The sequence below is a fragment of the Sphaerotilus uruguayifluvii genome, from assembly GCF_013294065.1.
Classification (GTDB): Bacteria; Pseudomonadota; Gammaproteobacteria; order Burkholderiales; family Burkholderiaceae_C; genus Sphaerotilus; species Sphaerotilus uruguayifluvii.
The window spans coordinates 1-54,752 of record NZ_JABSNM010000003.1 but is presented as its reverse complement, the minus strand read 5'-3'; the positions used below and the strand labels follow the sequence as shown (position 1 = coordinate 54,752).

The window sequence follows — 54,752 nt, the reverse complement described above, 5'->3', positions numbered from 1 at the left end:
AGTTTTCAAAGCGCATCCTCGCCTGTGATGGTGGAGGTATTCTCGGCTTGATCAGCGTTGAAATATTGACGCAGATTGAAACCGAGTTGCGGACGCTCACTCAAAAGCCTGATCTGGTTTTGGGTGACTGGTTCGACTTTGTTTGCGGCACGAGCACGGGCGCCATCGTGGCTGCCTGCATTTCCGCGGGCATGAGCACCGAACAGATCCGCCGCTTCTATGTCGACAGTGGCCGGGATATGTTCACCAAGGCCGGACTGTTGAACCGATTGCACTACGACTACAAGGCCGAGCCCTTGGCCCTCAAACTGAAAGACGAACTGGCTAAGGCACTAAATAAGCAGGGGCCTTGCCCGGATCCCGAGATGGCAGAAAAACTCGGAGATCCGCGTCTGCGCACCTTGTTGATGATGGTGCTGCGCAATCACAGCACGGATTCACCTTGGCCGATTACCAACAATCCTGATGCACACTACAACGAGCGGCTTCGACCAGACTGCAACCTGAAACTACCACTGTGGCAACTTGTGCGAGCCAGCACGGCTGCTCCCACCTATTTCCCACCCGAGATCGTCACTTTCTGCCCAGGTCAGCCTCAGGAGTACAAGTTCATCTTCGTCGACGGAGGTGTGACTACCTACAACAATCCGGCCTTTCTGGCATTCCAAATGGCTACGGCAAAACCTTACAACATGAACTGGGCCACGGGTGAAGACAAGATGCTGATTGTCTCCGTGGGGACAGGCAGCGCGGCGAAAGCGCGACCGGATCTGGAACCCAAGGATATGTGGTTGCTGGACAACGCGAAAAACGTTCCGGGTGCACTGATGAACGCTGCCAGTGCCGGGTGGGACATGGCCTGCCGCACATTGGGGAATTGCCGGTTTGGCGGTGAAATCGACCGGGAGGTCAAGACAATGACCGCAGATGTCATTGGGGCTCCAACCAGTACCGTGCCGAAGCTCTTCACCTATCTGCGCTACGATCCGGATGTCAGCGCGACAGGTCTGGACCGCATGGGATTGAAAAACAAGGTTCTCCCTGAACAGGTGCAGGCACTCGACTCGGTGGAATTCATCGAGCAGATCCAACTGGTGGGACAGACCTATGCCAGACAGTCAGTCCTGCCAGCTCACTTGAGCGGATTCGTTGGTTGACCCATCATTTACCGAGATTCGGCCATGTCACAGATTCGTCCCCATGCTTTTGTTGCAATGCCGTTCGGAAAAAAGACTGGGCCCGATGGGAAGACTTGGGTTGATTTCGATGTGGTCTGGAAAAAATTGCTGAAACCTGCGCTGGAGCGTGCGGGTTTCGAGGCCTTCCGGGCGGATGAGGAGCGGCGCCCCGGTGATATCCGGTCTGATATGTTCCAGGAACTGCTAGCTGCCGATCTGGTTCTCGCTGATCTGACCATTCCCAATCCGAATGTCTGGTATGAACTCGGTGTTCGGCACGCACTGCGGGACCGCGGGGTGGTACTGGTCTACGGTGCGCTGCCGTCAGGCGAGTCCGCGAAGGCCTTCGACGTCTACACAGACCGGAAGCTGAGATATGGACTGGCCGATGATGGTGGACCAGATCTTGTCACGTTGAAAGCGACACTGGAGGCATTGGTCGGAATGCTCAAGGAAAGTCGCCACAGTTCGACCCGTCGCAAGGTCAGTCCCGTCTACCAGTTGCTTCCCCATTTGCGGCCGCCCGAATGGCGATCGCTGCTGCTGGGTACGGACAACGAGTCCAGTGCGACGTATCGCAGTTGGATGAATTCGCTGAAAACGGCGCGCCGCCGGATGTTGGCCGGGGACGTAATGGTTCTGGCGGATGAGACTCCCGTGAGGGCCTTGGCTGTGGAAGGCCACTGCGCCGCAGGGAATGCGCTTCTGGCGCTTGATCAATGCGCGCTGGCACTGGAACAGTTCGACCGTGCGCTTGAGATCGATCCCGACGCTCTGGCAGTCAAGCAAAAAAGGCTGGTCTGTCTCGGACGCTTGGGCCGGATGGACGAGGCTCGCAGTGAGGCTGAAGAGCTAGTCGCGGAGCATCCGGATGATGCGGAAAGCTGGGCTTTGCTGGGGCGACTCGAAAAAATGCGCTGGCTTGCCGCTTGGCGCCGCTATATCAATGCACCATCGATAGACACCGCGACGGCTGGACTTGAACTTCTGGGTCGTGCGATTAAGATCTACCGACGAGGCTTCCTGATCGATCCGCGCAGTCACTATGCAGGCATAAATGCACTGACGCTGATGTATTTACATCGTCATCTGGTCGAACAGGCCGAAGTGAGTGAATATATAGATCAAGGGCTGACAGGAATGCAGGATCTTGCCGATCTGCGCGGCGCCGTACGGTATGCTATCGATAGTGTGTTGTCTGCTCAGTCGGATGACTATTGGGCGCTTGCTTCCCGTGCTGAACTCATCCTTCTGCATGAAAATCAGGATATTGTGCGCAAGGCTTGGTGCAAAGCGGTTCCGGCGGCTGATCATGACTGGTTTGCCATCGATTCATCACTTCAGACTGTGCAGTTATTGCAGGAACTCCAGTTCCGACCGGATGAAGTGGCTATCGCACGGGATATTCTTGACTCTGAGCTGAAACAATGTGTTCCGCCAGTGCAGTCGGATCGGGTTTTTCTCTTCACTGGGCACATGATGGATCGAAATGATCGAGCGAAGCCCCGTTTTCCACCAAAAATGGCTGCTGCGGTTGCTGAGCGGATTTCAACGGTCTTGGATCATTGGCGTGCAGGTTCAGGGGATCTTGCTTTTAGCCAAGCTGCTGCCGGGGGAGATATCATCTTCTTGGAGGCCTGTCGTGCACGTGGTGTGCGTTGTCAGGTCCTGCTGCCTTTCGATGAGCCGAAATTCGTCAAGGAATCGATCGCCCCCAGTTTGAATGTGCCTGGTGAGGAAGGCTGGCGAGATCGATGGCTAGCATTGAAGCCGGACTTGGGTTTGCCAATCCGACTCATGCCAGTCGAACTGGGGGATCCTCCAGGGAAGATCAATGCCTACGAGCGCTGCAACCTGTGGTTGCTGGACAGTGCCTTGGCGCATGGCCCGGAGAAATTGCATTTCATTGCGTTATGGGATGGGCAGTCCGGCGATGGTCCAGGGGGAACCGCACATCTCAAGGCTGAGGTCGATCGTCGTACTTCGTGTGTAGAGTGGATCGATACGCGCACTTTGTAGGGTAATTCTCGGCTCTGTTGGGCTCCGTTGGGCTCTGTTGCACAAAGCCCGCCGTCGCTGCTCGTAGACGGAGCTCGTGAGCAAAGCCAAGAAGCGACGGACGAAGTACCGCACGGAGAACTGGAAGGCCTACAACGCAGCGCTGAAGGCGCGGGGGGGGGGCTGACGCTGTGGGCACTTCTCGAAACCAGCCCTGACCGCCACCTGAACCGAGGATTGCGGCAAGATGGCGCCCCATGATCACGCCCCGCATCAAGCCATCGAGCTTCTTCCCTGAGGAGGCCGCGGACGACCTGTTCGTGGCGCAGCAGCGCAAGGCCAAGCTGGAGGGCTACGTGCAGACGCTGGCGGCGATGTTTGCGGCGGTGGACAAGGCCTGCCCTCGCGCTGACCGCAGCAAGGGCGGACGCCCGCCATACCCTACCGAGGCGCTGGTGCGCATGGTGTTCCTGCAGGTGCTGTACAACCTGTCGGACGAGCAGTGCGAGCCTAAGCTCCCCCGTCAAGCACTTGCGGACCACGTCCACTCCGTTCATCCGTACCGCCGGCTCCCCCCCTCGCACGCCCCCAGCAACCCCCCCCTGAGCACCTCCACCTGCGACCGGCACAGCACGTCGATCGGCACGCTGCCGGTGGCGGCGAGGGTGGCGAAGCGGCGGTCGAGGATGTCGAGGTCGCCGAGCTGGTCCAGCGTCAGGCGCTCGTCGATCTCGCAGGACTTGACGACGACCAGGCGCTCGGCGTGCAGGCGCTGGGCCAGGGCCAGCGCGATGCTGTCGCTGGTGACGTCCCAGCTGGTGTCGGGGTCGGGGCGGGCGCGCAGCAGGTCCAGCGGCATCCACAGCGCCACGCCGCCGCGGCGCAGCGTCGGCATGATGTCGGCCTCGCGCGCGACGGGCTGCAGCGTCGGCGCCAGCGCCTGCAGCAGGTGGGCGTTCTGCACCATCGTCAGCACCGCCATGTTGTGCGCGGTCAGGTCGTCGACCTGCCAGCGCGCCTGCAGCCGGCGCACCTCGTCGGCCAGCGTGCCGCCGCCGCACACCAGCGTCACCCGCCCGCCGCCGAGCTGCTCGACCAGCGCGAGCCAGTCGGTCAGGCGTGCGTCGCCCAGCAGGCTTCCCCCCAGCTTGATCACCCACATCGCAGCGTCTCCCGCGCGCCGTGGTGGCGCATCGTGTCTCCGTGCCCGTCGTCGTCGTGGTCCGCGTCCGCCCGCAGCGCCGCGACCGCGACGCTGGGCGCGCAGACCCGCGCCATCGTCGCGACCGCCGCATCGCTGATGCCGGCGATGTCGCGGCCGTAGTCGAGCGGCGCGCCCGGCAGGCCCAGCCGCGCCTGCAGCTCCGGCAGCAGGAAGGCGCCGCAGCCGGCGGCCACCAGCACCGGCGGCGCCGGGCCGAAGGCGGCGCGGTGCGCGGCCAGCACCCGGCCGGCCTGGCTGGCGATCACGTCGACCTGCCGGGCGCGCCAGGCGCGCGCGAAGGCGAGCCAGTCGGCCTCGCCGGCGTCGCGCACGTCGCAGCCGACCATGCGCGCCAGCCGAGCCCGCGTCTCGCGCAGCGACTTGCCGGCGCCGTCGGCGGGCGGGTGCAGGTCGTGCGCCGGGTCGAGCTCGCCGGTCAGCCGGTAGACATCGGCGCTGGTGGCGAAGAACTCGTTCATGACGTTGAGCTCCTGCCCCTGCAGCGCGATGCGCCGCGCCAGCGCGCACAGCGGCGTGCGCACCACGCCGTGGTAGACCAGCTCGCCGCTGGCCAGCCGGTCGCGGTCGCTCACGCTCGAGCCCAGCACCCGGCCGCCGGCGAAGGCGATCAGGTCGGTGGTGGTGCTGCCGATGTCGACCAGCAGGCCGCGCGGCATCCGAGCGGCGCAGTGGCTGGCGGTGGCGCGCCAGTTGGCCGAGGCGACCTGCGGCCAGGCGTCGCCGCCGGCCTCGACCTCCAGCCAGCGCCCCGGGCCCGCGTAGAGCCGCAGCTCGCCGGCCAGCCGCTCGCGCAGCCGCGCGCCGATGCGGCGCACCCCGTCCTCGCGGTCGGCGAACAGGTCGGTCATCTCGCCGCTCATCGTCACCGCGTGGCGGCAGGCCGGCGCGTCGACCTCGGGCCAGGCGGCCCGCACCGCGTCGATCGCGGCGTCCAGATGCGTCATGCCCTGCCACAGCGGGCAGGCGAGCTGCCGCACCGCGTCGATCCGGCCGCCGCGCCAGCGCGCCGCCTTCAGGTGCGCGCCGCCGACATCCCAGCCGATCACGACGGGCCCCTGTGCCTCAGGCCGCGACATCGCTCGGCTCCTGCGCCCGGGCGCGGCGGTGCAGCGCCAGCACCTCGCCCGCCAGCGGCCGGCCCAGCACGGCCGACAGCCCGACCCAGGCGCAGCTCACCCGCGCGTTGACCTCGATCGGCACCCAGCCGAGCCGGGCGTGGCGGACCAGATCGACGCCGACGAAGCCGCGCAGCCCCGGCATCGCCGCGGCGATGCGCTCGGCCAGCGCCTGCAGCGCCGGCCAGCGCGGATCGGCCGGGTCGGTGCACAGGCGCTCCAGGCCGTCGTAGTGCACCTGGCCGGCGGCATCGACGCGGATGCGCTGGCGGTTCAGCGCCAGGGCCTCGGCGCCGCCGGCCAGGCCGGGGCCGCAGAGCATCGACAGGCTGCAGGCCGAGTCGTCGGCACTGTCGGCGCTCTCCACCCAGGGCTGCACGATCACCGGCTCGCCGGCGGCGGCGCGGCGCGCAGCCAGCGCCCGGGCCGCCGCCTCGTCCGCCAGCACGACGGTGTCGACGGCGCCGGCGCCATCGTCGGGCTTGACCACCCAGCGCCGGGCATCGCCCGCGACATCGTCCGGCACCGGCAGGCCGGCGGCGGCCAGCCGCGCCAGCGTGCGGCTCTTGCGCGCGGCGGCGTGCTGCGCGTCGGCGCTGCTGCCGAGCCAGCGCGCGTCGCCGACGCGCTCGCGGCAGCGCGGCAGCAGCTCGCCGGTCTCCGGCGCGACGATCCAGGCCAGATCGTGTGCGGCGGCCTGCGCCTCGACGAAGTCGAGCAGCGCCTGCCCGGGCCGCGCGCGCACCCGGCCGAGCCGGGCTGCCTGCGCCGCCGGCAGCCGCGCGGCCAGCGCCTCGGCCGGCGCGGCGCTACAGTCGGCCACCGTCACGCGCAGGTCCGCACCGGGCAGCGCGAGCAGGTCGGCGGCCATCGCGTCGCGCATCGACACGCCCAGCGGCATCAGCACCGCCTCGGCCGGGTCGCCGTGCAGTCCGCCGGCCGAGAGGAATTCGAGAACGAGGATCGAGGTCATGGGCGTCGTTTCAGCAGCAGAAGGGCAGGCCGCGGCCGGGGCCGCGGGCATCGCTCCGTCGAGCATTCCGGTGATCGTTCCGGTGATCGTTCCGGTGGTGGATCTGATGGGCGGCGCGCTGGTGCGCGCGCAGCGCGGCGAGCGGCACCGCTACGCGCCGTGGAGCTCGCCGCTGGGCGACGGCGGGCGCGATCCGCTCGGGCTGGCCGACGCGCTGGCGCGGCGCGCCGGCAGCGACACGCTCTATGTCGCCGACCTGGACGCGCTGCAGGGCGGCGCGGCGCAGCTGGATCTGCTGCGGGCGCTGCTGGTGCGGGCGCCGCGCCGGCGGCTGTGGCTGGACGCGGGCTTCGCCGATGCCGGCGCCGCGCGGGCGCTGCTGGCGCGGCTCGGCGATCTGGCCGAGCGGGTCGATCCGGTCCATGCCAGCGAGTCGATGCATGACGCCGGCGCGGTCGCCGGCTGCTTCGATCCGGCCGATCCGGTCGGCGCGCGCGCGCTGCTGTCGCTGGACCGGCGCGACGGCCGGCGGCTCGATGCCGCGGGGCTGTGGGAGCAGCCCCGGCACTGGCCGCGGCGGGTGATCGTGATGACGCTCGAGCGGGTCGGCAGCGACGGCGGGCCCGATCTCGACACGCTGGCCGCGCTGCACCGGCGCGCGCCCGAGGTCATGCTGATCGGCGCCGGCGGCCTGCGCGGTGCGGCCGACCTGCGCCGCGCCGCCGCGGCCGGCGCGCGCGCCTGGCTGGTGGCCAGCGCGCTGCATGACGGCCGCCTCGGCGACGGGGGCTGAGGCAGGTCCGGGGAGGTGCGGCGCGAGCGGCATGGTGAAGGCAGCGGAATCAGGTTCCGTGCCACCGTGGCCGGCCGGCTGTCGACCCGCCGCTGGCAGGGAAACGCGACACTCTGCGCCACAGACTGTGGCGTGACTGTCGCGCGAATGAGGCGCGACTGTGGCGTTCCTGGGGCCGGCCCGGGCAGGCGGCCCGGCCGGCGCGCGTGGCATGGCGATTGCCTTGGCAGGCTCCATGCTGCCGACGTCTCCCCCTGTCTCTGCCGGACCGCCGCCCTGGACCTGTCCTTTCTGCCCGCTGCTGTGCGATGACCGCCGGCCCGAGGCCACCGGCTGCCCGAAGGCGCAGTCTGCGCTGGCCGGGCTGCAGGCGATGCCCGCGGCGCAGGCGCGCGTCGATGGCCGCGAGGTGGCGCTCGACGAGGCGCTGGCGGTCGCGGCCGCGCGGCTGGAGGCGGCCGGACAGGCGCTGCTCGGCGGCTGGGGCTGCGATGTGGACGGCGCGCGCGCGCTGGTGCGGCTGGCGCAGCGGCTCGGCGCGGTGGTCGATGTCGGCACCGCGGCCGGCGAGCCGCTGGCGCAGGGCCTGCGCGCGCTGCAGGACCGCGGCAGCTTCACCACCACGCTGGCCGAGATCCGCGAGCGCGCCGACCTGATCGTCAGCCTCGGCAGCGCGGTGACGGCGTCCGCGCCGCGGCTGGTCGAGCGGCTGCTGGCCGGGCGCGGCGAGGCCGGACGGGCGCCGCGGCCGGCGTGGATCCATGTCGGCCGCGACGCGGAGCGCCCGGCCGGCGCCGAGGCCGAGCTGCTGGCGCTGCCCGGCGGCGCGGACGATCTGCCCGACCTGCTGGTGCAGCTGCATCTGGAGCTGGGCGACAAGGCCGAGGCGGCGCGCGCGGCCACGCCGCCGGACGTGCGGGCGCTGGCGGCGCGGATGCGCGCGGCCCGCTACGTCGCGCTGCTGTGGGAGCCGTCGAAGCTGGGCGCGCAGGCGGCGCTGCCGATCGAGCGGCTGACGCATCTGCTGATGCGGCTCAACCGCGTGACCCGCGCCGCGGCGCTGCCCGTCAGCGGCGGCGACGGCGCGATGACGGCGCAGTACGTGCACGCCTGGATGACCGGCCAGCCGCTGCGCAGCCGCCACGCGCTCGCGCCGGACGGCGGCGGTCGCGCGGTGCCCGAGCATGACGGCCGGCGCTTCGGCGCGGCGCGGCTGCTGGCCGACGGCGCGGTCGACGCGCTGCTGTGGGTGGCCTGCCTGGCGCCGCAGGACGTGCCGGCCGCGCCGGTGCGGGTGGTGATCGGGCCGGCGGCGCTGGTCACGGGCGGGCATCTGGGCGACGAGGCCGGCACCGTCTTCCTGCCGGCCGGCGTGCCGGGCTGGGACCACGGCGGCCATCTGTTCCGGGTCGACGGCTCGGTGCTGATGCCGCTGCACGCCGCCGGCGGGCGGGCGGCGCCCCCGGCGGCGGCGCAGGTCCTGGCGCTGCTCGAGCGCCTCGGCGCGGGGAGGGCGGCGGCATGAGCGGCCACCGTCTGACCTGCCTGCGCGGCGGCCGCGTGCACGACCCGGTCCACGGCGTCGACGGCGAGGTGCGCGACCTCTGGCTGCGCGGCGGCCGCCTGGTCGAGCCGGCGCCGGGCGAGCCGGCCGACACGACGATCGACCTGTCGGGCTGCATCGTCATGGCCGGCGGCATCGACCTGCACACCCACATCGGCGGCGGCAAGATGAACCTGGCGCGGCTGCTGCTGCCCGAGCTGCAGCGCCACGCCGACGGCGACCCGTGCCGCCATGTCGCGCCCGGCGCGATCGAGACCGGCTGGCGCTATGTCGAGATGGGCTACACCGCGGCCTTCGAGCCGGCGATGGTGGCGGCCAACGCGCGCCAGACCCACATGGAGCTGGGCGACACGCCGGTGCTGGACCACGGCGCCTACGTGATGCTCGGCAACGACGAGATGCTGCTGCGCCGGCTCGCCGAGGGCGCCGGCCCCGAGGAGATCCGCGACCTGATCGCCTGGACGCTGCACGCGACCAGGGCGATGGGCGTGAAGGTGGTCAATCCGGCCGGCATCTCGGCCTTCAAGTTCGACCAGCGCCGCCTCGACGTCGACGAGCCGCACCGCCACTGGCAGGTCACGCCGCGCCAGGTGCTGCAGTCGCTGGCGCAGGGGCTGCAGGCGCTGGGCGTGCCGCATCCGCTGCACATCCACGCCAGCAACCTCGGCGTGGCCGGCAACATCGACTCGACGCTGGCGACGATCGACGCGCTCGAGGGCCTGCCCGCGCACCTGACGCATGTGCAGTTCCATGCCTACGGCCGCGAGGGGCCGAAGAAGTTCTCGTCGGCGGCGCGCGCGCTGGTCGAGGCGCTGGACGCGCGCCCGCAGCTCAGCGTCGACGTCGGCCAGATCCTGTTCGGCCAGACGGTGACCGCCTCCGGCGACACGATGCGCCAGTTCGCCAACGCCGGGCTGGCCAGCCCGCGCAAGTCGGTGTTCTCGGACATCGAGTGCGAGGCCGGCTGCGGCGTCGTGCCCTTCCGCTACCGCGAGAGCAGCTACGTCAACGCGCTGCAGTGGGCGATCGGGCTGGAGATCTTCCTGCAGGCGAAGGACCCGTGGCAGGTGGTGCTGACCACCGACCATCCCAACGGCGGCCCCTTCACCAGCTATCCGCACCTGATCCGGCTGCTGTGCGACCGCGACTTCCGCGACGCGCAGCTCGCGCGCCTGCACCCGGACGTGGCGCAGCAGTGCGCGCTGAAGGACATCCGCCGCGAGCTGACGCTGCAGGAGGTGGCGATCATGACGCGTGCCGGCCCGGCGCGGCTGCTCGGCCTGCGCGACCGCGGCCATCTGGGGGTCGGCGCGGTGGCCGACCTCGCCGTCTACCGCGACGACCCGCTCGACCGCGAGCGCATGTTCACCACGCCGGAATGGGTCTTCAAGGACGGCGCGGTCGTTGCCCGCCAGGGCCGGCGCGCCACCGAGCCGGGGCAGGAGCCGGTCGGCGGCACCTTCTTCGTCGTGCCCGACTTCGATCCGGACATCGGCCGCGCGCTGCGCCGGCGCCATGCGCGCTGGGGCACGGTGAATCCGGACCATCTGGAGATCGGCTGCGACGAGCTGTGCGCCTGCGGGCGCGGCGGCCGGCTGCTGCCGGTCGAATGCTTCGCGGGCCGGGAGGGCGGGGCGGCATGATCATCGACGACACCTTCGCCGAGGCCTTCCCGATGAAGGCGACGCGGCTGCTGATCACCGCGCACGATCCGGTCTGGGCGCGCCACGCGGCGGTGGCGGCCACCGGCTTCGCGACCTCGGTGATCGCCTGCGGCTGCGAGGCCGGCATCGAGCGCGAGCTGCGCCCCGACGAGACGCCCGACGGCCGCCCGGGCCTGGCGGTGCTGATCTTCGCGATGAGCGGCAAGGAGCTGGCCAGGCAGGTCGAGCGCCGCGTCGGCCAGTGCGTGCTGACCTGCCCGACGACGGCGGTCTATGCCGGCCTGCCGGCCGACGCCGGCGAGCCGATCGCGCTCGGCCGGGGCCTGCGCTTCTTCGGCGACGGCGGCCAGATCGGCAAGCGCATCGCCGGGCGGCGGCTGTGGCGGGTGCCGGTGATGGACGGCGAGTTCGTCGCCGACGAGACGACGCCGGTGGTCAAGGGCGTCGGCGGCGGCAACCTGCTGCTGCTGGCGCGCGACACCGACGCGGCGCTGCGCGCGGCGCAGTGTGCGGCCGAGGCGATGCGCGCGGTGCCCGGCGTGATCCTGCCGTTTCCCGGCGGCGTGGTGCGCTCGGGCTCGAAGGTCGGCAGCCGCTATCCGGCGCTGATGGCCTCGACCAACGACGCCTTCTGTCCGACGCAGCTCGGCCTGGTGCCGCGCAGCGAGCTCGATGCCGGCATCGGCAGCGTGCTGGAGATCGTCGTCGACGGCCTGAGCGCCACGGCGGTCGCCCGGTCGATGCAGGCCGGGCTCGACGCGGTGCGGCCGCTGGCCACCGACGACGCGGCCGGCGGCCTGCTGCGGGTGTCGGCCGGCAACTACGGCGGCAAGCTCGGGCCCTTCCATTTCCACCTGCGCCGGCTGCACGAGCACCGGCCGGCCGAGGCGATCGCTGCGACCGCCGCGTCGTCGCCGGCGGCCGCCGAGGTGCCGACCGGCCACGGCTGGCGGCTGACGCTGCGTCGTCGCCCGGCGCTGCGCCTGGAGCTCGACGGCCTTCTGCCCGAGACGCTCGACGGGCTCGACGCCGCGGCGGTGGCGGCGCTGCCGCTGCGCCTGGGCCGCCTGCGGCCGCCGCTGTCGGACTGGTTCGACGTCGCACCGGCCGGCGCGGCGGGCGAGCTGGTGCTGGTCTTCCCGGACGCCGCCGACGGCGCGCGGCTCGACCGCATCGGCGCGGGCATGACGCGCGGGTGGCTGGTGGTGCACGGCGACGCCGGCGACGAGGTCGGCGCCGGCATGAGCGGCGGCCGGATCGAGGTGCGCGGCTCGGTGCGCGACCAGGCCGGCGTCGAGATGCAGGGCGGCGCGCTGCACATCGCCGGCGACGCCGGCGACTTCGTCGCGTCGGCGCGGCCCGGCAGCCCGGACGGCATGCGCGGCGGCCTGCTGAGCATCGCCGGGCGTGCCGGCGCCCGCCTGGCCGACCGGATGCGCCGCGGCACGCTGCTGGTGGCCGGCGGCGCCGGCGACTTCGCGCTCTCGCGCCTGGTGGCCGGCACCGTCGTCATCGGCGGCGCGGTAGGCGCCCATCCGGCCTGGGGCCTGCGGCGCGGCAGCGTCGTGCTGCTGGACGCCGGCGCGCAGGCGGCGGCGCAGCGCGAGCCGGGCCTGGTGCCCGGTGGCGGCGATGTGCGGGTGGCCTGGACGCTGATCGCGCGTGACCTGCGCCGCCAGATCGAGGCCGTGCCCGAGGCCGCGGGCCGTGCCGCCTTCCGGCCGATGTCCGACCGGCTCGACGACCGGGCGCCACCGCCGCGGCTGCGCGGCGACCTCGCGGTCGACGGGCTCGGCGAGCTGTTCCTTCTTGCCCCCGTTTCCGATCCCGAGGAGCCTGTCCGATGACCCTTCCCTACACCTTCCACGCCGGCGAGGCGACCGTGCTGGCCGCCGAGGGCCAGTTCACCGACGCGATGCCGGAGGTGCTGATCGGCCGCGTCGACGGCCCCGTCGGCCAGGCCTTCGCGTCGATGATGGCGCAGACCAAGGGCCACACCGCGATGTTCGCGATCCGCGCCTGCAACCAGATGGTCCGCCCGGCGACGATCACCGTGCCGAAGGTGACGCTCAAGGACATGGCCAACATCGAGCTCTTCGGCGGCGTGGTGCAGAGCGCCACCGCCGACGCGGTGCTCGACTGCGTCATCGAGGGCGTGATCCCGAAGGCGCTGGTCGACGATCTCTGCATCATCAGCCTGGTCTGGATCGACCCGCGCTGCGCCACCGACCCGCAGCTCGACAAGAAGGACATGTACCGCACCAACTACGAGGCCACCCGGCTGGCGCTGCGCCGCGCGCTCTCGAACGAGCCGACCATCGACGAGCTGATCGCCAACCGCCACGCGATCCGCCACGACATGGACGACTGGAGCGCCACCCCCGGCGACGCGGCCGAGGCCGGCGCCGGGGGCTGACCGGCGCTCGCCATCCGGGCATCATCCGCGGCCATGCAGATCGCCCTGTTCGACCTCGACCACACGCTCATCGCCTTCGACACCGGCCAGGCCTGGACCGAGTTCCTGATCCGGCGCGGTCACTGGCCGGCCGAAGCGCGCGAGACCTATCTCGACTTCTGCCGCCAGTACGTCGCCGGCACGCTGGACCTGCACGCGATGCACCGCGGCAGCGTCGGGCGGCTGCGCGAGGTGCCGGCGCCGACGCTGGCACGGTGGCTGGCGGATTTCCGCGCCGAGCTGGCGCCGCGGCTGGCGCCGGCCGCGCATGCGCTGGTGGCGCGCCACCGCGAGGCCGGCGACCTCTGCGCGATCGTGACCGCGACGCCGCGCTTCCTGGCCGAGCCGCTGGCGGCGCTGTTCGAGGTGCCGCACCTGCTGGCGACCGAGTCGGGGCTGGACGAGGCCGGCCGGCGCACCGGCGAGATCGTCGGCGAGCCGTGCTTCCGCGAGGGCAAGATCCTGCATGTCGAGCGCTGGCTGGCGCGCTGCTTCGGCCGCTCGCTCGCGACGGTGGCGCGCAGCTGGTTCTATTCCGACTCGGCCAGCGACCTGCCGCTGCTGCAGGCGGTCAGCGACCCGGTCGCGGTGGGGCCGGACGCGCGGCTGGCCGCGCACGCGCAGGCCGCCGGCTGGCCGGTGATCGCGCGGCCGGTGCTACCCTCGGCGCCCTGATTCCTTGATGTCCTGTCTCCCTGTCGCCACCTTCCGCTGCGCCGCGCCGATGCCTGCCGATTCCCGCCTCGTCTATTCCACCGATTCCGGCCGGGTCTGCCCGGACTGCCGCCAGCCGGTGCTGCAATGCCTGTGCCGCGCGGCGGCCGTCTCGGGCACGCCCGACGGCGTCGTCAAGGTCAGCCGCGAGACGCAGGGGCGCGGCGGCAAGGCGGTCACCGTGGTGCGCGGCCTGGGCCTGGCGGGCGAGGAGCTGACGGCGCTGGCCAAGGCGCTGAAGGCCGCCTGCGGCAGCGGCGGCACCGCCAAGGACGGCGTGGTCGAGATCCAGGGCGACCATGTCGCCAAGGTCGTCGCCTGGCTGCAGGCCAAGGGCCGCACGGTCAAGCGCGCCGGCGGCTGACCCGCAGGCCGCAGGCGGCTTCATTCGATCCGGTCCAGGATCTCGATCTGCTCGTCGACGGTCAGGAAGGTGCCGGCGCCGGCGGGCATCTGCATCAGCGGCCGGCCGCTGCCGGCATCGAGCAGCCAGATGCAGGGGTAGACCAGCAGCCGCGCGCGTGCGTCGCCGATCGCGCGCTGGAAGTCGGCATAGGGCAGGCGCAGCGCCTCGGTGCGCAGCATCAGCCGCTCGGCCGCGAGCGAGAGCCGCCCGCGCAGGTCGGCCACCACATAGCCGGCGGCGAAGCGCCGCGCCAGCGCGCCGGCGTTCTCGGCGAGGAAATCCTCGTAGCGGCGGCAGTAGGGGCAGTCGTCGGCGCCGAGGTAGACATAGAGCGCGCGGCCGAGCTGGCGCGCGCGCTGCTGCGCCGGGCGCAGGTCGAACTCGAGGCGGCCGGCGTCGTCCGGGCGCGGCTCGACCACCACCGGCGCATACGCGGCCGGAACACCGGCGTCCGCCGCGCCCGCCAGCGGAAGCAGCACGGGCAGCAGCGCGGCGGCCGCCGCCCGGCGGCGCGTCCAGCCCCGGCCGGCGGCCGGCGCGTTCATGAACCGCCCCCGTCGCGGCCCCCGGCCGGATCGAGCCGGGCGTGGAAATGCTGCTCGCGCGAGTCCTCGATCTCGGCCGAGAGGACCTCGGCGCGCTCGCGCGGCAGGAAGGACAGCCGCCAGTGCGGGTTCTCGCTGATCGAGAAGTCGGTCTCGGCCTCGAGCAGCAGGCGCCCGCCGAGCTGCAGCCTCAGGCGCCGCACGAAATGCGCCGGCACGTACAGCAGCGTGCGCTGGTTCATCTCGAAGCCGGTGTCGTTGGGGTGCAGCACCGTCAGCTCCAGCGGCGTCGGCCGGCCCGGGTTCAGGCCCTCGGGCAGGCGCAGCGTCGTGCGGCCGATCAGCTCGGGCGTGTCGCGGTTGGGCGGCGCACTGCAGCCGCCCGAGACCTTGACGTAGCGCGAGTCGGCGTGCAGCGAGCCGTCGTCGAGTTCGTGCACGACGCGGATGTGGCCGTACTCGTCGACGCGCAGCCGTGTCTCCAGGTCGGCCGGGCCGATGTCCTCGCCGAAGTCGATCGTCGCGGCCAGCGGCGAAGGATTGCGGTCGACCAGCAGCCAGGCGCGGCGCACCCGCGGCGATGCGCCCGGCGCCTGCCGCGACACGATGCGCACCGGCACCGACGCGCCGAAGGCCGCGCGCAGCGGCACGATCAGCCGCACCCGCGAGGCCTCGCCGACGAGGATCTCGCGCTCGCCGAACAGGCGCCGGCGCAGCAGCGTCCACTGCGGCGAGCCGTCGCCGTGGCCGACCGGACCGGGCAGGCCGGGCGTGCCGGGTGTGCCGATCGGGCTGTCGGCCGCCCAGGTCCGCCGCGGCGCCAGCAGCGGCGCGGCCCAGGCCGCGGCGAGCAGGGAAAGATGGCGGCGCTTCGGGTTCATCACGGCGGACCTCCGGACGGGGTGGACAGGACGGGCGGGGCGGGCGGGTCCGCGCGGGCGCGCAGCAGCGCCTGCTCGAGCCGCAGGTAGATGACCGAGGCGTTGCGGCGGTGCGTGATGTCCAGCCCGTCCCAGTCCTCGCAGCCCGCGGGCGGCGCGACCGCGTCGGCCACCTCGGCCAGCGGCAGGCCCTCGGCGAGCCGGGCGGCGCAGTCCTGCTGCAGCGTGCGCAGATAGTGCGCGGTGCGCGCCACGGCGTCGGCGCGGCCCGGCGGGCCGTGGCCGCCGACGCAGTGGCGCAGCGGCGCGGGCGCGGCCGCCAGCGCGTCGAGCCGTGCCAGCCAGGCGGGCAGGTCGCCGTCCTGCACGTCGGGCACCGTCTCGACGTCGAGCAGCGCGCCGGCGATCAGCGTTCCGCTGTCCGCGTCGAGCAGCGCGGCGCGGCCCGGGCAGGCGTCCGTGCGGCCGTCCTGTGCCACCAGCAGCTGCAGCGCGCGGCCGATCGGCGGCAGCGCCGCCGGGGCCTGCGTGGCGTCGAAGGCGCGGATCTGCCGCGGCAGCCGGGTGCCGTGCATTTCCGGCTCGCCGAGCTGCTGGCGCAGCCGGCGCAGGCAGGTCTCGCAGCGCGAGCGCATCAGCGCCAGCGCGTCGGCATGCATCAGCAGCGGCACGCCGGCGTCCTCGAAGGCCGCGGCGCCGAACAGGAACTCCTGGCGCGCCTGCGTCAGCAGCAGCGCGGCCGGACGGCGGCCGGTCTGGCGCTCGATCGCCGCCAGCCGCTGCCGGCCCTGCCGCCACGACACGCCGGCATCGACCGCGACCACGCCGCCGGGGCCGACGACGAAGGCGGCGTTGCCGGTGCGGCCGAGGTTGTCGGGGCCGGGCTCACCGCGGGCGCCGCGGAACATGAAGACGCCGGGCGCGAGTTCGAGCGGCAGCTCGGGCGGCGGCTTGTCCGGCGGGCCGGGCGGCGCGGCCCGGCTGCCGCGCCACAGGCCCGCCCCGAGCAGTCCCAGCAGGCGGCGCCGACCGGCCTGCACCATGTCAGCGGCCCTCGGCGAGCTTCTTCAGCTGCTCCAGCCCGCTGCGGTAGACGCCGGTCACCGCGGCGACCGCGGCCTCGTCGTTGAGTTCCGGCGGCGGATCGTTGTTCGGATGGCCGCGGTAGAAGCCGCCGCGCCACTCGACCAGCGCGCGGCCGCCCTGGTCGCTGACGCTGATCGTCGAGGCGTAGTTGCTCACCGGCAGCGCCGGCAGGCCGTCCTTGACGCGGTAGGTGTAGCGCATCTTCGCGTCGTCCCAGGCATCGAGCGTCTCGGCCAGCGTCGCACCGTTCCTGAGCTTGAGCGTGCGCACCGAGCCGGGCGTGTTGCCCTGGTCGGCCGGGCTCTCGGCGATGGCCGGGTGCCAGTCCTTCAGCGCCGAGAAGTCGCGGATCAGCGCCCAGACCCGCGCCGGCGGGGCGTCGATCAGCACCGACTCGACCACCTTCTGGCGCGTCGGGCCGTGGGCGCCGGCCGGCGGCACCGCCAGCAGCAGGGGCCAGGCCAGCAGCGCCAGCAGCGGGCGGCGGGACAGGGCGAGGGGGGAGGTCTTCATCGGCTCCGGTCTCCTGGGGGCGGGGAAGCGGGCGTGTCGTCGACCGACACGAAGCGGCCGAAGCCGCGCGGATTGCGGCCGACCGGAATGCGCGCGAGCAGCCGGCCGCTGGCGGCGTCGAGGGCGACGACGGCGTCGTCCATCCAGCTGACCGCCCAGACCTCGCCGCCATGCGCGTCGAGGCCCTCCGGCCAGGCCAGGTCGCCGACCGTGCCCAGCGGCGCGAGCGTGTCGGCGTCGAACACGTCGATGCGGTCGTCCTGCTGGCTGCTGACATGCAGCCGCCGGCCCGCGTCGGCCAGCACCGCCGCGTAGGGCGCACGCCCGGTCGGCAGCTGCCGCAGCAGCTCGCGCCGCGCCAGGTCGATCACCGACAGGCGGCTGTCCTGCACGCCCAGCACCAGCAGCCGGCCGCGCTGCTCGTCGAGCAGCAGCGCGAAGGGATGCGCCCCGGCGCCCACGCCGATGCGCGCCAGCAGCGTGCCGGCCTCGGCATCGACCAGCGCGACCCGGTCGTCGTCGCGCTCGGCGACCCAGACATGGCGGCCGTCGGCCTGCACCGCCAGCCCGGCCGGCGCGCGCCCGAGCGGCACGCGCCGCAGCACCTGCCGCGTCGCCGGGTCGATGACGACCAGCGCCTGGCCGTGCCAGTCGGCCGCGAACAGCCGCCGGCCGTCCGCGCTGGCGGCCACGCCGACCGTGCCGGCGCCGGCGGCGATGCGCGCGACCTCGCGCCGCGTGGCGATGTCGATCAGCCCGATGCTGCCGTCGCCTGCATGGGCCACCGCGACCTCGCCGCGACCGGGCAGGACCGCCACGCCGGCCGGCGCCGGCCCGCTCGGCACGGTGGCGACGACGCGGCGCGCCTGCAGGTCGATGACGCTGACGTCGTCGCTGCCCTGGTTGGTGATCCAGGCCAGCGCGGGCGCGGGCGGCGGCGTCCGGACGGGCTGGGCGTGCGCGGGCAGGCCCAGCGCCATCAGGGCGCCGATGACGCCCGGGGCGCTCAGCGTGCGGAGTGCGGACGCGGACATGGCGGGCGCGGGCTTCAGGGCGTGATGAAGCAGGCCTTCTTCGCCCGGCCCTGCAGCTCGCGGAAGCGCCGCACCAGCTGCTGCATCGGCTCGGCGTCGCGGATCGCGCTGCCGCGCTCGCCGCCGATGGTGTTGGCGTTGAAGGCGGTCAGCATCGTCAGGTACTCCTCGTGCGGGACCGCCTCGGCGATGCGGTCGACCGCGCAGGAGCACTTGTTGATCATCTCGAAGGCCGGGCCGGGATGGGCGCGCAGGCAGTCCTGCACGTAGAGCACCCGGTCGACGGTGGGGTAGTCGTGGGCCCGGGCGGCGCCCGGCACGAGCAGCAGCAGCGCCAGCGACAGGGCGGACGACAGGGCCGGCGCGGGCCGGGTCAGTACGGGAAGCTTCGTCATGGTGGCGGCCTGGGCGGGCGGTGGCGAAGGGGTCAGGCCGGCGGGCCGAGCTCGACGCCGTCCAGGCGCAGCTCGTCGAGCAGCAGCGGCTCGGTGCCGGCGCCGGCGTCTGCGGCGGGCGTGCCGGCCTGCATCGCCGCGATGCCGCCGGGCACCTCGGCCGACAGCACGAAGACATAGCGCCGGCGCAGGAACTCGCGCAGCCGCGCCGGCTGCGGATCGTTCAGGTAGGGCTCGATGGTGATGCGCCGCCCCTGGGTGCGGCGGCCCTGGTAGACGAAGGCGACCTCGTCGATCCGCGCGGCCTCGTACAGCGCCATGCGGATGCGCTTGCGGAAGTAGGCCACCGAGCCGCGGGTGCGCCGGTTCAGGTCGCGGATGTCGTGCTCGAGGAAATACAGCACCACCGGGTTGCCGCGAGCATGGTCGACCTCGGGCAGGTCGACGCGGTGCTCGCCGGCGAGAAAGTCGCCGCGCGCGTGGCAGCAGCTGCCGTCGGCCTCGCGCGCCACCGCGATGCCGACCGGCTCGGCGAAGGCCGCGTCGAGCCGGCCGCGCCGCTCGAAGCGGTAGCCCAGCGTCAGCGGCAGCCGCGGCAGCAGCGCCGAGAGCTGGTCGTCCATCAGCAGCAGCCGCTCGGCGGCGGAATAGTCGGGCGTGCCCGGGGGCGTGTTCGAGGGCGCGTCTTCGGCCGCGAGCGCTGCCGCGCCCGGCAGGACCAGCGCAGCCGCCGCCACCGCGGCCGGCAGGAGCAGGCGGGCGATCCGGCGGCGCATCAGCGGCTCGCTGCGGCCGAGGCCGTGGCGGTCGGGGCCGTGGCCGGATCGGCCTCGACCAGCGGCACGCCGTAGTCCTGCAGGATCGCGCGGATGCGCGGCGCCTCGCGCTCGAGCAGCCGCTCGACCTGCGCCTTCCACTCCGGCTCGCCGTGGCGCACGCCCATCGCCATCGCGTAGTCGAACTTCACGCCCGGCTCGGACGCCAGCGGCACGACCACCAGCTCCGGCTGCCGGACCCGCCGCGCGTAGTAGCCGGCGATCGGACCCCAGACGATGGCGGCGTCGAGCCGCCCGCCGGCCAGCTCCTTCTCGATCAGCTCGCCCGGGTACTGCGCCGGGTCGGCGTTGAGCATCGGATAGGGCACGCCCTGGTCGACCAGATCGTGCCGCGCCAGCCATTCCGAGGCCGGCGAGCGGTCGAACAGGCCGATGCGCAGCGCCTTCAGCGTCGCCCGGTCGAGCGCGAGGAAGTCCGCGCCGCTGCGCACGCCGTCGAGCCCGCGTCCCCGCGCGTAGACCAGCGCGTAGGTCGAGCGGTAGTAGGGCTTCGTCGCCGAGACCTGATCGAAGCCGGCCGGCACGCCCATGACGATGTCGCAGCGGAAGTCCTCGCCGGGCAGCCTGTAGCGCAGCGTGTTGCGGATGAAGGCCATGCGCGCCGGGAAGGAGTAGTAGCTGACCGGCAGGCCCAGCGCCTGGCCGAGGAGCTCGGCCAGCCGGTTCTCCAGCCCCTCGCCGGCGAGGTTGGAGAAGGGCAGGTTGTTCGGGTCCTGGCAGACCTTCAATGCGCGGCGCGCCGGCTCGTCGGCCAGCGCGGCCGGGGCCGACAGCGCCGCGCAGGCCAGCGCCAGCAGCGCGGCCGCCAGCGGACGACGCGAGGCACGCGGGCGCATCACTTGATCTCCTGCACCTTGGCCTGGGTGATGGCGCCGTCGGAGCGGCCCTTCAGGTAGGCGTAGAGGTGCTCGATGTTGTCGGCGACCACCGGGCTGGCGCCGAAGCTGGGCATGCCCTTGTCGAGGCGGCCGCCGGTCACCGTGGCGATGAACTCGGCCTTGGTCAGCACCTTCAGGCTGTTGACCAGCGACGGGCCGACCATGCCTTCCTGGTTCGGGCCGTGGCAGCGGTCGCAGGCGGCCGAGCGCCAGGTGCGGAAGCCCTTCATCGTGTCGGCGTCGACCTTGTAGCCTTCCTGGACGGTGTAGAGCGGCTTGTCGGGCGTGGTGGCCTGGGCCCGGGCGGCGAGGGCCGGGCCGATCAGCAGCAGGGCGAGGGCGAGTGCGGATGTCTTCATGGCGATGGGCAGGGCAGGACGGGCGAAGGCTCGGCAGGAGCGGCCCCACCCCGCGGGGGAGGCCGTCCGGTGCAGGCTCGGTTCAGTTGCTGGGCAGCGCGAACACCGTCAGCGAGCCGCCGAGCTCGGTGTACTGGCTCAGCTCGCGGTAGCCGCCGACCGCCCCGAGGCCGTCGTTGTCCTTCTCCAGGCCCGCGGCCATGCCGATGCCGGCCCAGCCGCCGATGCCCGAGAACACGCCGATGTACTGCCGGCCCTTGTGCTCGTAGGTGAAGACGTTGCCGATGATCCCCGAGGGCGTCTTGAACTTGAACAGCTCCTTGTTGATGTCCTTCTTGTCGACGCACTTCAGGTAGCCCTCGAGCGTGCCGTAGCAGCTGAGGCCGCCGGCGGTGTTGAGCGCGCCGGACCAGACCGAGAACTTCTCGGACTTGCTCTGCACGATCTTGCCGGTGCCGGCGTCCCAGGCGATGTAGTTGCCCATGCCGCCGTGGCTGTTGGGTGCCGGGTACATCGCCAGCGTCGCGCCGACATAGGGCTGGCCGGCGGTGTACTCGACCTTGAACGGCTCGTAGTCCATGCAGACATGGTTGGTCGGCACGTAGAAGAGCCTGGTCTCGGGGTCGAAGGCGGCGGGCTGCTGGTCCTTCGAGCCGAGCGCGGCCGGGCAGACGCCCTTGGTGTTGACGTCGGGGCCGTTCTGCGCCGTCGAGTAGCGCGAGACGACCTGCGGCCGCCCGGTCTTCATGTCGACGTGCGTGGCCCAGTTGACCGCCGGGTCGTACTTCTCGGCCACCAGCAGCGCGCCGTTGGTGCGGTCCAGCGTGTAGCCGAAGCCGTTGCGGTCGAAGTGCACCAGCGCCTTGGTGTCGCGGCCCTTGACCTTGATGTCGGCCAGGATCATCTCGTTGATGCCGTCGAAGTCCCACTCGTCGTACGGGGTCATCTGGTAGACCCAGTTGACGCGGCCCGTGTCGACGTCGCGCGACCAGATCGACATCGACCACTTGTTGTCGCCCGGGCGCTGCGAGGGATTCCAGGTCGAGGGGTTGCCGGTGCCGTAGTAGACCGAGTTGGTCGCCTTGTCGTAGCTGTACCAGCCCCAGGTGGTGCCGCCGCCGATCTTCCACTGGTCGCCCTGCCAGGTCTTCAGCGAGGAGTCCGGCCCGACCGGCGCGACCCGGCCGTCGGTCCAGGTGGTGGTCTTCTGCGGGTCGATCAGGATCTCGCTGTCCGGGCCGGTCGAGTAGCCCTTCCAGACCTGCTTGCCGGTGTTGATGTCGTAGGCGGCCAGGAAGCCGCGCACGCCCCATTCGCCGCCGGAAATGCCGGTGATCACTTTGTCCTTGAAGACGTGCGGGGCGTTGGTGTTGACCGCGCCGAGCTTCGGATCGCCGTTCTTGACGGTCCAGATCATCTTGCCGGTGTTCGCGTCCAGCGCCACCAGGTTGGAGTCGGCCTGCTGCAGGAAGACCTTGCCCTCGGCGTAGGCCAGACCGCGGTTGACGGTGTCGCAGCACATCTGCGGGATGACGGCCGGGTCCTGCTTGGGCTCGTACTTCCACTTGATCTTCTGCGTGTCGAGGTCGATCGCGAAGACCTTGTTCGGGAAGGGCGAGTGCAGGTACATCGTGCCGTCGACCACCAGCGGCGAGCCCTCGTGGCCGCGCAGCACGCCGGTCGAGAAGGTCCAGGCGACCTGCAGCTTGCCGACGTTGTCCTTGTTGATCTGCTTGAGCTGGCTGTAGCGCTGGTTGAACATGTCGCCGGCCTGCATCGCCCAGTTCTTCGGGTTCGCGGTCAGCTTCTCGACATCGGCATTGGCCATGACCAGCGCCGGCAGGCCGGCCGCCATCGCGGCGCAGGCGCCACGGACCATCCAGGAACTCCAGCTGTCTCGAGTCTTCATCATGTTGTCTCCTTGGGCGCGGGTGGTCTTTGGGCGCGACGGGTGGGAGTGGGAGCGCCGGTAGCCACCGGACCGGCGCGAACCCTGTCTGCTCGGGGGACATTCCGCAACTCCCGTGCCTGTCTGCCCCTCCGCAGGGGCCGCCGCGAAGGCCTGCAGGCGGTCCCGCTCCGTGAAAACCCGCGAACCCGGGCACGTCAGGCCGTGGCGGCGCCGCTCGGGGCGCGCCGGCGGGGTCGGACATCAGGGAAAGTCCCGGGCCGGTCGGCGGGGCCGGAGCGGCTCCGGTGCCGGGCGGGAGAGGCCGGCGGCGCAGGGCGCGGCAGCGCGCGCCCCGGACACGACACAGCACGACACGGCCGCGTCACGCGGGTGTCCCTCAGTTTTGGCGCAGAGTGTTGCAGCCGGGCCGGAGCGGCCCGGTCCAGCGGCTCAGCCCAGCGGCGTCAGACCGTGGCGCAGCCGGGCGCGCGCGCAGGCCTCGTCGCCGCGGCCCAGCGGCGCGAGCATGCCGAACTCGCGGCAGGGGCCGGGGCGCCATTCGTAGATGCCGCAGCCGGCCTTTGCTCCGACGGTGCCGACCAGCGCGGCGCAGCGCGGCCGGGCGTGGTCGGTGCCGCGCATGCGCGCCAGCGTGTCGCCGAGCTCGACCGCCAAGCCGTCGGGCACGCAGCCGCCGCGCGACTGCAGCTCCTCGGGCGAGAAGTCGACCCGGAAGCTGGCGCAGCAGGCGCCGCAGGCGAGGCAGGGGTTGTCGGCGGGCGTGCTCATCGCCGGCACTTCAGCCCAGGCGGGCGTGGTGGCGCTCGATCTGCGCGCGGACCTGGACCGGCGCGGTGCCGCCCAGCGTCGAGCGCGCGTTGAGCGAGCCCGCCAGCGTCAGCGCCTCGGCCACGTCGGCGGTGATGCGCGCGTCGTAGCCCTGCAGCGTCTCCAGCGGCAGCTCGGCCAGGTCCTTGCCCAGCGCGATGGCGTCCTTGACGGCGTGCGCCACCACCTCGTGCGCGTCGCGGAAGGGCAGGCCCTTCTTGACCAGGTAGTCGGCCAGATCGGTCGCGGTGGCGTAGCCGCGCAGCGCGGCGCGCTCCATGGCGTCCTTCCTGACCGTCAGGCCGCCCGAGCGGCTGCCGTCCGCCGCGACCTCGCCGCCGATCATCTCGGCCATGATGCGCAGCGTGTCGTTGACGGTGTCGACCGTGTCGAACAGCGGCTCCTTGTCTTCCTGGTTGTCCTTGTTGTAGGCCAGCGGCTGGCCCTTCATCAGGGTGATCAGGCCCATGAGATGCCCGACGACGCGGCCCGACTTGCCGCGCGCGAGTTCCGCCACGTCCGGGTTGCGCTTCTGCGGCATGATCGACGAGCCGGTGCAGTAGCGGTCGCTCAGGTTGATGAAGCCGAAGTTCTGGCTCATCCAGACCACGATCTCTTCCGCCAGGCGAGAGACGTGGATCATCACCAGCGAGGCGAACGCGGTGTACTCGATCGCGAAGTCGCGGTCGGAGACGGCGTCCAGGCTGTTCTGGCAGACCGCCTCGAAGCCCAGCGTGCGCGCCACGCGCTCGCGGTCGAGCGGGTAGCTGGTGCCGGCCAGTGCCGCCGAGCCCAGTGGCAGGCGGTTCACGCGCTTCCTGAGATCCGCCAGCCGCTCGGCGTCGCGCGCGAACATCTCGACATAGGCCAGCAGGTGGTGCGCGAAGCTGACCGGCTGCGCCACCTGCAGGTGGGTGAAGCCCGGCAGGATGGTGTCGACGTTCTTCTCGGCGACCGAGACCAGGGCGCGCTGCATGTCGGCCAGCAGCACGGCGGTGGCGTCGATCTCGTCGCGCAGCCACAGGCGCACGTCGGTGGCGACCTGGTCGTTGCGGCTGCGGCCGGTGTGCAGCCGCTTGCCCGCGTCGCCCACCAGCGTGGTCAGGCGCGCCTCGATGTTCAGGTGCACATCCTCCAGGTCCAGCTTCCACTCGAACTGGCCGGCCTCGATCTCGGCGCGGATCTGCGCCATGCCGCGCTCGATGTCGGCCAGGTCGGCCGCGCTGATGATGCCCTGCGCGGCCAGCATCTCGGCGTGCGCCAGGCTGCCGGCGATGTCGGCGCGCCACAGGCGCTTGTCGAAGAAGACGCTGGAGGTGTAGCGCTTGACCAGCTCGCTCATCGGTTCGGAGAACAGGGCGGACCAGGCCTGGGCCTTCTTGTCGAGCTGGTTGTCGGAGGCGGGATGGCTCATCGGATGGTGCAGGTGGCGGATCGGCGGATCCGGAAGTGGCAGAAATGCCGCGCATGCCGGCCGGAGGCGGGCGGCGGGCGACAATGGCGCCGATTGTAGAGAGCGCGGCTGCGCCGCCATCCCGAACGTGCCTCCCGCCAGCGACAGTTCCTCGCCGCCCCCGCCTTCCCCGCCCGATCTCTGCCAGGGCGGCGTGGTGCTGCGCACGGTGCTGTTCGTGCACGGCGTGCTGGCGCTGGGCATGCTGCTGCGCGGCGGCAGCGTGATCGGCGGGATCGTCGACCTGTCGGTGATGGTGGCCGCGGTGCTGCCGGCGACGCTGGTCTGGCTGCTGCTCGGCTGCGCGATCCGGCCCTGGCTGGCCCGGCGTGCCGCGGCGGTGCAGACCGCCGCGGTGGCCGGGCTGGGCGCGGCCTGCGCGCTGGCGGCCTGGGCCGAGCTGCTGTGGCTGGACTCGGCGGTGCCCGAGCCGCTCGCCGGGCTGGGCGCGCTGCTGTCGGGCGCGGCGCTGGCGGTGGCCGTCTGGCAGTGGCTGTGCCAGCGCATGCGGCTGAACCTGCCCGCCGGCACGCAGGCGCGGCTGGCCGAGCTGCAGTCGCGCATCCGGCCGCACTTCCTGTTCAACGCGCTCAACAGCGCGATCACGCTGGTGCAGATCGATCCGGTGCGTGCCGAGGCGGTGCTGGAGGACCTGTCGGAGCTGTTCCGCGCCGCGCTGGCCAGCGCCGACGCGCCGGTCACGCTCGGCCAGGAGATCGAGCTGGCGCAGCGCTACATCGCCATCGAGCAGGTGCGCTTCGGCGCGCGGCTGCGGGTGCGCTGGCAGCTCGACGAGGCGGCCGCGCGGGCGCGCGTGCCGGTGCTGATGCTGCAGCCGCTGGTGGAGAACGCGGTCAAGCACGGCATCGAGCCGACACCCGACGGCGGCGAGATCGTCATCCGCACCGGCGTGCGCCACGGCATGGCGCTGCTGACGGTGACCAATCCGCTGGGCGAGGGCCGCCCGCGCCGCGGCCACGGCATCGCGCTGCGCAACGTGCGCGAGCGGCTGCTGCTGCTGCACGACCTGGCCGCGCGCTTCGAGGCCGGGCCGATCGAGGGCGGGCGCTTCCGCGTGCGCATCGCCATCACGATGCCGGACTGAAGGAGAGGGGCGATGGACCACCGGATCGCTGCGCTGCGGGTGCTGCTGGTCGACGACGAGGAGCTGTCGCGGCTGCGCCTGCGCACGCTGATTGCCGACTGCGTCGATCCGCCGGCGCAGGTGGTCGGCGAGGCGGCGACCGCGGCGGCGGCGCTGCACTGGCTGGCGCTGCATGCGGCCGACGTGGTGCTGCTCGACATCCGCATGCCCGGCATGGACGGGCTGGCGCTGGCCGGACGGCTGCGCGCGATGCCGCGGCCGCCGCTGGTGATCTTCGTGACCGCGCATGCCGAGCACGCGCTGGAGGCCTTCGAGGTCGAGGCGGTCGACTACCTGACCAAGCCGGTGCGGCGCCTGCGGCTGCAGGAGGCGCTGGCGCGGGTGGTGCAGCGCCGCGGCGCGCTGGCGGCGACGGCGCCCGCGCCGCTGGCGGAGCCGGCGGCGGCCGGGCCGGTCATCGTCGTGCACGAGCGTGGCGAGCTGCTGCGCGTGCCGCTGGCCGAGGCGCTCTACCTGAAGGCCGAGCAGAAGTACGTGACGCTGCGCACCGCGCACCGCGCGCTGCTGCTCGACGAGTCGCTGGCCGAGCTCGAGGAGCGGCTCGGCGAGCGCTTCGTGCGCATCCATCGCAACGCGCTGGTGGCCGTCGATGCGGTGGCGGCGCTGGAGCGCCGGCGCTGGCAGGGCGAGGACGGCACCGAGCTCGAGGCCTGGGCGGTGCGCATCGCCGCCACCGACGAGTGGCTGGCGGTGTCGCGCCGCCAGCTCGCGGCGGTGCGCGAGCTGCTGGCGGCCGAGGGGCTGTGACCGGGGCGCGGGGCCGCGGCCCCGGAGCCGGGCCCGGCCTGGACGTCAGCGCTCGACGGCGCCGAGGTCGATGGCCGCGCCCTTGACGGTGCGTGCCACCGGCGTGTAGCTGCTGTTGAGCTGGTAGTTGACGCCGTAGGCGCTGGCCGCGCTCGGGTTGGCCTGGCCGGCGTCGATGATCGAGCTGGAGGCCAGCGGCACGAAGCTGCTGCTGGTGTCGAAGGGCGCGCTGGTGCCGCCGATCAGCTTTTCCGTGCCGATGACCTGGCCCTTGAGCGTGTGCCACGCGTCGGTGTCGGTCCAGTCGCTGCGGATCCAGTTGACGCCCAGGTTCAGGATGCCGTCGGGCGTGTAGCTGGTCGACAGCGAGTCGTTCTCGGCCTGGCGCAGGTTCACCAGGGTCACCGAGGGATCGAACCAGAACACGTTGTTCCAGGCCTCGACCCGCTCCAGCGTCGTCGAGATCTGGAAGAGGCGCGCGTTCGTGCCGGTGCCGTGCACGGTGTTGTTGAAGAAGTACAGCACGCCCCGGCGGAACAGCGACTCGCCCCAGTTGGCACCGGCCGGGGCGCCGAAATGGTCGCCGCCGTAGTGGAAGAAGCTGCCGTCGTCGCCGTTCTTCTTGAACTGGTTGCCGTAGACGAAGCTGCTGCGGTAGGCGCTCAGGGCGCGGGCGGTGGTGGGGAAGTCCTCGGCCTCGACCATGTCGACCGAGCGGGCGCCGCCCTCGATGCGGTTGTAGCGCACCACCAGGCCGGCCGAGCGGTCCTTGACCGAGTTGCCCAGCGCCCCGGTGCGCAGCGGCCCGTAGCGGTTGAACTCGATGACGGTGCCCACGCTCTGGGTGTAGGTGGTGTGCTCGAGCTCGCTGCCGACGACGCCGTGGCCCCAGAGATAGTTTCCGGCGATGCGCAGGTTGCGCGTGACCGTGAATTCGCCGTCGTCGGTCGAGCGGCTGAAGACGGCCATCTGGCAGTCGCTGATCTCGTTGTCGGCGATCAGGATGTTCTGGCCGCGGTCCACCCAGACGCAGGCGCCGAAGTCGGTGTAGCGCTGGGTCGCGCCGGCCGCGTCGGTGAAGGTGTAGTTCGGATGGCCGGCGCGGATGTTCAGGCCGTCGATCTGGATCCAGGTCGGATAGTCGCTGTAGCTGCCGTTGGCCAGCGCCTTGATGACGATGACGCTGCGGGTCTGGTGGATGTTCTGCGTCTCGGCGGTGTTGCCGTAGGCGTTGAGCAGCGCGGCGCGCGTGGTGGCGCCGCTGCCGTCGATGATCGGACGCTCGTTGTTCGGCCCGCGCACGCCGCAGATGCGCACCGGCGCGGTGGACGTGCCCTGTGCGGCGACGAGGAACTTGCCCTTGTACGGCGTCGACGAGTAGTAGATGCGCACCGTGTCGCCGGCCTTCAGGCTTTCCCAGGGCACCTGGTCCAGCGTGGTGTAGGTCTGGCCGGGGCCCACGGGGTAGTCGGTGCCCTTGCCCGAGGCGGCGCAGGCGGTCAGCGCGAGGGTTTCCGCCGGGGGCGTCGGGGTCGGTGCCGGCGCCGTGCCGCCGCCCGAGGTGTCTTCGGAGCCCCCGCTGCCACAGCCGACCAGCCCGCCCGCGGCCAGCGCAGCGGCCGCAGCCATCCACAGCGTGCGCACGCGCATCGATCGTTTCAGGTCCGTCCGTGCCATTCCCATTCTGTCGTCCGCTCTTTCGTGTTCGTGTCGGGTGTTCATGCCGGCCACCGCCATTGCGCATCGCTCGGCGCCGGGGCCGGTCGCAGGGACACGACGCCTTCTGCGGGCGTCATGAGGAATCGGACGATAGGAGAGGCTCCCTGCGGCCTCGTAAGCATTCTCCTGATGTGTAACCGTCAATCCATCAAGTGTCTCCCCTCGTGAATGAGGGGTGTCTGAGTGGAAATAATGAAACCATCAAGTGCAGTTGTTCTGTTGCATGAAATGTTTGTGTGATTTGTTTCACGGGTGGCTGACCGGACTTGTGAAGAAGTTTGCGGGTGATCCGGGCGGGCGAGAGGGCGTCGGGCCGTTCGGGGCGCCGTGACGAAGCGCGGCGCGCTGGCATGCGCCCGGTCGGCCTGCTGCACTCCATACACCGCGTTGCAACCTGTCGGCCCGGCGTCAGTACTCGAAGGCGCCCAGATCGCTGGCCGCGCCGCGCTGGCGGCGCACCTGCGGCAGCAGGTCGCGGTCGAACTGGAAGAGCGGCAGCGTGGTGGCCATCGACACGGGTGCGCCGGCGGCCGCGTCGATCAGCGCCGAGCCGTAGCCGGGCTGCAGCGTCGTGACGTCGAACGGGGCGGCCGTGCCGCCGACCTGCAGGCCGGTGCCGAGCAGCTGGCCGCGCACCTTGTGCCACACGTCGGAGTCCTGCCAGCCGGTGGTGATCCAGTTGCGGCCGAGGTTGACGATGCCGCCGCCGACCCAGGGCGCGACGACGTCCTGCTCCATGCGCAGGTTCTTCTGCGCGACCGTCGGCGCGAAGTGGATCGCGTTGTTCCAGGCTTCCACCCGCTCCTCGGTCGTCGAGACCTGGAAGACCCAGGCGGTCGTGCCTTTCAGGTAGAGCGTGTTGTGGAAGAAATGCAGCGTGCCCTTGCGGAAGATCGGCTCGCCCCAGCCGGCGCCGGGCTGGCTGCCGAAATGGTCGCCGCCGTAGTGGACGACGCTGCCGCTGTCGCCGGTCTTGATGATCTGGTTGCCGTAGACCAGCGTGCTGCGGTAGGCGGGCGTGGCCATCGCGGTGAGGGGGAAGTCCTCGGCCTCGACCAGGTCGAGCGCGTGCGAGCCTTCCTCGAGGCGGTTGTAGCGCACGACGGTGCCGGCCGAGCGGTCCTTGATCGCGTTGCCGGGCGAGCCGTTGCGCAGCGGGGCGTAGATGTTGAACTCGATCGTCGTGCCGATGCTCTGGGTGTAGGTGGTGTGCTGGTGCACGTCGCCGACGATGCCGTGGCCGGCGAAGCGGTTGCCGGCGATGCGCAGGTTGCGCGTCACCGCGAAGTCGCCGTCATCGGTCGACTTGCTGAACACCGCCATCTGGCAGTCGGTGATCTCGTTGTCGAGGATCGAGATGTTCTGGCCGCGCTCGACCCAGATGCAGGCGCCGAAGGCGGCGTAGCGGCGCTGGGCGCCGGCGGCGTTCGTGAAGGTCTGGTCCGGATGGCCGCGGGTGATCTTCAGGCCGTCGATCTGGATCCAGCTCGGGAAGGCGGTCCAGCCCTGGGCCGGCGCGGCCTTGATCAGCACCAGCGAGCGGTCCTGGTGGATGTCGCGGGCATAGTCGCTGGTCGCGTAGATGTTGTGCAGCGCGGCCCGGGTGGTCGCGCCGCTGCCGTCGATCACCGGCCGCGAGCCGTCGGCCGCGCGCACGCCGCAGATGCGCACCGGCGCGCTGGCGGTGCCCCTGGCCGTGATGACGAACTTGCCCTTGTACGCGGTCGCCGCTGGAAAGATGCGCACCGTGTCGCCGGCCTTCAGGCTTTCCCAGGGCACCTGGTCGAGCGAGGCGAAGCGCTGGCCGGGACCGACGGTGTAGTCGCTGCCCAGTCCGCTGGGCTGGCAGGGCGACAGGTTCAGCGCGGTGGAGGCGACGGTGCGCGACGAGGTGGCCGTCGTCGTGGTGCCGGTCGTGGCGCTGGCCGTGGAGGGGCTCGCCAGGTAGGCGCCGCGGGTGCTCGTCTGGGCCAGGGCCGGCAGGACGGGCAGGGCGGCGATGACCAGCGCCATTCCGGCGTGTGCCGGAAATGAATGAAAACCGAATGCCCGGGTGGAATGAAACATGGAGACAACCTTTCGCGCCGGTAATGGGCGGGAATCCGGAACAAGATTCCTGAAAATGCAAAAGTCCGGATTCCCCTTGTTGAATGTCGGCATCTGGATGCGGGGATTCAGGACGGCCGTATTTCACGGAGCGAAAGGTAGGCGGGCGAAAAAGGCGGAACGTAAGAAAAAGGTCTGACTTGTAACGCGCCAGACGCACGGACGGCCTCCGGATCGTGACGTATCTGTCATTTCCGGATCATTTCGGGCCGGGGTCGGAGCGATCGTTCGTGAATCGGTTCACGGGATTTGCGCTCAGGTGGCGGTGGTCGCGAAAAGCGGTTCCGGGTCCCGCCGGGTTTTTCCTGTACGGGGCAGGGCGGGTCGGATTACAACTGGCCGGAAATACCCCCCAATTCCGGCGATCGGATTTTTCGTTTCAGGGTGTGCACCGGCCGCGATGCGCGGCCGGCAAGGCTCAGCGCAGCGCGAAGGCCCCGGGTTCGGGGGGGTGTCCGCGGTCCGGTCGCGGCACGACGCCGGCGGGGAAGCGGAACTGGTGGGTGGGGGGCGGCAGCACGGAGGCCGTGCTGTCCGGCAGCGCCAGCGCGCCGGCGGGCCGTCCGGTGCGCAGGTCGAAGGCCGGCGCCTGGCCCTCGAGCAGCCGCGATCCGGCCGCGCGCGTCAGGCGCACCCGCGCGCCGGGGCCGGAGGCGACCCAGCCGCGGCTGATCCAGTTCGTGCCCGCCAGCTCGATCGTGCCCGCCTCGTGACCCAGGCGCAGTTCGGTGCTGCCCAGGCTGGCGATCAGGTTGCCGCTGGCGCGCACCGTCTGGCGCTCGGTGGGCAGGTCGAACAGCGCCATGTACCAGACCTTCGACTGCTCGCCGCGGGCGATCACGGTGTTGTGGGCGAACTCCAGCGTGCCGCCGCGGAAGAAGCGCTCGTCGTTGTCGCCGCCCCAGTGGATCATCTTCACCGAGGCGCCGCCGGGCTGCTCGAAGTCGTTGATGAGCAGGTTGCCGATCACCCAGGCGCGGTCGTAGAGCGGGTCCTCGCGTACCGGGCGCACGCCGCCCTCGATCTCGACCAGGTCGAGCGCGCGCGCCGCCGCGGTGATGCGGTTGTAGCGCACCACCGTGCCGCTGGAGCGGTCCTTCAGCGAGGAGCCGCGCGCGCCCGGGACCAGCTGGCCGATGTCGTTGCCCTCGTAAAGCGCGCGCGCGGTCTGCACGTAGAGGTTGTGCTCCAGCCAGCTGCCGACGTTGCCGTTGTTCCAGATGCGGTTGTGGCGGATGAAGACGTTGCGGCTGGCCTCCTCGTCGGAGCGGCTGTTGACGAAGATGCCGTTGCCGTTGCCGGTGATCTCGCAGTTCTCGACCGTCAGGTCCTCGACGACGATGGCGTAGATCGCCGCGGCGCCGCCGACGTAGCTGGCGCCCTGGCCGTCCATGCCGGTGAAGCGCTTGTCCTTGTGCGCGCCGGTGAGCTTCAGGTTCTCGATGCGGATGTGGCGCGGCCGGCTGCCCCAGGCCTCGTCGCGCGACTTGTAGATGAAGATGAGGCCGTAGGGCTCGCTGTGCTGCTTGCTGAAGAAGCCGCTGGCGGCGGCGTCGCGGGCGGTGGTGGCGTTCTCGCCGCTGATGACCGGGCGGCGGCACTGCGCGTCGGTCACACCGTGGAGGACCACCGGCGCGTCGGCGCGGCCCTGCGCGCGCAGGCCGATCTTGGTGCGGTAGGGCTCGGCGCGATGGTGGATGTTGACCACGTCGCCGGCCTGCAGCGACAGCCAGGGCACGTCGTCGAGCTCGGTGAACTGCCGGCCCGGGCCGACGTGGTAGGTGCGGCCGCTGCCGGAGAGCGCGGTGCTGCAGCCGTCGGCGCTGGCCGGCTCGGACACCGGCGGCGGCCAGGGCCGGTCGTCGCGCGCCGGCGCGGTGCCGCTCGCGCCCGGGCTGGCCGGCGAGGCCACCGGGGGCGGCGCGCTGTCGAGGAAGCGGCCCGAATCGGGGCCGGGAATGCGCACCGACTGCGCCCGGGCCGGCATCAGGCCCGGCGCGAGCAGTGCGGCCAGCAGCGCCGCGAGCGTGGAAATTCGGCGGATCGGCATCGATCGTCTCCTGCAAGTCCCTGGGATCGGACCTGATCTTGCCGCAGTGCTGCGATAACATGGTCGGATCGACCTTTTTTGCACCCGACGGATGTCTCGGGGAGGGGACTGGATTTCATGAGGCTGATGCACATCGTCGACTCGCTCGAGTTCGGCGGACTCGAGCGGGTGGTCACCGATCTGGCGATCGAGCAGAAGCGCCGCGGCGACACGGTCTGTGTCTTCAGCCTGCTGGCCACCGAGGGGCTCAAGCCCGAGCTGGAGGCCGCCGGCGTCGAGGTGATCGTCGGCAACAAGCGCGACGGCCTCGATCTCGGGCTGATCCTGCGGCTGCGCCGCGCGATGGCCTGGCGCAACATCGATCTGGTGCATGCCCACAACTTCGTGCCCAACTACCACGCCGCCGCGGCGATCCGCACGATGCTCGGCGGCCCGGTGCAGGTCTGCAGCCTGCACGACATGGGCTTCCGGCTCGAGCGCGAGAAGCGGCTGCGTCAGTACTTCCTGTGGTCGCTCAAGCACACCCGCGGCGTGGCGATGGTGGGCTCGCAGGTGCATGGCCGCTACGTCGGCGACGGCCTGGTGCCGGCCGAGCGGGCCACCACGGTGCTCAACGGCATCCCGGTCGAGCGCTTCCGCTGGACGCTCGAGCGCCGCCGCATCGCCCGCGAGCGCCTGGGCGTGCCCGAGGACGCGCTGCTGATCGGCGCCGTCGGCCGCCAGGTGGCGCTGAAGAACCACCGGCTGCTGATCGCGCTGATGCCGGCGCTGCTGAAGCGGCACCCTTCGCTGCACCTGGCGCTGGTGGGCTCCGGCCCGCTGGAGGCCGAGCTGCGCGCCCAGGCCGAGGCCGCCGGCGTGGCCGCGCGGGTGATCTTCACCGGCCAGCGCAAGGACGTGGCCGACCTCACGCCGGGCTTCGACATCTTCGCGATGCCTTCGCTCACCGAGGGCCTGTCGATCGCGCTGCTCGAAGCCTGCGCGACCCGGCTGGCGATCGTCGCCACCGCGGTGGGCGGCAACCCCGAGATCGTGCGCGACGGCCAGACCGGCCTGCTGGTGCCGCCCGATCAGGGCGAGCCGCTGCAGGCGGCGCTGGAGCGGCTGCTGGCCGACGCCGCGCTGCGCGAGCGCCTGGGCCAGGCCGCCTGCGACTGGGTGGGCGAACACGCCTCGATCGGTGCGCTCTACCGCACCTGCAGCGAGTTCTATCAGCGCGCTCGGGGGCGGTGAGGCTCGGGCGGGTCGCAGGCTGCGACAATCGCGGCCCTCCTGCCCTTGCCCCCTCCGCCTGGACCGCCCATGTCATTCGCTTCCCTCGGCCTGAAGCCGCCCCTGTCGAGCGCGCTGCGCGAACTCGGTTTCACGCAGCCCACGCCGGTGCAGGCCGAGGCGATTCCCGCCGCGCTCTCGGGCGCGGATCTGCAGGTCTCGGCGCAGACCGGCTCGGGCAAGACGCTGGCCTTCGCGCTGCCGCTGCTGCAGGCCGATCTGGCCGCCACCCGTGCCTGGCCGCGCGCGCCGCACGGGCTGGTGCTGGTACCGACCCGCGAGCTGGCGATGCAGGCCGGCGAGCTGCTGCGCGATCTGGCGCGCCGGCTGCCGGATCCGCCGCGGGTGTCGGTGCTGTTCGGCGGCGTGTCGATCAATCCGCAGATGATGGGCCTGCGCGGCGGCACCGAGCTGGTGGTGGCCACGCCGGGCCGGCTGCTCGATCTGGTCGACCACAACGCGATCCGGCTCGACCATGTGCGCACGCTGGTGCTCGACGAGGCCGACCGGCTGCTCGACCTGGGCTTCGCCGACGAGCTGACCCGGGTGCTGGCGCTGCTGCCGGCGCGCCGGCAGAACCTGCTGTTCTCGGCGACCTTCCCGGCGTCGGTGCAGTCGCTGGCCGATGCGCTGCTGCGCGCTCCGGTGCGCATCGACATCGCGCCGGGGCCGGTCGCCGGCTCGGCCGGGGAGGGGGGCGAGGGCGCCTCGGCCCATCCCGACATCCAGGAGCGCGCGATCGCGCTCGACGCCGGCCGGCGCACCGGCGTGCTGCGCCAGCTGCTGAAGACGCACGGCTGGGACCGGGTGCTGGTCTTCGTCGCCACCCGCCATGCCACCGAGCTGGTGGCGCACAAGCTCGGCCGCGAGGGCGTGCCGGCGCATGCGCTGCACGGCGAGCTCAGCCAGGGCACCCGCACCGAGGTGCTCGCGGCCTTCCGCGCCGGGCGCATCCGCGTGCTGGTGGTGACCGACCTGGCCGCGCGCGGCATCGACATCCCGGCGCTGCCGGCGGTGGTCAACTACGACCTGCCACGCTCGACCGACGACTACACCCACCGCATCGGCCGCACCGGCCGCGCCGGGCTGAGCGGCACCGCGGTGAGCTTCGTCAGCGCCGCGACCGAGGCGCATTTCCGCCTGATCGAGAAGCGTCAGGGCCGGCGCGTGCCGCGCGAGCAGCTCGCCGGCTACGAGCCGACCGAGACGGCCACGCCCGACCAGTCCGCCGGCGGCATCAAGGGCCGGCGTCCGAGCAAGAAGGACAGGCTGAGGGCGGCGGCCGCCGCTGCGGCCGCGGGCTCGGTCCCGGCCGCGTCCGGCCCAGCGCCTGATCTGGATCAATCCCCGGGCACGGAACGTCGCATGCCGGGCAAAAAAGACGAGTGAATCGCTCGAAAAGAAGAGGTTGCGAACCATTCTCGTTTAGGATGTCCCCGTCGCATGTCCCGGATTCTCCGGCGCACATGCCCCGGATTCCGGAATGAGGACCGCACCATGACCCGCTCGCCCCTGCTGATGTCGCTGCGTGATCTGCCGCAGCGCGCCTCCGCCCGCATCGCCGCGATCGTCCCGCACGCGATGCCCGACGCGGTGGCGCAGCGCCTGGAGGAACTCGGCTTCGTGCCCGGCGAGACGATCCGCGTCGTCGCCCGCGGCCCCTTCGGCCGCGAGCCGATCGCGGTGCAGGTCGGCTTCACCCGCTTCGCGCTGCGCCGTGCCGAGGCCGAGCGGGTCATGATCGACAGCGCCTCGGTGAGCGGCGCATGAGCGCCGCCGGTCTGTCGGGCGCCGCGGACGCGGTGCGCCATCTCGCGCTGGTCGGCAATCCGAACTGCGGCAAGACCGCGCTGTTCAACCGCCTGACCGGCAGCCGCCAGAAGGTGGCCAACTACACCGGCGTGACCGTCGAACGCAAGGAGGGCCGCTTCGTCGCGCCCTCGGGGCGGCATTTCCGCATCCTCGACCTGCCCGGCACCTACAGCCTGCAGGCCAAGAGTCCGGACGAGGAGGTCACGCGCGCGGTCTGCCTGGGCGAGTTCGCCGGCGAGCCGCTGCCCGACGTGCTGGTGGCGGTGGTCTCGGCGACCAACCTGCGCCTGCACCTGCGCTTCGCGCTGGAGCTGCGCGCGCTGGGCCGGCCGATGGTGCTGGTGCTCAACATGATGGACGAGGCGCGCCGCCTGGGCATGCGCATCGACCGCGAGCGGCTGGCGCGCGAGTTCGGCGTGCCGGTGGTCGAGGCGGTGGCGGTCGAGAAGGACGGCGCACGGGCGCTGGTCGAGCTGCTCGATCAGGGCGTGCCGGCCGCGCCCGCGGTGGCTGCGCCGGCCGATCTGCATGCCGAGACGACCCGGCTGCTGGCCGAGGCGGTGGTCTTCGACGAGTCGGTCACGCACCGCGACGAGCGCATCGACGCGGTGCTGCTGCATCCGGTGGCCGGGCCGCTGATCCTGGCGGCGGTGCTGTTCCTGATGTTCCAGGCGGTGTTCTCCTGGGCCGCGCCGCTGATGGACGGCATCAAGGAGGGCATGGCCTGGCTGGCCGAGCAGGTCAACGCCGGGCTGCCGGAGGGGCCGCTGCGCGGACTGCTGGCCGACGGCGTGATCGCCGGCGCCGGCAGCGTGCTGGTCTTCCTGCCGCAGATCCTGATCCTGTTCCTGTTCATCCTCGCGCTCGAGGAGTCGGGCTACCTGCCGCGCGCGGCCTTCCTGCTCGACCGGCTGATGGTGGGCGCGGGCCTGTCGGGGCGCTCCTTCATTCCGCTGCTGTCGAGCTTCGCCTGCGCGGTGCCGGGCATCATGGCCACGCGCAGCATCCAGCACCCGCGCGACCGGCTGGTGACCATCCTGGTGGCGCCGCTGATGACCTGCTCGGCGCGGCTGCCGGTCTACGCGCTGCTGATCGGCGCCTTCGTGCCGGACCGTCCGGTCGCGGGGCTGTTCAACCTGCAGGGCATCGTGATGTTCGGGCTCTACCTGGCGGGCATCGTCAGCGCGGTGATCGTCGCGATGGTGATGAAGCGCCTGGGCCGGCGCGCCGGCGCGGGCGACCATCCGCTGCTGCTGGAGCTGCCGGCCTACCGGCTGCCGAACCTGCGCGACCTGGCGATCGGCCTGCTCGAGCGCGCGCGCATCTTCGTGCGCCGCGTGGGCACGGTGATCATGGCGCTGAGCGTGCTGCTGTGGGGCCTGGCGAGCTTTCCCGCGCCGCCCGAGGGCGCGACCCGCGCGGCGATCGAGTACAGCTTCGCCGGCATGCTCGGGCATGCGCTGGAGGTGGTGTTCGCGCCGATCGGCTTCAACTGGCAGATCTGCATCGCGCTGGTGCCGGGCATGGCTGCCCGCGAGGTCGCGGTGGGCGCGCTGGCCACCGTCTACGCGCTGTCGGACACCGGCGAGGGCGCCGCCGACCAGCTCGCCGGCCTGATCGGCGCGCAGTGGGGCCTGCCGACGGCGCTGTCGCTGCTGGCCTGGTACATCTTCGCGCCGCAGTGCATCTCGACGCTGGCGGTGATCCGCCGCGAGACCAACTCGGTGCGCACGATGTGGCTGTCGGCCGCCTACCTGACCGCGCTGGCCTACGGCTCGGCCTTCATCACCTTCCACGTCGCCCGGGCCCTGACATGACGCTCTACGCCGCCTTCGAGACCACCGTGATCGCCGCCGCCTGCGGCTGGGCGCTGTGGCATGTCGCCACGCGGGTGCTGAAGCTGAAGCTGCGGCGTGGCGCCGCGGCGGGCGCGGCAGTCGGTGGCGGCGCCGCCTGCGGGGGCTGCAGCGGCTGCGGCAGCAGCGCGGGCAGCGCCTGCGGCAGCGGCGCCGGGGCCCGGCCGGTCACGATCGACCGGGCCGGGGCTGCTGCGGATCAGCGCGGCAGCTGAGCCTTCAGCCAGGCGTAGGTGCGGCTCAGGCCTTCGGGCGTGGGCACGCGCTGCGTCCAGCCGATCTTCTTCAGGCCGTCGTTGCTGTAGCGGATCGGCGTGTACATCGACTTCACGACATAGGGCGTGAAGACGGCCGGCATCTGGCCCTTGGACTTCTTGTTGTAGGCCACCAGCTTGCCCGACACCCACAGGAAGGCGCTGAAGGGCAGCGTGACGACGCGCATCTTCTGCACGTTCTTCAGGTAGCCGTCGAGGTACTGGCGGCAGGTCGGGATCTGGTCGTCGACCACCGCGAAGGCGCTGCCGCTCGGGGCATGCACCGCGGCGCGGGCGACCGCGTCGGCGCAGTTCTCGACATAGGTCAGCGGCAGCAGCGCGCCGTTGCCCAGGCTGGCGAACAGGCCCATCGCCTTCAGGCCGACGCGCGGCGACAGCGCACCGCCCCCGGGGCCGTAGATCACGCCCGGGCGCAGGATCACCGTCTCGAAGCCGTGCTGCCTGGCGAAGTCCAGGAACATGTGCTCCTGGCGGGTCTTGGCGTAGCCGTAGGGGCCCTTGTCGACGCCGACCGGCTCGATCGGGGTGTCCTCGCCCAGCGTGTCGCCCGGCTTCATCGCGTCGGTCTTGTAGACCGCAAAGGAGCTGATCAGCACGATGCGCTTCGTGCCGACGCGCCCGCACGCCTCGAAGACATTGCGGCTGCCCATCACCGTGTTGGCGAACATGTCGGCCGCGGCGCCCTTCATGCCGGCGGCGGCATGGATGACGCAGTCCACGCCCTCGAGCATCGCGTCGAAGGAGCCGCGCGCGATCAGGTTGGCGCCCGCGGTCTCGAGGCGGGCCTGCGGGAATTCCTTCTGCAGCGACTCGATCAGGCCGGCCGGGGCGCGGCTGCGGAAGTGCAGCCGCAGGTCGTTCTGGCCCGCCATCAGCAGGCTGCGGGTGATCTGCTTGCCGAGGAAACCGCCGGCGCCGGTGAGGAGGATCTTCATGCGCGGGCCTCCGTGGCGGAGGTGGAGTTCTTCGGGTCGGCCATGCAGGCGTCCACGCCCTCGACGATCTGGTCGATGACGCGGCACACGCGCAGGATCTGCTCGGGCGGAATCGGATCCGCCCCCTTGCCCTCGACCGCGTCGTAGAAGCGGTCCAGCAGCACGCGCATGCACTGGAAGTAGTGGAACTCGTAGTTGCGGAAGCGCGTGATGTTGCGCCGGCCGTTGGCGGCGAGCTGCCTGGCCTGGGTCCATGCCATGAACTGGCGGCCCAGCGCGCTGGGCGCGGACCAGCGCGAGGCGCGGATCAGCGTGCGCGAGGTGTAGTCGAGCTCGACCGAGTCGGTGGTGCCGACCACCTTCAGCGTGTGCGGCACCGGACGGCCGTGGGCGCTGACGTTGCCGCTGACCGTGACGCCGCCGCTGCGCAGGATGAAGCGCAGCTCGTCGGGCATCGCGTCGACGATGGCCGAGCCGGTGGGGCCGCGGCGGCGGAAGGCCAGCACGCGGGTGTCGATCTCGTCGCCGAGGAAGGGCACCACCTTGGCCAGCACATGGTCGAGCACGTTGTGGAACAGCTTGCCCGGCAGCCGGTGCACCCAGTGGCCCGGGTCGGTCATCACCGCCAGGCCGTAGTCGCCCGACAGGTTGTAGCCGTAGTTGGTGTCGAGGTGGACGATCTCGCCCAGCTCGTTCTTCTTCAGCAGCTCCTCCAGCTCGAGGCCCGGGGTCTCGTAGTTGTAGAGGTAGTTGACGCCGGCCTTGCGGCCGGCCTCCCTGGCCAGCTTCAGGATCTCGAGCGCCTGCGCCGCGGTCAGCGCGAAGGGCTTCTCCATGAAGACATGGCAGCCCGCCGCGAAGGCCATCTTCGCCAGGAACAGGTGCGAATCCGGCGGCGTGGCGATGTGCACGACGTCCAGGCGCTCCTTGGCGAACATCTCGGCCGCATCGTCGTAGCGGCCCGGGATCTTCATGCGCACCGCCAGCTGCTCGGCCATCAGCGGCTCGCGGTCGCAGACCGCGACCACCTCGCCGCGGCCGATCGCGCGGATCTGTTCGACATGGCCGTCGGCGATCTTGCCGCAGCCGATGATTCCTACCCTCAACACATCTCGCTCCCGGAGAGAAACACGATTTTTCCTGCGGCTCGGCGGCTCAGCGGCTGGTGCGGCCCCAGCTTCCGGCGTAGCGGCCGGTGGCATAGCGCCAGGAGGCGACCAGGAAGGCCCAGTTCAGCGCGAACAGGAAGGCCGCCAGCTTGACCAGCGTCGGCAGCTTCGCGCCGCGGCTGCTCAGCTGCCAGCCCGCCCAGGCCGCCGCATAGGCCAGCGCCTGGCCGGCCGCGTAGAGGGCCCAGCCGGTCGAGCCGGGTCGCAGCGCCAGCGCCACCGAGGCGGCCAGCGCCAGCAGCAGCAGGTGCGGCGCGGTCCAGCGCAGCACCTTGTGCGAGACATAGGCGAAGGCGGTCGCCGCCGAGGTGCGCGTCAGGTACTGCGGATGGCGCACCAGCGCCTGGAAGTTGCCGATGCCGATGCGGATGCGGCGCTTGACTTCCTCGCCGATCTCCTCGGGCGTGTCTTCCTCGGCCCAGGCCTTGGGCTCGTAGACCAGCCGGTGGCCGCCGGCCGAGACGTTCATCGCGATGACGAAGTCGTCGCAGATGGTGTCCGGACGGATCGGCTGCCACAGCGCGCGGCGGATCGCGTAGATCGCGCCGTTGGCGCCCAGCAGCGCGCCGATGCGGGCCTCGAAGAACTTCAGGAACTGCTCGATGCGCCAGTACAGGCTGTCCTGGTTGTCGCCGCCGGCGTTGCCCAGCAGGCGCAGCTCGCCGGTCACGCCGCCGACCTTCGGGTCGTCGAAGCGCGAGACCAGCTTCTTGAGCGCGCCGCGCTCGAAGTAGGTGTTGGCGTCGGAGAAGACGACGATCGGCTCGGTGGTGCGCGAGACCAGGTCGTTGAGCACGCTGGCCTTGCCGCGGTTCTGCTCGAAGGGCAGCGCGACGATGCGCGCCTCGCCCTCGAAGCGGCCCATCAGCTCGGCGGTGCGGTCGCGGCTGCCGTCCGAGCCGATGTAGGCGCGCAGCCGGTCGGCGGGATAGTCGAGCGACAGCAGGTTCTCGATGCGCGAGACGATGTGGCGTTCCTCGTTGTAGGCCGAGATGACGATGGCCACCGGCGGCCAGTCCGGCTCGGTGCCGGCGGCCGAGCGCTGCATCTCCAGCCGGCGCTCGCTCTTGCGGAAGACGAAGGCGACGTCGCGCAGGCCCTGGCTGAGGGCGCCGACGACGAAGAGCGCGAGCGGATAGAGGGCGTAGGAGTAGACCACCGCCACGACCCCTCCGATCGCGACGATGGCCAGCAGCAGCTCGGCCACCGTTCAGTGCCCCGCGGGCATCGGGCGGTAGCCCGGGCGCGGGATGACGTGGTCGCGGTACTGGCCCGGTTCGCCGGGCAGGCCCTGCTCGGCGGCCTTGACGATGTTGTACATCTCGCGGGCGCTGACGTAGTGCAGCTTCCACTCCTTGCCGTCGTTGTACTTCGACTGCAGGTACTCGTAGCAGCGCTTCATCGGCTCGCCTAGCAGCGTGTCCATGTCGCGCTCCTGCGTGCCGTGGGTGTGGATCTTCACGAAGATCCATTCCGGCTTGCCTTCGACGTGGATGCCGGTCTCGACCCAGGCGTCGACGCGGTCGGGCGTGGGCGGGCAGCTCGTGCGGATGTCGGAGTTCTCGATGCGCGGGATGATGCCGAACTTGCGGTCGTTCCACTTGAAGCCCAGCGGGCCCTGGATCAGCATCAGGTCGCCCCAGGGCTTGCCGCCGACCTTCACCCGCACGCCGGTGTCATGCGACTTGCAGCGGTGCGGATCGTCCTTGGCGTAGTAGATCTTGTTGATCGTCGAGGTCTGGCACGGGTCCGGCGAGGCCGGGAAGGTGTAGTCGACGTAGCAGCCTTCCTCGCGCAGCACGATCAGCTCGTTGTTGACGCCGCAGCCCCAGCCCTTCGGGTGCGAGTTGTCCAGCGCCCAGTTGCCGTGGATGAAGGCCCAGCGCGGCTGCTTCGTCACCGGATCGACCGGCAGCGCGTCGTGGCGGTCGACCAGCAGCTGCGTGAAGCGGCGCAGCTTCTCGCGCAGGCCGGCCTCAGTGTCCTTGTCGTGGTGCAGGTGGATCTCGATCTCGCCGTAGCCCATGCGGCAGATCTCGACCAGCGGCTCGAGGTGCTCGGGACGGTATTCCTCTTCCGGGTAGAAGAAGCTGTGGATCGGGCCGCGGCCGTCGGCGTCGCGGAACTGGTCGCACAGCGCCGGATACTCCTGGCGCCAGCGCGCCACGCGGCGGCATTCGGTGGCGTAGTCCGGGCGCTTCCACATCGGCTCGTAGTGGTCGACGAAGCAGAACATCACATGCTTCGTCGTGCCGGGCGGCACGGGTGCGCGCCAGTCCTGCTTCATGTAGCTGAGAAGCCACTCCTGGATGTTGCGCTGGCGGATGAACAGCGCGACCGCCGCACACAGGGCCAGCAGCACGGCGAGGAGCACATAGACGACCGTCATCGGAACCTTGAAATGAAGATGAGAAGGCGGAAAAAGAATGTTCGCTGCGCGCAATCGGGGCGAACTCTAGCATTGCCGCCTGTCACTCCGACCCCAGCGCGCCTTAGCGTCAGCCGCCTCGGCCCATCTGGTGTGAAAAAACGAATGCCCGGACCGCGAGAATGCTCAGGACCATGAGCAGCAGCGTGCTCTTCACCCAGGTCACCTTGTGCAATTTTTCATATCTGGGCGATTCCTGATCGGTCATGCCGGGTGCGTTGCTGGCGCACCACCAGGCCGACACGCACAGCGCCAGCAGGAAATACAGCACCGGCTGGTAGGTGCGCGACAGGAACCAGGCGCAGACCAGGAAGCCCAGCAGCGAGTTGCGCAGCAGCACCACCATCTGTCGGTGCGGGCTGCGCGCCGGCAGCACCTCGATCGCGGTGCTCAGGCTCCGGTAGGTCAGCACGATCATGCCCAGCCACAGGAAGTAGCCGAGCAGGCCGAGCTCGGCGAAGCACAGCACGAAGGAGTTGTGCGCCGTCAGCGGGTTGTGGTCGAGGAAGTTGCCGTAGCCCACGCCCCAGAGCGGACGCCACTTCAGCAGCTCCAGGCCCACCGCCCAGGCCTCGATGCGCTCGCCGGCGGACTGCTCCTGCGACGAGAAGCCGCGCCCGCCCACCGCGCTGGCGCCCAGGAAGGCCACGCCGGCCAGGCCGCCGAGGATCGCGGTGCGGGTGGTGCCCAGCCAGTCGCGCACGATGAAGAACAGCAGCGAGGCCGTGCCCAGCAGCGCGCCGCGCGACTGGCTCAGCACGATCGCGTAAATCATCATCGCGCCGGGCGCGACCACCAGCAGCAGATTGCGCAGCCAGGCCCTCTGGCGCCACAGCACGAACAGCATCGGCAGGCTCATCACCAGCACCTGCGAGAAGTCGTTCGGGTCGCTCAGGAAGCCCTGGCCGCGCACCCGCCACAGGTACCAGCCGGTCTGGTCCTGCGCCGGGATCTCCGCGGCGGCCGAGGGCGGTGCCCGGCTCGGGTCCTCGTCCTCGTGCTGCGGCGCGGTCTGGCGCAGCACCAGCTGGTCGACGAACTGGCCGGTGTGATAGGCCTGGATGCCGAAGCCGGCGGCGAACAGCATCGACAGCACCACCGCGGCGCAGGTCAGCTTGAGCCGGCGCAGCGAGGTCACGTTCAGCGCCACCAGCACGAACAGCATCGACGAGGTGGTGAAGTCGTTCATCGCGGCGAAGGCGCCGCCGACCCAGCCGTTGAGCGCCAGCGACAGCCCCAGCATCGCCATGAAGGCGAACAGCAGCTTGAAGTCGATCGCGCGCGCGGCGACCTCCTTGCGCGCGATGGCGCGGGCGCCCGCCAGCACGAAGCCGAGGCTCCACAGCACCAGCATCGGCCGGTACTCGGCCACCTCCGGCACGAACAGCTCGATCGGGCGGAAGAAGCTCAGGAACACGTACACCAGAAAGACCGCGAAGCTCATCATCCGATCGTCGATTCGTGCAAAAGGCCCGATCCTAATGCGCGCCGGTGACGCTGGAGCATCAGGCCCCCCCCGCCGTGGTACGGAAGCGTCTTAATCTGGAATTACTGCGTACCGTTGTGTGTCGACGAAACATCGGTCCCGCCACGGGAATCGTCGGGCGCGGCGCTTAAGATCTCGGCCGCGTCCGCCGCCGTATTTCCACGATTTCCACGATTGACGATTCCTGCATGAACAAGCCTGCTGTCCAGCCGCCCCTGCGGCGCGTCCTCTATCACCACCGCACCCAGGGCAAGGCCGTCGAGGGCGTGCACATCCGCGGCATCACCGACGCGCTGCGCGCCGAGGGCGTGACCGTCGACATCATCTCGCTGCCCGGCGCCGACCCGTACGCCAGCCCGAAGGCGCTGAGCCCGACCAAGCAGGCGCGGCCGTGGATGAAGTGGGTCACCAGCCTGCCCGAGCCGCTGTTCGAGCTGGCCGAGCTGGGCTACAACGCGGTGGCCGGCTGGCGCATCCGCGAGTCGCTGAACGCGCACAAGGACGTGGATCTGATCTACGAGCGCTACTCGCTCTACATGTTCGTGGCGGTCATGATCGCGCGGGCCCGCAGGATCCCGGTGATCCTGGAGATCAACGACTCGACCACCGTCTACCGGGTGCGGCCGCTGTTCTTCCAGCGTCTGGCCACGATGATCGAGCGCTGGGTGTTCCGCAACGCCAACGGCCTGGTCTTCGTCTCGGGCGCCTTCCGCGACCATGTGTCGAAGGCGCACGGCGGCAAGATCGCGCCGACCATCGTCTCGCACAACGCGGCCAACATCGACAAGTTCAGCCCCACGCCCGAGCAGCGCGCCGCCGCGCGGGCCAAGTGGAAGCTCGACGGCAGCGTGGTCTGCGGCTACCTGGGCGCCTTCGTGCCCTGGCACGCGATCGACCAGTTCGTCTACAAGATCGCTGATCGGCTCAAGGCCAACCCGCAGCTCAAGTTGCTGCTGGTGGGCGACGGCGCCACCTTCCCGACGGTGCAGGAGTTCGTGCAGAAGAACGGCCTGCAGGACCAGGTGGTGATGACCGGGCGCGTCTCGCACGACGAGGTGCCGGGCCTGCTGGCGGCGATGGACATGGCGGTGCTGCCCAGCGCGGGCGACTACACCTCGCCGGTCAAGCTGTTCGAGTTCATGGCCTGCGGCATTCCGCCGGTGGCGCCCGACTTCGTGCCGATCCGCGAGGTGCTGAAGGAAGACGAGACCGGCTGGATGTTCAAGGCCGGCGACCTGGAGAGCGCGGTGCAGATGGTGCTGCGCCGCAGCCAGGACAGCGACAACCTGCGCCGCGTCGGCCAGGCCGCGCGCGCCTACATCGCCCGCGAGCGCCAGTGGCGCAACAACATCCTGCAGCTCGTCGACTTCCGCGAGCAGGTCAAGGGCCGCTGAGGGCGGGGGAGCGGGCATGAAGCTGCTGCTGTCCGACCTGCGCGCCAAGCAGGTGCTCTACGGCGAGGGCGGACCGCCCGTCTCGCTGATCAAGGTGGTGCTGGCCGACGGCACGCTGGCCAACGCGCTGTACCGGCTGCAGGCCTGGCTGGCGCGGCTCGGGCTGGCGCCGCTGGCGCTGATCCCTCATGTCGTCAACAAGTGGCTCAACGGCTGCGTCATCGGCGTGAAGGCGCAGTTCGGGCCGGGCTTCGTGCTGATCCACCCGGTGGGCGTGGTCATCAACTCCAGCGTGCGCGGCGGGCGCAACGTCTGGCTCGAGAGCAGCGTGGTGATCGGCGAGAACCGCGGCGGCTTCCCGAGGCTCGGCGACGACATCTTCGTCGGCTCCGGCGCCAAGATCATCGGCGCGGTCACGGTCGGCGACCGCGCGCGCGTCGGCGCCAACGCGGTGGTGCTGCACGACGTGCCGGCCGGCCACACCGCGCTGGGCATCCCGGCGCGCATGCGCGCACCGCGTGCCTAACGCACGGCTGACGAAGTTCCAGCTTCTGGATCAACGCATTCCCTAGTGCCGCGCAGCGTCGATGGCGCTAGTCTCGGACCTGTCGAGCGCAGGTTTTCACCCTCGTGGTCGGCGCATCAGAGCATTGACCTCCTGGCCCACATCAAGCCGGGAGGTCTTTTTTTTCGTCCCTCCCGGGCATACCCCGGCGGGTTGACCTGACGCAAGGACGGCCGGCGCGCGACGCGGTCAGATGGCGTCATGTTCAACCGAGGTCCGCTTCCTGCGGGCCGTCCACGCCAAGAGGGGACGACACCATGCATGCCCTGATCGACTTCTTCTCCACCGACTACGGCCTGCTCAGCGCGGTGGTCATCGCCATCACGCTCGGCATGGGCGCTTTCTACGTCAACTACTTCGTGAAGCACATCCGCCAGGACACCGAGGCGGCCGAGCGCGCCGCCAAGGCCGCCGGCGCGCACTGAGGTCGTGCCGAGGCCCGCGCCGCGGGCCCGGAACGCTCAGAACGGCGCGGGATCCTCGAAGTGCACCGGCTCCCCGCGGGCCGGATGCACGAAGGCCAGCCGGCAGGCGTGCAGCAGCAGCCGCGGCGCGGCCTCGCGCCAGGGCGGCGGCGCATAGAGCTCGTCGCCGAGGATCGGGTGGCCGATCGACAGCAGGTGCACCCGCAGCTGGTGCGAGCGCCCGGTGACCGGCTCGAGCGAGAGCCGGCTGGTGCCGGCGGCCCCGTCGCCGCTGCCACCGTTGTCGCCGCCGTCAAGCCGCCGCCAGCGCGTCAGCGACGGGCGGCCGCGCTCCGCGTCGATCATCTGGCGCGGCCGGTTCGGCCAGTCGCAGATCAGCGGCGCGTCGATCTCGCCGGCCTGCGCGTCCGGGCAGCCGGCCACCACCGCCTCGTAGCGCTTGTCGACCTGCCGGTCGGCGAAGAGCCGGCTGAGCCGGCGGTGCATCTCGGCGCCGCGCGCCATCAGCAGCAGGCCGGAGGTGGCCATGTCGAGCCGGTGCACGATCAGCGCGTCGGGCACGCGGCGCTGCACCCGCGCGGCGACGCAGTCGGCGTTCCCGGGCCCGCGCCCGGGCACCGACAGCAGGCCGGCGGGCTTGCGCACCACCAGCAGCGCCTCGTCGAGGTGGATCAGCGCGATCGGATCCGGATCGGAGTCTTCGGTCATGGCCGGCATTGTCGTCTGACGACGCTGACACCCTGTTGCGTGGAGCCGGCGGGCGGGGACGGCACAATCGGCGCCTTCCGAACGATTCCTCGCCTGCATGTCGCTGCTGACCTCGACGCTCCTGACCCCGACCCTTCCCGCGCCGCCCCAGGATCTGGCCGCGCTGATGGCCGAGCTGACCCGGCCGACCGTGCTGGTCGAGTTCGCGGTCCTGGCCGTGGTCATGCTCGCGAGCTGGCTGCTGGTGTGGCTGCTGCACGGGGCGCGGCGGGCAGCGGCCGAGCCGGACACCGGCCGCGGCTCGATCTGGTTCGGGGCGCACCTGGTCGACGGCGTGCTGTTTCCGCTGCTGATGCTGGCGCTGGCGCATGTGGCGCGGCGCGTGCTGATCGACCTGGGCCAGCCGGTGGCGCTGTGGCGCATCGCGATCCCGGTGCTGCTGTCGCTGGCGGTGATCCGGCTGAGCGTGCGCGTGCTCAGCGCCGCCTTTCCGGCCTCGAGGCTGATGCGGGTGGTCGAGCGCACCATCTCGTGGTTCGCCTGGCTGGGCATGGTGCTGTGGGTCACCGGGGTGCTGCCGGTGCTGCTCGACGAGCTCGACGACATCCGCTGGAAGGTCGGCAGCCATCCGATGTCGCTGCGCAACCTGATCGAGGGCGGGCTGTCGGCCGGCTTCGTGATGGTGGTGGTGCTGTGGATCTCGGCGGCGCTGGAGGCGCGGCTGCTGGCCGGCGCCAGCGGCGCGCAGCTGTCGCTGCGCAAGGTCGCGGCCAACGCGCTGCGCGCGATGATGCTCTTCGTCGGCCTGCTGCTGGCGCTGTCGGCGGTGGGCATCGACCTGACGGCGCTGTCGGTGCTGGGCGGCGCGCTCGGCGTGGGCATCGGCCTGGGCCTGCAGAAGCTGGCGGCCAACTATGTCAGCGGCTTCGTCATCCTGGCCGAGCGCTCGCTGCGCATCGGCGACATCGTCCGGGTGGCCGATTTCGAGGGCCAGATCACCGACATCACCACCCGCTACACGCTGATCCGCTCGCCCTCCGGCCGCGAGGCGATCGTGCCCAACGAGACGCTGCTGACGACGACGGTGCAGAACCTGTCGCTGGCCGACCGGCGCGTGCTGCTGAGCACCGTCGTCGGCGTCGACTACGACACCGATGTCGAGGCGCTGCGGGCGCGCCTGATCGAGACGGTGGCGGCGGTGCCGCGGGTGCTGGCCGATCCGGGCCCGGCGGTGCAGCTGACGGCCTTCGGCGCCGACGGCCTGGAGATGTCGATCTTCTTCTGGATCGGCGACCCGGAGAACGGCCAGGGCAACGTGCGCTCCGAGGTCAACCTCGCGGTGCTGGCGCAGCTGCGGCGCGAGGGCATCGGCATCCCGTTCCCGCAGCGGGTGGTGCATGTGCAGCCGGGCGCGGCCGTCACGGCGCCTGCAGCGGGATCCGCACGGTGAAGCGGCAGCCCTGGCCGGGCTGACTGTCGACCAGGATGCGCCCGCCGAGCACCTCGGTGCAGAAGTGGTGGCACAGGTGCAGGCCGATGCCGGTGCCGCCGCGGCCACGCCGGGTGGTGAAGAAGGGATCGAAGATGCGCGGCAGCAGCAGCGGATCGATGCCGCGGCCGTTGTCGGCGACCTCCAGCACCAGCATGTCCGGTGCGCCGTCCTGCCGCTCGATGCGGCTGTCGACGCGGATCTGGTCGTCCGGCTCCGGCGCGCGGTCCTCGAAGGCATGCATCAGCGCGTTGGCGATCAGGTTCTCGACCACCTGGCCGAGCGGGCCGGGATAGCTGTCGAGCGCGATGCCGGTCGCCGGCGCGATGCGCAGCACGATCGGGCCGGCGCGCTGGCGACGCTCCTCGGCCAGCCGCGGCGCGAGCAGCCGCTGCACGTCGCGCAGCAGTCCGTCGAGCTCGAAGTGGCGCCGCTCGACCGCGCCGCGGTCGGTGGCGAGCTGCTTGAACAGGCGGATGACCTGGCCGGCGCGCTCCAGCCCGTGCGTGATGATCTCCAGCCCGGTGCGCTGGTTGTCCAGCAGCCGCAGGACCGGCGCGGGCAGCGCCGTGCCCGTGCCGCTGTCGTTCAGGCTGCGGCGTAGCTCGTCGAGCCGGCGCGTCAGCGTCGAGGCGGTCATGCCGACGCTGCCCAGCGGGGTGTTGAGCTCGTGCGCGACGCCGGCCACCAGCAGCCCCAGCGAGGCCAGCTTCTCGGCGCGCACCAGCTCGTCGTGGAGATGGCGCAGCCGCTCGAGCGAGTCCTCGGCCTGGGCCTTGGCGGCGGCCAGCGCCTGGTGGTTGGCCTGCAGGTCGGCCAGCAGCCGCTCGCGCTCGCGCTCGGCCTGGCGCCGGCGCCGGGTCAGCGCCAGGGCCGCCAGCGCCGCCAGCAGCGCGCCGCCGCCGCACTGCCAGGCGCTGACCTCGCGCAGCGGCGCGACCGTGTCCTGCGGCACCTGGGCGACGAAATACCACGGGCGTGTCGCCAGCCGGCCCGGCCCCGGCTCGGTCGGCATGAAGTCCTGGTAGTACCACATGCCCTGCGCGCCCTCGCGCCGGCCGCGGCCGTGGTCGCGCATCTGCTGCCACAGCTCGGCGTCGGTCTGCTCGAGCGCCTGCGGCTCGCTGACGCTGACGGCGCGGCCCGCGCTGTCGTAGAGCCGCAGCGGCGCCAGGCCGGGCGCGTCGAGCCGGGCCAGGCGCGCCATCGTCGCCTGCAGGTCATGGGTGATGACGACCATGCCGCGCAGCCGCCCGCCGGCGTCGTAGATCGGCGAGGCCACGCGCAGCGCATGGCGCCCGGCCAGGTTCTCCAGCGGCGTGAAGCGCGCCTCGGCCGGCAGCAGGTCGTCGAAGTGCGCCAGCCAGGGCATCTGCGCCGGACGCCGCAGCGAGGAGGGCGCGGCCAGCAGCGCCAGGCCGTCGACATGCTCGGCACGCACCCGCTCGCGGCCGGTCTCGTCGATCCAGGCGATCTCGGCGTGGCGCGGGAAGGCGCGGGTGTAGGTCAGCAGCGCGATGCCCATCGCCGAGGTGTCGCCGCCGGCCGCGGCGCTGCCGATCGCGGTCGACTGGCCGAGCACCAGCGCCGAGCGCGAGAGCTCGGCCAGCTCCGCGGCCGTCAGCGCGACGCCCTGCTCGAGCAGGGTGCGGGCCTGGCCGCGCAGCGGCGCCAGCCGCAGGTCGAGCAGCCGCAGGTAGCTCAGCGCCGCGATCAGGCCGATGACCAGCAGCCACGGCAGCATCCTCAGCCCGAGGATGCGCAGCTCGTCGCGCCGGCCGCTCACTGCGGCAGGTGGCCCTGGCTGCGCAGCCAGCCCGGCAGCTCCGACACCGGCATCGGCCGACCGATCAGCATGCCCTGCGCGGCCTGGCAGCCGCTGCGCGTCAGCCAGCGGCGCTGCGCGTCGGTCTCGACGCCCTCGGCCAGCGACTTCAGCCCGAGCTGGCGCGACAGCGACACGATCATGTTCGGCAGCGTCTCCTCGTCCGGGCGCTGGCCGATCTCGTCGAGAAAGGCGCGGTCGATCTTGATCCAGTCGAGGTCGAAGCCGCGCAGCCGCGCCAGCGACGAGAAGCCGGTGCCGAAGTCGTCGAGCGCGATCTCGAAGCCGAGCTGGCGCAGCCGGTCGAGCTGCACCGTCGCGCCGTCGGGGTCGACCATCATCGCGCTCTCGGTGACCTCCAGCTCGATGGCGTCGGCCGGCACGCCGGCGGCGCTGCAGCGCGCGGCGATGTCCTGCGCCAGCGCCGGGTCGGCGAGCTGCTGCGCCGACAGGTTGACCGCGATGCGCAGGTGGCCCAGGCCCAGCGTGTCGAGCACCCGCCAGGCATGGCAGGACTGCTGCAGCACCTGGTGGAACAGCGCCGAGATGTGGCCGGAGGCCTCGGCCAGCGCGATGAAGGTCAGCGGCGGTACCTCGCGGCCGCGCCGGTCGGTCCAGCGCGCCAGCGCCTCGAAGCCCTTCAGGCTGCCGTCGTGCAGCCAGACCTGGGGCTGCAGCGCGATGCGGATCTCGCCGGCGCGCAGCGCCTCGTGCAGCGCCTGGCCGAGGCGGTAGTTGTCGCGCGCCTGCGCCTCCATGCCGGGCTGGTAGGCGACCTGCTGGCCCCAGCCGTGGCGCTTGGCATCGTTGAGCAGGTAGCGCGCGGTCGCCAGCGTCTCCTCGGGCGGGCCCTGGACCAGCGACAGGTCGACCTGCGCGCCGGTCAGGTGCAGCACCGCGGAGAAATGGCCGTCGCTGACGGTGATGCCCTCGGTGCGGTCGCGGTAGAGCTGGTGCACCAGCTGGTCGTGCGGGCCCAGCAGCGCGAAGGTGTCGTTGTCGACCCGCGCCACCATCACGTCCGGGCCGGCCTCCTCGCGCAGCCGCTCGGCCAGCGCCTGCAGCAGCCGGTTGGCGGTCTCGAAGCCGAGCATCAGGTTCAGGTTCGAGAACTGGTCGACGTCCTCGAACTGCAGCACCATCGTCGAGAGCCGGTCGCCGGCGGCGTGCATGCGCCGCAGCAGGCCGTTGCGGTTGGGCAGGCCGGTCAGCGGATCCTGGTAGGCGATGCGGTCGAGCTGCGCGATCAGGTCCAGGCGGTGCATCTGCGCGCCGACATTCGCTGCCAGCAGCCGCACCATCTCGCGCTCGGCCGCATCGGGCACGCGCGGGCGCGGCACCCACAGCGCGAACAGCGTCTGGTGCGCGGCGTCGGCGCCGCTGCGCAGCGCCTGCCGCGGCATCGGGCCCGGATGCAGCCCCAGCAGCAGCTCGGGGCGCTCGGTCTCGTCCGGCGGCTCGGTCTGCGCGCCGCCGAGCGCGCGCTCGATGCGCGCGGCCAGCGCCGCCAGCGCGTCGTCGTCCGGCGCCGGGTCGACCACCAGCGGCAGGCCCTGCAGCTCGGCCTGCGCACCGGCCGCGCCGATGACCAGCGGACCGGTGGTGTGCGGCGGCCACATCGCCACCATCCCGGCCGGCTCGGTCTCGAGCAGCGCGGCGACATCGTCGAGCAGCTGGCGCGCCAGCCCGGTCAGGTCCTGGCCGTGGCTGGCCCGGTCGACCGCCGCGAGCAGCCGCTCGAAGCGGCGCCGGCCCTGCTGCTCGCGCAGGATCGACTGGTGGCTGCGCAGGTTGGCGCTGAGCAGCGCCTCGAGCCGCTCGCTGCCGAGCTCGGTCTTGTGCCAGTACTCGTCGACGTCGAGGTCGCGCATGACGTCGTGCATCGGCGCCATGCCCGGCTGGCCGGTCAGCAGCACGATGCGGATCTCGCGCCGGCCCAGCGTGCCGCGCAGGTGGCGCACCAGGCGCAGGCCGGCCTCGTCGTCCTCCATCACCACGTCGAGCAGGATGACCGCGATGTCGGGATGGCGCTCGATCAGCGCCAGCGCCTCGGCCGCGCTGCCGGCCTGCAGCAGCTCGACCTCGCGACCCTGGAAGCGGTAGCCGTCGAGCGCGAACGCGATCGAGCGGCGGAAGACCGGATCGTCATCGACGGCGAGGATCCGGGGCGGCGGATCGGGCGTGACAGAAGGGACGGACAGGTTCAAGGACAGCTCCGGAAGCTCCGGCGGCAGGGCCGGATCCGGCCGCGGACATGCGTGCAGCGGCCCGACAAGGGCCGCCGATGCCCGGGCAGTCTGGCGCAGCGTGACGAAGTTGGCAATTGCTCAAGACCGCCAGGGGGGCTCCGATATCGCAACCAACTGTTCATGCCGGATCTGCCGGTTCTTTCGAACTGCCTGCCTGCGCAGGCCTGCCGACCATGCTGAATTCCTCCCTGTCCCGGGTCGCGTCCCGGTCCGCGCGCCGGGTGGCCGGCTTCACGCTGATCGAGGCGATGTTGGTGCTGGGCCTGCTCGGGCTGCTGCTGGCGATGGGGCTGCCGATGTGGAAGAGCCACCGAGACCGCGCGCTGCAGCGCCAGGCCGCGCAGGAGATCTCGGCGATGTCGGCGGTCATCACGCAGTACCGGCTCGACAACCAGGGCGCGCCCGCCTCCCTGGCGGACGTCGGCATGGCCGGCCGGCTCGATCCGTGGAAACGTGCGTACGTCTATTACAACCTCGAAACCGGCAAGACCAGCCAGGCGCGCAAGAACCGCTCGCTCACGCCGATCAACAGCGACTTCGACCTCTACAGCCTCGGCCCGGACGGCGACAGCCAGCGGCCGCTGACGGCCACGGTCTCGCAGGACGACGTGATCCGCGCCAACAACGGCCGCTTCATCGGCATCGCGGCCGACTTCGCCGACTGAGCGGGCCGGGCGGACACGAGCGATGCCGAGGCTCTCCTGGCCCTCCTGGGCGCCGCGCAGCATGCCGCGCCTGCCGCTGACCGGCGCGCTGCTCGCCAGCGGCCTGGGGCGGCGCATCCTGCTGCTGTTCCTGCTGGCGTCGGGCCTGCCGCTGCTGCTGCTGGGCCTGGGCAGCGCGCAGATGGTCGAGACGCTGGCGGCGGTGGCCGGGCGGCGCGAGCAGGCCCGCGTGCTGCAGCTCGCGGCGCTGCAGGTGCACGAGCGGCTGCTGCTGGCACGCGACCTGATGCGCGACTGGCCGGAGCCCGACCTGGCCCGGCCGGGCCAGGCGCCGGCGCTGCCCGGGCTGGGGCGCGGCTTCGTGCGTGCGCTCCATCTGGACGCGCAGGGGCGCGTCGACGCCGGCGACGCGGCCACGCGCGAGCTGCTCGACGGCATGACGGCCCAGCGCGCCGGCACGCTGCAGGTTCGCGAGCGCAACGGCCGCGCGCTGGTGCTGATGAGCATGGCCTCGCCGCAGGGCGGACGCTGGCTGGCCGAGCTCTCGCCGAGCTACCTGTGGCAGCCGATGCTGGAGTCGGCGCCGGAGGCGCTGTGGTGCGTGCAGGACGTGCAGGGCGTGCGGCTGCACTGCCCGGCCGCGCCGTCGGGGCAGGGCGATGCGGACGCCGCGGACGGTGCCGCGGTCCGCAGGCAGCTGCACACCTCGTGGAGCCTGTTCCTCGACGGCGATTTCGCCGCTCCCGGGCCGGGCGACTGGCGCTTCGACCTGGTGGCGCCGCCGCCGCCCTTCGAGCTGGCCGGCATGACCATGGTGCGGCTGCTGTCGGGCGCGGTCGGCAGCACGCTGATCCTGGTGGCGCTGCTGAGCGTCAGCCTGGTGCGGCGCACGCTCGGGCCGCTGCAGCAGCTGCGCGCCGGCGTCGACCGGCTCGAGCGGCGCGAGGGCGGGGCGCGTGTCGACCTGCGCGGCCGCGACGAGTTCGGCGAGCTCGGCCAGGCCTTCAACCGCATGGCCGCGCGCATCGACGCGCAGTTCGACTCGCTGCAGCTGCTGGCCTCGATCGACCGCGACATCGTCGCGCGCCGCGAGGTCGACGAGCTCTTCCGCCGGGTGCTGGTGCAGGCGCTGCTGCCGCTGGAATGCCGGGTGATGGCGCTGGCCAGCGTCGAGCCGGGCCGCGTGCCGCGGCTGCTGCTGCAGTGGAACGACCGGCGCCATCTGCACAAGGTGCGCCGCAGCCTGCGGGTCCTGACCCCGGTCGAGCATCAGGCGCTGCTGGCGGTCGACCAGGATGGCGACTGGGCCGGCGCGGCCTGGGCGCGTGCGCTCGGCGAGGGGCTGAAGGTGCTGCCGCTGCGCTGGCAGGCGCGCACGCTGGGCGTGCTGCTGATCGGCTGGGAGCGCGCGCCGGCGCCGGAGCGGCTCGGCCATGCGGCCGAGCTGCGCGACCGGCTGGCGGTGGCGCTGGCGGCGCACCAGCGCGAGCGCGAGCTGACCTGGCAGGCCTGCCACGACGACCTGACCGGCCTGCTTGTATGTTTCAGACCAGACCAGCGCGGTAGAGTCTGAACGCCGTTGAGGCGGCCAGACCGGACCGTGCAGCCTGGTGGCGGCTTGGGCCTTG

General features: G+C 71.6%; 48 protein-coding genes and 2 pseudogenes (1 of these 50 running past the window's edge). 24 read left to right on the top strand and 26 right to left on the bottom strand.

What is annotated here, in order from left to right; all coding sequences use genetic code 11:
* The 3 genes and pseudogenes from HNQ01_RS04305 to HNQ01_RS22140 form a co-directional block, all read left to right on the top strand.
* Positions 1 to 1,157, top strand: partial view of a patatin-like phospholipase family protein gene (locus HNQ01_RS04305; protein WP_173804141.1) — the 3' portion only. 34 nt of this gene lie to the left of the window's left edge; the window shows 1,157 of its 1,191 coding nt (coding positions 35-1,191); the start codon falls outside the window, past its left edge; it ends in the stop codon at positions 1,155 to 1,157.
* 24 nt (positions 1,158 to 1,181) lie between these two features.
* Positions 1,182 to 3,197 carry a TRAFs-binding domain-containing protein gene (locus HNQ01_RS04300; RefSeq protein WP_217427400.1) on the top strand — a complete coding sequence of 672 codons (2,016 nt, stop codon included), beginning with the start codon at positions 1,182 to 1,184 and terminating at the stop codon, positions 3,195 to 3,197.
* A 236-nt stretch (positions 3,198 to 3,433) separates the two neighbouring features.
* Positions 3,434 to 3,679: pseudogene (locus HNQ01_RS22140) on the top strand (transposase); the annotation flags it as partial.
* 50 nt (positions 3,680 to 3,729) lie between these two features.
* Here the strand turns inward: HNQ01_RS22140 and HNQ01_RS04285 are convergent.
* From HNQ01_RS04285 to HNQ01_RS04275, 3 genes are read right to left on the bottom strand one after another with little or no spacing between them, the layout of a single operon-like run.
* Complete coding sequence (locus tag HNQ01_RS04285; protein ID WP_173804140.1) at positions 3,730 to 4,338, bottom strand: amino acid kinase family protein; 609 nt, start codon at positions 4,336 to 4,338, stop codon at positions 3,730 to 3,732.
* Positions 4,329 to 5,477 carry a hydantoinase/oxoprolinase family protein gene (locus tag HNQ01_RS04280; RefSeq protein ID WP_173804139.1) on the bottom strand — a complete coding sequence of 383 codons (1,149 nt, stop codon included), beginning with the start codon at positions 5,475 to 5,477 and terminating at the stop codon, positions 4,329 to 4,331. The genes HNQ01_RS04285 and HNQ01_RS04280 overlap by 10 nt, the downstream gene beginning before the upstream one ends.
* Positions 5,464 to 6,489, bottom strand: a complete 1,026-nt coding sequence (locus HNQ01_RS04275; protein WP_173804138.1) for an ATP-grasp domain-containing protein — start codon at positions 6,487 to 6,489, stop codon at positions 5,464 to 5,466. Before HNQ01_RS04275 ends, HNQ01_RS04280 begins: the two co-directional genes overlap by 14 nt.
* On the opposite strand from HNQ01_RS04275, the gene HNQ01_RS04270 reads away from it, so the two are divergent.
* The 8 genes and pseudogenes from HNQ01_RS04270 (at position 6,488) to HNQ01_RS04235 (ending at position 14,043) form a co-directional block, all read left to right on the top strand.
* Entirely contained in the window at positions 6,488 to 7,282 is a 795-nt protein-coding gene (locus tag HNQ01_RS04270; RefSeq protein ID WP_173804137.1) for a HisA/HisF-related TIM barrel protein, read from the top strand. The two genes, HNQ01_RS04275 and HNQ01_RS04270, sit on opposite strands and share 2 nt — an antisense overlap.
* A 235-nt stretch (positions 7,283 to 7,517) precedes the next feature.
* Complete coding sequence (locus HNQ01_RS04265) at positions 7,518 to 8,807, top strand: molybdopterin-binding domain-containing protein (protein ID WP_173804136.1); 1,290 nt, start codon at positions 7,518 to 7,520, stop codon at positions 8,805 to 8,807.
* A complete protein-coding gene (locus HNQ01_RS04260) occupies positions 8,804 to 10,489 on the top strand; it encodes a formylmethanofuran dehydrogenase subunit A (RefSeq protein WP_173804135.1) in 1,686 nt (561 codons plus the stop codon). The genes HNQ01_RS04265 and HNQ01_RS04260 overlap by 4 nt, the downstream gene beginning before the upstream one ends.
* Positions 10,456 to 11,376, top strand: a pseudogene (gene fhcD, locus HNQ01_RS04255) (formylmethanofuran--tetrahydromethanopterin N-formyltransferase); the annotation flags it as partial. The gene HNQ01_RS04260 and the pseudogene fhcD, both read left to right, overlap by 34 nt.
* A gap of 63 nt (positions 11,377 to 11,439) precedes the next feature.
* A complete protein-coding gene (locus HNQ01_RS04250; protein ID WP_353621637.1) occupies positions 11,440 to 12,357 on the top strand; it encodes a formylmethanofuran dehydrogenase subunit C in 918 nt (305 codons plus the stop codon).
* On the top strand, positions 12,354 to 12,926 hold the full coding sequence (gene fae, locus HNQ01_RS04245; RefSeq protein ID WP_173804134.1) for a formaldehyde-activating enzyme: 573 nt from the start codon (positions 12,354 to 12,356) through the stop codon (positions 12,924 to 12,926). The genes HNQ01_RS04250 and fae overlap by 4 nt, the downstream gene beginning before the upstream one ends.
* A gap of 33 nt (positions 12,927 to 12,959) precedes the next feature.
* Positions 12,960 to 13,640: an HAD family hydrolase gene (locus HNQ01_RS04240; RefSeq protein WP_173804133.1), complete on the top strand. Its 681-nt coding sequence runs from the start codon at positions 12,960 to 12,962 to the stop codon at positions 13,638 to 13,640.
* A 49-nt stretch (positions 13,641 to 13,689) separates the two neighbouring features.
* Positions 13,690 to 14,043 carry a translation initiation factor Sui1 gene (locus HNQ01_RS04235; RefSeq protein WP_173804132.1) on the top strand — a complete coding sequence of 118 codons (354 nt, stop codon included), beginning with the start codon at positions 13,690 to 13,692 and terminating at the stop codon, positions 14,041 to 14,043.
* A 20-nt stretch (positions 14,044 to 14,063) separates the two neighbouring features.
* On the opposite strand, the gene HNQ01_RS04230 is transcribed toward HNQ01_RS04235, so the two are convergent.
* The 12 genes from HNQ01_RS04230 to argH form a co-directional block, all read right to left on the bottom strand.
* A complete protein-coding gene (locus HNQ01_RS04230; protein WP_286180460.1) occupies positions 14,064 to 14,630 on the bottom strand; it encodes a thioredoxin domain-containing protein in 567 nt (188 codons plus the stop codon).
* Positions 14,627 to 15,511: a quinoprotein dehydrogenase-associated SoxYZ-like carrier gene (locus tag HNQ01_RS04225; protein ID WP_173804131.1), complete on the bottom strand. Its 885-nt coding sequence runs from the start codon at positions 15,509 to 15,511 to the stop codon at positions 14,627 to 14,629. Before HNQ01_RS04225 ends, HNQ01_RS04230 begins: the two co-directional genes overlap by 4 nt.
* Positions 15,511 to 16,554 (bottom strand): MBL fold metallo-hydrolase, encoded by a 1,044-nt coding sequence (locus tag HNQ01_RS04220; RefSeq protein ID WP_173804130.1) that lies wholly within the window; start codon positions 16,552 to 16,554, stop codon positions 15,511 to 15,513. Before HNQ01_RS04220 ends, HNQ01_RS04225 begins: the two co-directional genes overlap by 1 nt.
* Before the next feature lies 1 nt (position 16,555).
* Positions 16,556 to 17,110: an SRPBCC family protein gene (locus HNQ01_RS04215; protein WP_173804129.1), complete on the bottom strand. Its 555-nt coding sequence runs from the start codon at positions 17,108 to 17,110 to the stop codon at positions 16,556 to 16,558.
* The gene (locus HNQ01_RS04210; protein WP_173804128.1) at positions 17,107 to 18,144 is read right to left on the bottom strand and encodes a YncE family protein; all 1,038 of its coding nucleotides are present in this window, start codon (positions 18,142 to 18,144) and stop codon (positions 17,107 to 17,109) included. The genes HNQ01_RS04215 and HNQ01_RS04210 overlap by 4 nt, the downstream gene beginning before the upstream one ends.
* 14 nt (positions 18,145 to 18,158) lie before the next feature.
* Positions 18,159 to 18,539, bottom strand: a complete 381-nt coding sequence (locus tag HNQ01_RS04205; protein ID WP_173804127.1) for a hypothetical protein — start codon at positions 18,537 to 18,539, stop codon at positions 18,159 to 18,161.
* Between the two features lie 32 nt (positions 18,540 to 18,571).
* On the bottom strand, positions 18,572 to 19,315 hold the full coding sequence (locus HNQ01_RS04200) for a hypothetical protein (protein ID WP_173804126.1): 744 nt from the start codon (positions 19,313 to 19,315) through the stop codon (positions 18,572 to 18,574).
* A complete protein-coding gene (locus tag HNQ01_RS04195; protein WP_173804125.1) occupies positions 19,315 to 20,211 on the bottom strand; it encodes a quinoprotein dehydrogenase-associated putative ABC transporter substrate-binding protein in 897 nt (298 codons plus the stop codon). The genes HNQ01_RS04200 and HNQ01_RS04195 overlap by 1 nt, the downstream gene beginning before the upstream one ends.
* Positions 20,211 to 20,612, bottom strand: a complete 402-nt coding sequence (locus HNQ01_RS04190) for a c-type cytochrome (RefSeq protein ID WP_173804124.1) — start codon at positions 20,610 to 20,612, stop codon at positions 20,211 to 20,213. Before HNQ01_RS04190 ends, HNQ01_RS04195 begins: the two co-directional genes overlap by 1 nt.
* A gap of 82 nt (positions 20,613 to 20,694) precedes the next feature.
* The gene (locus HNQ01_RS04185; RefSeq protein WP_434801483.1) at positions 20,695 to 22,467 is read right to left on the bottom strand and encodes a methanol/ethanol family PQQ-dependent dehydrogenase; all 1,773 of its coding nucleotides are present in this window, start codon (positions 22,465 to 22,467) and stop codon (positions 20,695 to 20,697) included.
* Between the two features lie 486 nt (positions 22,468 to 22,953).
* Complete coding sequence (locus HNQ01_RS04180) at positions 22,954 to 23,292, bottom strand: YkgJ family cysteine cluster protein (RefSeq protein WP_173804123.1); 339 nt, start codon at positions 23,290 to 23,292, stop codon at positions 22,954 to 22,956.
* Positions 23,293 to 23,302: 10 nt separating this feature from the next.
* Entirely contained in the window at positions 23,303 to 24,745 is a 1,443-nt protein-coding gene (argH, locus tag HNQ01_RS04175; RefSeq protein WP_173804122.1) for an argininosuccinate lyase, read from the bottom strand.
* 127 nt (positions 24,746 to 24,872) lie between these two features.
* Here argH and HNQ01_RS04170 point away from each other — a divergent pair, with 127 nt between their 5' ends.
* Positions 24,873 to 25,889, top strand: a complete 1,017-nt coding sequence (locus HNQ01_RS04170; protein ID WP_353621633.1) for a sensor histidine kinase — start codon at positions 24,873 to 24,875, stop codon at positions 25,887 to 25,889.
* 12 nt (positions 25,890 to 25,901) lie between these two features.
* Positions 25,902 to 26,696 (top strand): LytR/AlgR family response regulator transcription factor, encoded by a 795-nt coding sequence (locus HNQ01_RS04165; protein ID WP_173804121.1) that lies wholly within the window; start codon positions 25,902 to 25,904, stop codon positions 26,694 to 26,696.
* A gap of 45 nt (positions 26,697 to 26,741) precedes the next feature.
* On the opposite strand, the gene HNQ01_RS04160 is transcribed toward HNQ01_RS04165, so the two are convergent.
* The 3 genes from HNQ01_RS04160 to HNQ01_RS04150 form a co-directional block, all read right to left on the bottom strand.
* Entirely contained in the window at positions 26,742 to 28,346 is a 1,605-nt protein-coding gene (locus tag HNQ01_RS04160) for a right-handed parallel beta-helix repeat-containing protein (RefSeq protein WP_173804120.1), read from the bottom strand.
* A gap of 477 nt (positions 28,347 to 28,823) precedes the next feature.
* On the bottom strand, positions 28,824 to 30,428 hold the full coding sequence (locus tag HNQ01_RS04155; RefSeq protein WP_173804119.1) for a right-handed parallel beta-helix repeat-containing protein: 1,605 nt from the start codon (positions 30,426 to 30,428) through the stop codon (positions 28,824 to 28,826).
* 511 nt (positions 30,429 to 30,939) lie between these two features.
* Positions 30,940 to 32,571, bottom strand: coding sequence for a right-handed parallel beta-helix repeat-containing protein (locus tag HNQ01_RS04150; RefSeq protein WP_173804118.1), 1,632 nt, complete (start codon positions 32,569 to 32,571; stop codon positions 30,940 to 30,942).
* 117 nt (positions 32,572 to 32,688) lie between these two features.
* On the opposite strand from HNQ01_RS04150, the gene HNQ01_RS04145 reads away from it, so the two are divergent.
* From HNQ01_RS04145 to HNQ01_RS04125, 5 genes are all read left to right on the top strand, one after another.
* Positions 32,689 to 33,804, top strand: a complete 1,116-nt coding sequence (locus HNQ01_RS04145; RefSeq protein WP_173804117.1) for a glycosyltransferase — start codon at positions 32,689 to 32,691, stop codon at positions 33,802 to 33,804.
* 69 nt (positions 33,805 to 33,873) lie between these two features.
* Positions 33,874 to 35,232: a DEAD/DEAH box helicase gene (locus HNQ01_RS04140; RefSeq protein ID WP_173804116.1), complete on the top strand. Its 1,359-nt coding sequence runs from the start codon at positions 33,874 to 33,876 to the stop codon at positions 35,230 to 35,232.
* Between the two features lie 108 nt (positions 35,233 to 35,340).
* The gene (locus HNQ01_RS04135) at positions 35,341 to 35,613 is read left to right on the top strand and encodes a FeoA family protein (RefSeq protein WP_286180459.1); all 273 of its coding nucleotides are present in this window, start codon (positions 35,341 to 35,343) and stop codon (positions 35,611 to 35,613) included.
* Entirely contained in the window at positions 35,610 to 37,472 is a 1,863-nt protein-coding gene (gene feoB, locus HNQ01_RS04130) for a ferrous iron transporter B (protein ID WP_173804115.1), read from the top strand. The genes HNQ01_RS04135 and feoB overlap by 4 nt, the downstream gene beginning before the upstream one ends.
* A complete protein-coding gene (locus HNQ01_RS04125) occupies positions 37,469 to 37,726 on the top strand; it encodes a hypothetical protein (RefSeq protein WP_173804114.1) in 258 nt (85 codons plus the stop codon). The genes feoB and HNQ01_RS04125 overlap by 4 nt, the downstream gene beginning before the upstream one ends.
* On the opposite strand, the gene HNQ01_RS04120 is transcribed toward HNQ01_RS04125, so the two are convergent.
* The 5 genes from HNQ01_RS04120 to HNQ01_RS04100 form a co-directional block, all read right to left on the bottom strand.
* Positions 37,711 to 38,721, bottom strand: a complete 1,011-nt coding sequence (locus HNQ01_RS04120) for an NAD-dependent epimerase/dehydratase family protein (RefSeq protein WP_173804113.1) — start codon at positions 38,719 to 38,721, stop codon at positions 37,711 to 37,713. The genes HNQ01_RS04125 and HNQ01_RS04120 overlap by 16 nt on opposite strands.
* Complete coding sequence (locus tag HNQ01_RS04115; protein WP_173804112.1) at positions 38,718 to 39,827, bottom strand: Gfo/Idh/MocA family protein; 1,110 nt, start codon at positions 39,825 to 39,827, stop codon at positions 38,718 to 38,720. Before HNQ01_RS04115 ends, HNQ01_RS04120 begins: the two co-directional genes overlap by 4 nt.
* 49 nt (positions 39,828 to 39,876) lie before the next feature.
* The gene (locus HNQ01_RS04110; RefSeq protein WP_173804111.1) at positions 39,877 to 41,097 is read right to left on the bottom strand and encodes a glycosyltransferase family 2 protein; all 1,221 of its coding nucleotides are present in this window, start codon (positions 41,095 to 41,097) and stop codon (positions 39,877 to 39,879) included.
* 3 nt (positions 41,098 to 41,100) lie between these two features.
* Positions 41,101 to 42,279, bottom strand: a complete 1,179-nt coding sequence (locus tag HNQ01_RS04105) for a hypothetical protein (protein ID WP_173804110.1) — start codon at positions 42,277 to 42,279, stop codon at positions 41,101 to 41,103.
* A gap of 109 nt (positions 42,280 to 42,388) precedes the next feature.
* The gene (locus HNQ01_RS04100; protein ID WP_173804109.1) at positions 42,389 to 43,762 is read right to left on the bottom strand and encodes an O-antigen ligase family protein; all 1,374 of its coding nucleotides are present in this window, start codon (positions 43,760 to 43,762) and stop codon (positions 42,389 to 42,391) included.
* A gap of 230 nt (positions 43,763 to 43,992) precedes the next feature.
* On the opposite strand from HNQ01_RS04100, the gene HNQ01_RS04095 reads away from it, so the two are divergent.
* The 3 genes from HNQ01_RS04095 to HNQ01_RS04085 all read left to right on the top strand — a co-directional run bounded on the left by HNQ01_RS04095 (position 43,993) and on the right by HNQ01_RS04085 (position 46,188).
* A complete protein-coding gene (locus HNQ01_RS04095; RefSeq protein ID WP_173804108.1) occupies positions 43,993 to 45,198 on the top strand; it encodes a glycosyltransferase family 4 protein in 1,206 nt (401 codons plus the stop codon).
* A gap of 16 nt (positions 45,199 to 45,214) precedes the next feature.
* Positions 45,215 to 45,724, top strand: a complete 510-nt coding sequence (locus tag HNQ01_RS04090) for a serine O-acetyltransferase (protein ID WP_173804107.1) — start codon at positions 45,215 to 45,217, stop codon at positions 45,722 to 45,724.
* A 296-nt stretch (positions 45,725 to 46,020) separates the two neighbouring features.
* Positions 46,021 to 46,188: a DUF3149 domain-containing protein gene (locus HNQ01_RS04085; protein ID WP_173804106.1), complete on the top strand. Its 168-nt coding sequence runs from the start codon at positions 46,021 to 46,023 to the stop codon at positions 46,186 to 46,188.
* Between the two features lie 36 nt (positions 46,189 to 46,224).
* Here the strand turns inward: HNQ01_RS04085 and HNQ01_RS04080 are convergent, their stop codons facing one another.
* Positions 46,225 to 46,896, bottom strand: coding sequence for an RluA family pseudouridine synthase (locus HNQ01_RS04080; RefSeq protein WP_434801481.1), 672 nt, complete (start codon positions 46,894 to 46,896; stop codon positions 46,225 to 46,227).
* 97 nt (positions 46,897 to 46,993) lie between these two features.
* On the opposite strand from HNQ01_RS04080, the gene HNQ01_RS04075 reads away from it, so the two are divergent.
* Positions 46,994 to 48,346, top strand: coding sequence for a mechanosensitive ion channel family protein (locus HNQ01_RS04075; RefSeq protein WP_173804104.1), 1,353 nt, complete (start codon positions 46,994 to 46,996; stop codon positions 48,344 to 48,346).
* Here the strand turns inward: HNQ01_RS04075 and HNQ01_RS22535 are convergent.
* Positions 48,315 to 50,171 carry a sensor histidine kinase gene (locus tag HNQ01_RS22535; RefSeq protein ID WP_173804103.1) on the bottom strand — a complete coding sequence of 619 codons (1,857 nt, stop codon included), beginning with the start codon at positions 50,169 to 50,171 and terminating at the stop codon, positions 48,315 to 48,317. The two genes, HNQ01_RS04075 and HNQ01_RS22535, sit on opposite strands and share 32 nt — an antisense overlap.
* A complete protein-coding gene (locus HNQ01_RS04065; protein ID WP_173804102.1) occupies positions 50,168 to 52,417 on the bottom strand; it encodes a two-component system response regulator in 2,250 nt (749 codons plus the stop codon). Before HNQ01_RS04065 ends, HNQ01_RS22535 begins: the two co-directional genes overlap by 4 nt.
* A 215-nt stretch (positions 52,418 to 52,632) precedes the next feature.
* On the opposite strand from HNQ01_RS04065, the gene HNQ01_RS04060 reads away from it, so the two are divergent.
* Positions 52,633 to 53,124: a prepilin-type N-terminal cleavage/methylation domain-containing protein gene (locus tag HNQ01_RS04060; RefSeq protein WP_173804101.1), complete on the top strand. Its 492-nt coding sequence runs from the start codon at positions 52,633 to 52,635 to the stop codon at positions 53,122 to 53,124.
* Between the two features lie 22 nt (positions 53,125 to 53,146).
* On the top strand, positions 53,147 to 54,697 hold the full coding sequence (locus HNQ01_RS04055) for a HAMP domain-containing protein (protein WP_173804100.1): 1,551 nt from the start codon (positions 53,147 to 53,149) through the stop codon (positions 54,695 to 54,697).
* Positions 54,698 to 54,752 lie beyond the last annotated feature (55 nt).

Excerpts from the sequence above, each read along its gene's own strand:
- HNQ01_RS04300 (WP_217427400.1), top strand. The coding sequence starts at position 1,182 with ATGTCACAGATTCGTCCCCATGCTTTTGTTGCAATGCCGTTCGGAAAA.
- HNQ01_RS04285 (WP_173804140.1), bottom strand. The coding sequence starts at position 4,338 with ATGTGGGTGATCAAGCTGGGGGGAAGCCTGCTGGGCGACGCACGCCTG.
- HNQ01_RS04280 (WP_173804139.1), bottom strand. The coding sequence starts at position 5,477 with ATGTCGCGGCCTGAGGCACAGGGGCCCGTCGTGATCGGCTGGGATGTC.
- HNQ01_RS04270 (WP_173804137.1), top strand. The coding sequence starts at position 6,488 with ATGGGCGTCGTTTCAGCAGCAGAAGGGCAGGCCGCGGCCGGGGCCGCG.
- HNQ01_RS04275 (WP_173804138.1), bottom strand. The coding sequence starts at position 6,489 with ATGACCTCGATCCTCGTTCTCGAATTCCTCTCGGCCGGCGGACTGCAC.
- HNQ01_RS04265 (WP_173804136.1), top strand. The coding sequence starts at position 7,518 with ATGCTGCCGACGTCTCCCCCTGTCTCTGCCGGACCGCCGCCCTGGACC.
- HNQ01_RS04260 (WP_173804135.1), top strand. The coding sequence starts at position 8,804 with ATGAGCGGCCACCGTCTGACCTGCCTGCGCGGCGGCCGCGTGCACGAC.
- fae (WP_173804134.1), top strand. The coding sequence starts at position 12,354 with ATGACCCTTCCCTACACCTTCCACGCCGGCGAGGCGACCGTGCTGGCC.
- HNQ01_RS04240 (WP_173804133.1), top strand. The coding sequence starts at position 12,960 with ATGCAGATCGCCCTGTTCGACCTCGACCACACGCTCATCGCCTTCGAC.
- HNQ01_RS04235 (WP_173804132.1), top strand. The coding sequence starts at position 13,690 with ATGCCTGCCGATTCCCGCCTCGTCTATTCCACCGATTCCGGCCGGGTC.
- HNQ01_RS04230 (WP_286180460.1), bottom strand. The coding sequence starts at position 14,630 with ATGAACGCGCCGGCCGCCGGCCGGGGCTGGACGCGCCGCCGGGCGGCG.
- HNQ01_RS04225 (WP_173804131.1), bottom strand. The coding sequence starts at position 15,511 with ATGAACCCGAAGCGCCGCCATCTTTCCCTGCTCGCCGCGGCCTGGGCC.
- HNQ01_RS04220 (WP_173804130.1), bottom strand. The coding sequence starts at position 16,554 with ATGGTGCAGGCCGGTCGGCGCCGCCTGCTGGGACTGCTCGGGGCGGGC.
- HNQ01_RS04215 (WP_173804129.1), bottom strand. The coding sequence starts at position 17,110 with ATGAAGACCTCCCCCCTCGCCCTGTCCCGCCGCCCGCTGCTGGCGCTG.
- HNQ01_RS04210 (WP_173804128.1), bottom strand. The coding sequence starts at position 18,144 with ATGTCCGCGTCCGCACTCCGCACGCTGAGCGCCCCGGGCGTCATCGGC.
- HNQ01_RS04205 (WP_173804127.1), bottom strand. The coding sequence starts at position 18,539 with ATGACGAAGCTTCCCGTACTGACCCGGCCCGCGCCGGCCCTGTCGTCC.
- HNQ01_RS04200 (WP_173804126.1), bottom strand. The coding sequence starts at position 19,315 with ATGCGCCGCCGGATCGCCCGCCTGCTCCTGCCGGCCGCGGTGGCGGCG.
- HNQ01_RS04195 (WP_173804125.1), bottom strand. The coding sequence starts at position 20,211 with ATGCGCCCGCGTGCCTCGCGTCGTCCGCTGGCGGCCGCGCTGCTGGCG.
- HNQ01_RS04190 (WP_173804124.1), bottom strand. The coding sequence starts at position 20,612 with ATGAAGACATCCGCACTCGCCCTCGCCCTGCTGCTGATCGGCCCGGCC.
- HNQ01_RS04185 (WP_434801483.1), bottom strand. The coding sequence starts at position 22,467 with ATGGCGGCCGGCCTGCCGGCGCTGGTCATGGCCAATGCCGATGTCGAG.
- HNQ01_RS04180 (WP_173804123.1), bottom strand. The coding sequence starts at position 23,292 with ATGAGCACGCCCGCCGACAACCCCTGCCTCGCCTGCGGCGCCTGCTGC.
- argH (WP_173804122.1), bottom strand. The coding sequence starts at position 24,745 with ATGAGCCATCCCGCCTCCGACAACCAGCTCGACAAGAAGGCCCAGGCC.
- HNQ01_RS04165 (WP_173804121.1), top strand. The coding sequence starts at position 25,902 with ATGGACCACCGGATCGCTGCGCTGCGGGTGCTGCTGGTCGACGACGAG.
- HNQ01_RS04160 (WP_173804120.1), bottom strand. The coding sequence starts at position 28,346 with ATGCGCGTGCGCACGCTGTGGATGGCTGCGGCCGCTGCGCTGGCCGCG.
- HNQ01_RS04155 (WP_173804119.1), bottom strand. The coding sequence starts at position 30,428 with ATGGCGCTGGTCATCGCCGCCCTGCCCGTCCTGCCGGCCCTGGCCCAG.
- HNQ01_RS04150 (WP_173804118.1), bottom strand. The coding sequence starts at position 32,571 with ATGCCGATCCGCCGAATTTCCACGCTCGCGGCGCTGCTGGCCGCACTG.
- HNQ01_RS04145 (WP_173804117.1), top strand. The coding sequence starts at position 32,689 with ATGAGGCTGATGCACATCGTCGACTCGCTCGAGTTCGGCGGACTCGAG.
- HNQ01_RS04140 (WP_173804116.1), top strand. The coding sequence starts at position 33,874 with ATGTCATTCGCTTCCCTCGGCCTGAAGCCGCCCCTGTCGAGCGCGCTG.
- HNQ01_RS04135 (WP_286180459.1), top strand. The coding sequence starts at position 35,341 with ATGACCCGCTCGCCCCTGCTGATGTCGCTGCGTGATCTGCCGCAGCGC.
- feoB (WP_173804115.1), top strand. The coding sequence starts at position 35,610 with ATGAGCGCCGCCGGTCTGTCGGGCGCCGCGGACGCGGTGCGCCATCTC.
- HNQ01_RS04125 (WP_173804114.1), top strand. The coding sequence starts at position 37,469 with ATGACGCTCTACGCCGCCTTCGAGACCACCGTGATCGCCGCCGCCTGC.
- HNQ01_RS04120 (WP_173804113.1), bottom strand. The coding sequence starts at position 38,721 with ATGAAGATCCTCCTCACCGGCGCCGGCGGTTTCCTCGGCAAGCAGATC.
- HNQ01_RS04105 (WP_173804110.1), bottom strand. The coding sequence starts at position 42,279 with ATGACGGTCGTCTATGTGCTCCTCGCCGTGCTGCTGGCCCTGTGTGCG.
- HNQ01_RS04100 (WP_173804109.1), bottom strand. The coding sequence starts at position 43,762 with ATGAGCTTCGCGGTCTTTCTGGTGTACGTGTTCCTGAGCTTCTTCCGC.
- HNQ01_RS04095 (WP_173804108.1), top strand. The coding sequence starts at position 43,993 with ATGAACAAGCCTGCTGTCCAGCCGCCCCTGCGGCGCGTCCTCTATCAC.
- HNQ01_RS04090 (WP_173804107.1), top strand. The coding sequence starts at position 45,215 with ATGAAGCTGCTGCTGTCCGACCTGCGCGCCAAGCAGGTGCTCTACGGC.
- HNQ01_RS04085 (WP_173804106.1), top strand. The coding sequence starts at position 46,021 with ATGCATGCCCTGATCGACTTCTTCTCCACCGACTACGGCCTGCTCAGC.
- HNQ01_RS04080 (WP_434801481.1), bottom strand. The coding sequence starts at position 46,896 with ATGACCGAAGACTCCGATCCGGATCCGATCGCGCTGATCCACCTCGAC.
- HNQ01_RS04075 (WP_173804104.1), top strand. The coding sequence starts at position 46,994 with ATGTCGCTGCTGACCTCGACGCTCCTGACCCCGACCCTTCCCGCGCCG.
- HNQ01_RS04060 (WP_173804101.1), top strand. The coding sequence starts at position 52,633 with ATGCTGAATTCCTCCCTGTCCCGGGTCGCGTCCCGGTCCGCGCGCCGG.
- HNQ01_RS04055 (WP_173804100.1), top strand. The coding sequence starts at position 53,147 with ATGCCGAGGCTCTCCTGGCCCTCCTGGGCGCCGCGCAGCATGCCGCGC.